The organism is Microbacterium esteraromaticum (assembly GCF_900163815.1).
Taxonomy (GTDB): Bacteria; Actinomycetota; Actinomycetes; order Actinomycetales; family Microbacteriaceae; genus Microbacterium; species Microbacterium esteraromaticum_B.
The window spans coordinates 1-54,911 of sequence record NZ_FUKO01000004.1 but is presented as its reverse complement, the minus strand read 5'-3'; the positions used below and the strand labels follow the sequence as shown (position 1 = coordinate 54,911).

Below are 54,911 nucleotides of genomic sequence, written 5' to 3'. Positions count from 1 at the left end.
AGTGCACCGGATCTTGGCGTCGGCAAGCCGTGCACTGGGCGAGTTCCCGTGCACTCGGCGACGGGGAAAGCGGGGAGCGGGGTGCCGGGTGCCGGGCGCGGGGAGCGGGGACCCGGGGACCCGGGGGGCGAAAGCGAGGCGGGTGTCAGGGACGGGCGAGCTGCTCGGCGAGGCCGGTATAGGTGGCCGGGGTCAGAGCGAGCAGGCGCTGCTTGGCAGCATCCCCGATCTCAAGGCCCTGCACGAACTCCGCCAACTCAGGCGCTCCCACCCGGTGTCCGCGCGTCAGTTCTTTGAGCAGCGCGTAGGGGTCGGTGATGCTCGAGCGGCCGGCGACGACCTCCGCACGGATCACGGTCTGAATCGCCTCGGCCAGCACCTCCCAGTTGTGGTCGAGGTCATCGAGCAGCACGTCGCGCGACAGCGAGATCTCGTTCAGGCCGCGGCGCAGGTTGTCGAGCGCGAGCAGCGAGTGCCCGAACGCGACGCCGATGTTGCGCTGCGTGGTCGAGTCGGTCAGGTCGCGCTGCATGCGCGAGGTCACCAGCGTCTGCGACAGCGATCCGAGCAGCGCGCCGGACAGCTCGAGGTTCGCCTCGGCGTTCTCGAAGCGGATCGGGTTGATCTTGTGCGGCATCGTCGACGAACCGGTCGCGCCCGCGACGGGAATCTGCGCGAAGTAGCCGAGCGAGATGTACGTCCAGATGTCGGTCGCGAGGTTGTGCAGGATGCCGCCGGCGTGGCGCACCCGGTCGTAGAGCTCGACCTGCCAGTCGTGCGATTCGATCTGTGTGGTGAGCACGTTGAAGTCGATGCCCATTCCTTCGATGTACTCGCGTGAGATCTCAGACCAGTCCACAGAGGGTTCGGCCGACAGGTGCGCCGACCAGGTGCCGGTCGCACCCGAGAACTTTGCCAGGTACTCGCCACCGGCGATCTGACCGCGCACGCGCTCCAGGCGCCAGGCGAACACGGCCAATTCCTTGCCCATGGTCGATGGGGTCGCCGGCTGACCGTGCGTGCGCGACAGCATCGCGGCATCCGCCTGCTCGACCGACAGCTCGCGCAGCTTGGCGATCACGCCGTCGAGCGCCGGCAGCCACACGCCTTCGACCGCGCGCTTCACGGTCAGCGCGTACGAGGCGGAGTTGATGTCCTCACTTGTGCACGCGAAGTGGGTGAGCTCGGAGATGGCATCCAGACCCAGCGTCGAGAGGCGATCGCGCACGAGGTACTCGATGGCCTTCACATCGTGGCGGGTCACCGCCTCCTTCTCGGCGAGCCAGTCGATCTCGGCCTGCCCGAAGTCGCGGTACAGGGCGCGCAGACGCTCTTTATCGGCATCCGACAGCGGTGACGTCTCGAACAGCGAGCGATCGGTGAGCGCGATGAGCCATTCGACCTCGACCTCGACGCGGGCGCGGTTCAGGCCCGCCTCCGAGAGATAGTCGGCGAGGCCGGTGACAGCGGCGCGATAACGGCCGTCGAGGGGGCTGAGCGGCTGAGGCGGAAGCGAGGGCAGAGAAGTCAGAGGAGGTCCTCCTGCTCGGGGCCCCGCATCACACGGGGCGTCTTGTGAAATGCCCGCACAGCCGGTTCGAGCTGGTTGAAGAGTCCGCGGGTCGCGATCTCAATCATACCGAGCACGGAATCGAACATCGGAGTGCCGGCATAGTACGGATCGGGCACATCCATGCTCGAGGCATGCGGATCGAAGGCGCGCAGCAGCGTGACCTTGCCCTCGTCGTCGTCCGACCGCGCCCAGGCGCGCAGAATCCGCTCGTGGGTGCGATCGAGGGCGACGATCAGATCGTTCTCGGCGAAGGATGCTGCGCTGAACTGCTTCGCGCGATGCAGCGAGCCGTCGTACCCGCGCCGGGTGAGAGCCTCGATCGTGCGGTCGTCCGCGCGTTCGCCGACGTGCCAGTCGCCGGTTCCTGCGCTGCTGGTGGCCACCCGCGGGCCCAGGCCCCGCTGATCGGCGAGCGCGCGGAGCACCGCTTCGGCCATCGGTGAGCGGCAGATATTGCCAGTGCAGACGAAGATGACACGGAAGGCGCCCGGGTCTGTCATGGCTCCATTCTGCCTGTTGCGCGGGTGGATGTCCGCCTGCATCCGGATCTGCCGCCCCCAATCTTCTCCCCAATTTGCGGCCGCACCGGAGTTGTCCACAATCCCGGACTCCGCCGGGTGAGCGGATGCTGGCCAGCCCGCAGGCTGGGGGCATGTACTCGATACTCAGCGCCGAAGCCCCGGCCAGCGAAGACCTTTGGGCGGTGTTCGCCGCACTGCGACTGCTGGACGAAGGGGCAGACGCGATCGCGTCTGCGCGCACGGAGGTGGCGCGGCTCGCCGACGATGCGCACTGGGAGACCAAAGGCGTGCGCAAACTGCGAAGAGCGCTGATGGAGCTGTGCGTGACGCTGGGCGTCGAGCACGGCGAGCTGAGCTTCGTGCGCGAGACAATCGCCCGAGAGGCCGTCTCGTGAGCGGCGAGTTGAACATCACCGCCGGCGGTGCGGTCAGCGTCGACTCCGAGGCGTTTCGAGCAGTTGGGGTGCGGCTGGAGTCGGTGGCGGAGCAGCTGAGTCGCGCAGGGGAGTTGGTGGGTCGCGCTCGGCATACTCTCGTTCAGCTAGCCGAGTCGTCGCGGTTTCGCCTGTCCGAGATCTGGGCCTGCGCTGCCAGGCTGCAGCAGCTGGCGGTTGAGGCGACCGACGATGCGACGGGCACTCAGATCATGGCCGATGTCTTCGAGCTCGTCGAGCTGCGCGCCGAGCAGCAGGCGCTCGCGGTGAATCAACCTCGTGCGGCGTTCGCGCTCCAGCCGCGCATCGAGGCGTTGCTCCAGGCCTACCCGCAAACCGAGAACATGGCGACGACGCTTGTGGCCGGGTGGAGCACAGACCGCTTCGAGGGCCTGTTCGAACAGCCGATCGACCAGTTGCTGCTGGCGAGCGGGGTCACCTACGGCGGGCTGCTTCCGATAATGCTGTCGGCGGTGATCAGCGACAAGGTGGTCTCGGCGACCTCGAAAGGGAGTCTCCCCTTCGGGGCTTCGCTGCAGGGCGAAGCGCCGCCGGTGCATGTGAGCGAATCATCCCGGAAGCTCGTGGACGGAGGGCCTCGGACACTGACCGAAGCCCTGGAGCGGATCCCCAAAGAAGACGCGCAGATCCGGATAGAAAAGCGCACCTATGCCGACGGCAGCGCCGACTTCATCGCATATCTGGATGGAACCAGATCGTTTCTCTCCGGTACCGAGCAACCCTGGGACATGGGGTCGAACTGGGATATGTATGTCGATCAGGAGCGTGCTGCGTCGTACGAGGCGACGATGAAGGCGCTGGAGATGGCAGGAGCCGAGCCGGGGGATCGCGTTGACTTCGTCGCGTACTCGCAGGCCGGGATGATCGCTGACCACGCGGCGATGAGCGGACCCTATGAGACGAAGATGGTCGTCTCGGTGGGAAATCCCGTGCAGCCATCGCTCGGCGCAGACCAGACGCTCGTGGAACTCCGGCACACTGACGACCCGGTGGGCACCGCTCTCAGCGCTGGCGGGTCGTTCGGGGGCACCGGAGCATCCGACAGCATCACGATCACCCGTGAGGCTGCGCACGGGCTGGTCGAGAGCTCATTCCACGCGCATCTGTTCGACAAATACCTCGAGACCGCGCAGATGGCTGACGCTTCTGGCGACGTTCGGATAGAGGCACTTCAAAAGACGCTTGCGGACCGGGACACCGCTGTCACCGTCGAGCAGGTCGACTACGTCGCGAAGCGGCCGTGACCGGCATCCGCCTCAGTCGGGTGCGTCCCTCAGTCGAACGCACTCGTCTCAGACGCGACGCTTCTTCTTCTGCGGACGCAGGATCGCTCCGAACACGGCGTTGATGATCGAGATGACGATGGCTGCCACCACTCCCCACCAGAACGACTCGACGCCCAGGCCCCATCCGAAGCCGCTGGTGATCCAGGCGGTCAGCCACAGCAGGAATCCGTTCACGATGAACGAGATCAGGCCGAGAGTGAGGATGTAGAGCGGGAACGCGACCACCTTGATCACGGTGCCGATGATCGTATTGACCAGCGCGAAGATCGCGGCCACGGCGAGAAGCGTCAGAACCAGCTGCAGCGTCTCACCTGGCGCGAAGGCCTTGACCGTGATGCCCAGCACAGGAATGAGCGTGACCACCCAGATGGCGAACGCGTTGATGACGACACGAATGATGAAGCGCATGATCAGGACAGTCTCGCATGCGGTATCGGATGCTGTCCTCAGCTGCGCGAGATGATGTCGCTGCTGAGGAGGATCCGAAATTGCTGGTGGTCGGTGAGCACGTTGAGATATCCCGAATCGACACTGAGCACGTAGCCGGTGATCGTGCCGTCGGTCGTCACGATCCGTTCGCGGGGAACCCAGGGCGTCGTCACGAGAGCGGCGACCAGCAGCAGCGAAACCGGCGCCAGCCATCCGATGCTTCCCACGGCGACCCGTGCACCGTGACTGATGCGGTTTCGCGTCGGCAGCAGGCGTGTCAGTGCGAGCGCGACGAAGACCAGAGCGGCTGCCGGTGCCATCCACCAGTTGCGGAAACTGAGCGTCAGCGCCGCTGCGACGACCAGACCCAGTGCGGCCAGCAGCATCATCACCGGTCGGTGCGCCCGTGGACCCCACAGGCTGGCGGCGACGAGCAGCGGCAGCAGCAGGATCAGCAGCCCTGCGGTGAAGGTGTGTCCGGCCATCAGCGACCCGAACAGCAGCGAGACGCCGTCATTCAGGCTGAGGGTCGTGCTCACTGCGAAGGCGGTGTCCCAGTTGTAGCCCGATACGGCGAAGATGCGCAGAATCACGAACCCGAAGACCCACACCGTCACGAACGCTGCCGCTCGCGCCGGGCGGGCGGTGGGTTCCAGGTCGGTCGAGTTCTCGTCAGTCATCGTGAGAAGCGCACCTCTCCGGCCAGCCGCGTCTCCGAGACGACGATCTTCGAGATGGTGGTGGGGTCGACCGTCAGCGGGTTGTCTTCCAGCAGCGCGAAATCGGCGAACTTGCCGACCGAGATCGATCCGGTGATGTCGTCCGACCGGCACTGCCAGGCCGCGTCGATGGTGACGGCGCGCAGGGCGGCGGCGACCGGGATGCGCTCGTCGAGGTTCAGCACTTCGCCGTTCTCGGCCATGATGCGCGTGACCGCATCCTCGACGTACCGCAGAGGTTCCAGCGGAGTGACGTTCCAATCACTGTGCAGTGAGATGCGCAGGCCGGCGCGCAGCGCCGATGCGCACGGGTCGTAGAGATCGGCGCGCTCCGGGCCCAGCAGGCGGTCTCGGAAGGCGCCGCCCCACCAGCGGATGTGCCCGATCAGAAACGACGGCGAGAGTCCGAGGGAAGCCATCCGGTCGATCTGTTCGGGATGCAGGATGCTGCAGTGCTCGATGCGGTGCCGATGATCGCCGCGGGCAGACAGTGCCAGAGCGTGCTCGAACGCGTCGATGGTGACGTCGATCGCCGCATCGCCGTTGGCGTGCACGCCGACCTGCCACCCATCGGCATGCGCGCGGTGCACGATTTCGGCGAGCTGATCGGAAGAGTAGTTGAGCATGCCGCGCGATTCGGTGCCGAGATACGGTTTGCGCTGGTAGCCGGAACCGCCCTGATTGGATCCGTCTGACCAGGCCTTTATTCCGTGCACGCGGAAGAGAGCGTCGCCGAAGCCGGGCTTCAGGCCCATCGCCGACCAGGTGTCGTAGGCGCTCGAGACCAGCATCCCGCGGTAGCGCACCGGCGAACCCGACCCGAGGGCCTTCTGCAGGGCGTCGAGATCGGCCGCGCCGCTGATCGACCCGATGCCGCAGTCATGCAGCAGTGTGGCGCCGGTGCTGGCCGCGCGCCAGAGCAACTGCTCGATGCGGTCGACCAGCGCGTCTCCGGCGACCATGGGGAACCCGACGGTGAACGCGGCGACAGCCGAAGCCTCCTCCAGTCGGCCGGTCAGCTCACCGCGCGCATCACGGATGTAGCGGCCCGCGGGCGGGTCGGGAGTGTGCTGATCGACGCCCGCGCGCTCGAACGCGAGCGAGTTCGCATAGGCGACGTGCCCATTGCTCTCCAGCACGAGGGCGGGTCGATCGGGAACGAGTCGGTCGAGCATCGCGCGATCCAGCCGCGGGTCTCCGGCAGTGATGCTCGGGTCGAACTGCTGGGCGAGCACCCAGCCGGTCGAGGTCGGCTCGGCATCGCGCAGCGCCGCGTAGACAGCATCCGCGTTCGGCGTCGACATCGGGCTCACGTCGACCCAGTCCGCGAGCTGCACCAGCGCCGAATGCATGTGCGGGTCGATGAGTCCGGGCAGCAGAGTTCGTCCATCGAGGTCGACGGTCTCGGCATCCGCTCCGGCGAACGACCGAACATCCTCTGCCGAGCCGACGGCGACGATGCGTCCGTCGCGAACCGCCACCGCCTCGGCCACTTCGTGATCGGAATCCATCGTCAGGATCGGACCGCCGGTGAAGACCGTTCCGACCTCGCGGCCCTGCGAGTCGTCGTGCGGCGTCTGAGTCGAGCGCATGGCCAGAGCCTAGTCCCGCGCCGGTCCGCGTAGGCCGGCAGACGGATGCAGGGTGTTTGTACGTCTGGCGATGAAAACCTCGGCGTGTCGCCCTGCATCCGTACAAACTCCCTGCATCCGTGCGGGGAAGGTGCGCGGGGAAGGTGTGCGGTGAAGGTGTGCGGTGAAGGTGTGGGTGGGGGAAGGTGCGGGGAAGACGAGCGGGAAGGTGTGAGGCACGGTGGGGACCCGACTCATAGACTGATCCCGTGACCGAGCCGATCCTGCCCCGCATCCGTCCCGAAATCGCCGCCCTGCCGCCGTACCGTCAGGGCAAGCAAGCGGGCCCGGAGGCCTTCAAGCTGTCCAGCAACGAGAACCCGTTCGAGCCGCTGCCGTCGGTGCTCGAGGCGCTGCAGCACACGGCGCCGATCAACCGCTATCCGGATGCTTCCGCTGGCGCGCTCCGCGCCCGCCTGGCGGAGAAGTACGACGTCGATGTCGACGCCGTGCACGTCGCGTCCGGCAGCGTGTCGATCCTGTACCAGCTGATCCTCGGTGTCGCGTCTGTCGGCGACGAGGTCGTCTATGCGTGGCGCTCCTTCGAGGCGTACCCCGGCATCCCGCTCGTCGCCGGGGCCACCGGCATCCAGATTCCGCTCACTGACGGCGCGCGGCATGATCTCGACGCGATGGCGGATGCTGTCACCGACCAGACCCGCGCGATCATCGTCTGCACGCCGAACAACCCCACCGGCCCGATCGTCACGAGCGCCGAGTTCGCAGCATTCGTCGCCCGCGTGCCGAAGGACGTGCTGATCATCCTCGATGAGGCGTATGCGGAGTTCGTCACGGCACCGGATGCTGTCGACGGGCTCGGCGAACGCGTATTCGAGCAGTACCAGAACGTCGTCGTGCTGCGCACGTTCTCGAAGGCGTTCGGCCTGGCCGGCCTGCGGGTCGGCTACGCCATCGGACACCCGCGCGTGCTCGACGCCGCCCGCGCGACGGGCATCCCGCTGTCGGTCACCTCCGCGGCTCAGACGGCTGCGATCGCGAGCCTGGATGCCGAGGACGAGCTGCGCGAGCGCGTCACTGTCATCGTCGAGCGCCGTACCCGCCTCGTCGGGGGCCTGCGTGCGCAGGGCTGGGATGTTCCCGACTCGCAGTCGAACTTCATCTGGCTGCCGACGGGCGAGCAGACGGATGCTGCCGCCGCGGCGTTCGATGCTGCAGACCTCATCGTGCGCCCGTTCGCGGGCGATGGCATCCGCATCTCGGTCGGCGAAGAGCAATCGATCGAGAAGGTCATGGCCGTCGCCAGCGCGCTGCGCGCCGGGTGATCGTCCGCCTCCAGGCCACTTACTAGGGCCCCCGAGTTATGCGGGGCCGGGCATGCGCGCGTGGGTAGCGTGGGGTGGTGACCTCGACCGAAACCCCCCTCGTTCGCGTCCTGGAAGCGGATGGGCGCTATGCGCCGTCTGCCGGGGCCGAGCAGTACCTGCCCCTGATCGACGCGCTCACGGATGCGGAACTCGAGCAGTTCTACCGAGACATGGTCGTCATCCGCGCGATCGACAGCCAAGCCACCAACCTGCAACGTCAGGGCCAACTCGCGCTGTGGCCACCCAGCCGCGGGCAGGAGGCTGCTCAGGTGGGCTCCGCCCGTGCCGCCCGCACGCAGGACACACTGTTCCCCTCGTACCGGGAACACGCGGTCACCCGCATCCGCGGCGTCGACCCGCTCGACATCATCAAGGTCATGCGCGGCACGTCGCACGGTGGCTGGAACCCGATGGACCCGAAGAACGGCAACACCCGCATCTATACGCTGGTGCTCGGCTCGCAGACCCTGCACGCGGCCGGCTACGCGATGGGGCTGACGTTCGACGGCCGCACCGGCACCGGCGACATCGACCGCGACGAAGCCGTCGTCGTCTACTACGGCGACGGGGCCTCCAGCCAGGGCGATGTGCACGAGGCGATGGTGTTCGCCGCCAGTTACAACGCACCCGTGCTCTTTTTCCTGCAGAACAACCACTGGGCGATCTCCGTGCCGGTCGAGACGCAGTCGAAGGTGCCGCTCGTCACGCGCGGCGCCGGATACGGCATCCCCTCGGTGCGCGTCGACGGCAACGATGTGCTCGCCAGCTACGCCGTCTCGCGCGCACTGCTCGATGACACGCGCGCCGGCAGGGGACCGCGCGCCATCGAGGCGGTCACCTACCGCATGGGCGCGCACACCACCAGCGATGACCCGACCAAGTACCGCGGCTCGGATGAAGAAGAGTCTTGGGCGAAGCGCGACCCGATCGCGCGCATGCGGGCGTTCCTCGAGGGGCGCGGCGCGGCAGCATCCGTCTTCGAGGATGTCGAGACCGAGGCGGCGGATGCTGCCGAACACCTGCGCGCACGGGCCGTCACTCTGACCTCACCCGGCCGCGAGCTGATGTTCGATCACGTGTACAGCGAGCCGCATGTGCTCATCGATGAACAGCGGACCTGGCTCGAGCAGTACGAGGCCTCGTTCGAAGGAGCCGCCGAATGACCCTCGAGACGATGCCCTTGGCGAAAGCTCTGAATGCCGGGCTGCGCAAGGCGATGGAAGACGACCCGCGCGTGCTGCTCATGGGTGAGGACATCGGGCCGCTCGGCGGGGTGTTCCGGGTCACCGAGCACCTGCATCGGGATTTCGGCGACCGCCGAGTGCTCGACACCCCCCTCGCCGAATCGGGCATCGTCGGCACAGCGATCGGCCTGGCCATGGCGGGGCTGCGGCCGGTGTGCGAAATCCAGTTCGACGGCTTCGTGTTCCCAGCGTTCGATCAGATCACGTCGCAGCTCGCGAAGATGACCAACCGGCACGAGGGTGCGCTGTCGATGCCGATCGTCATCCGCATCCCGTACGGCGGGCACATCGGTGCGGTCGAGCATCACCAGGAGAGTCCCGAGGCGTACTTCGCGCACACTCCGGGGCTGCGCGTGGTGTCGCCTTCGACGCCGAACGACGCCTACTGGATGATCCAGGAGGCGATCCGCTCGAACGATCCGGTGATCTTCCTGGAGCCGAAGAGTCGGTACTGGCAGAAGGGCGAGGTCGAGCTCGACGCGTCGTCGGCGCCGCTGCACGCCGCGCGGATCGTGCGCCGCGGCAGCGACGTGACCCTCGTCGGGCACGGCGCGATGGTGACGACCCTGCTGCAGGCGGCCGCGCTCGCCGAATCCGAGGGGACCAGCTGCGAGGTCGTCGATGTGCGCTCGCTCTCGCCCGTCGATTACGGACCCATCCTCGATTCGGTGCGGTCCACCGGGCGGATGGTTTACGCGCAGGAGGCACCCGGCTTCACCAGTGTCGGCGGCGAGATCGCCGCGACTGTCATGGAGCGCGCCTTCTACGCACTCGAGGCGCCTGTGCTGCGTGTATCTGGCTTCGATACGCCCTTCCCGCCCGCGAAGCTCGAGGGCGCCTACCTTCCGGATGCCGATCGCATCCTCGAAGCCGTCGACCGCTCGCTGGCCTACTGAAACCCTGGAGTTCGTCATGACCACGCAGACCTTCACCCTTCCCGACGTCGGCGAGGGCCTCACCGAGGCCGAACTCGTCACCTGGAAGGTCGCGCCCGGCGATGCCGTCGCCATCAACGACGTCATCTGCGAGATCGAGACGGCGAAGTCGCTCGTCGAGCTGCCGTCTCCGCACGCGGGCACGGTCGGCGAGCTGCTCGTCGCCGAGGGCGTCACGATCGAGGTGGGTGCGCCGATCATCACCTTCGTGACGGATGCTGCGCCGCGCCCTGCTGCCGCACCCGCCCCCGCTGCGAAAGAGGAGGGCGGCGGCTCGGTGCTCGTCGGCTACGGCACTGGCGGCGATGTCACCTCTCGCCGAAAGCGTCCGGCACAGCGTCAGGTGCGCTCGTCGGTGGGCGTGATCGCGAAGCCGCCAATCCGCAAGCTCGCCCGTGACCTCGATGTCGATCTGACGGAGGTCACCGCTACCGGCGCCGACGGCGAGGTGACCCGCGACGATGTCGTGCAGCATGCCTCGCAGGCGAGCGTGTTCCGCAACATCTCCACTCCCGAGTGGGGCGCCGTGCGCGAAGAGACCGTGCCTGTGCCCGCTCGGCCGGGTTCCGATCCGGAGCGCAGCGAGTCGATCCCGGTCAAGGGGGTGCGCAAGGCGACCTCGTCCGCAATGGTGCGCAGCGCCTACTCCGCACCGCACGTCACGGTGTGGAAGGAGATCGATGCGACGCGCACCATGGAGCTGGTCAAGCGGCTGAAAGCGTCGCCTGATTTCGCCGACATCAAGGTGTCGCCGCTGCTGATCATGGCCCGCGCCGTGATCTGGGCCGCTCGGCGCACCCCGATGGTGAACGCCGCCTGGGTCGACACCGGCGACGGTGCCGAGATCGTGCTGCGCCACTATGTGAACCTCGGCATCGCCGCAGCGACCCCGCGCGGGCTGCTCGTGCCGAACATCAAGGATGCCCAGGACCTCGGCCTGCGAGATCTTGCCAGCGCGCTCAACCGGCTCACGCTCACCGCGCGTGAGGGCAAGGCCACCCCTGCCGATCAGCAGGGCGGCACGATCACGATCACGAACATCGGTGTGTTCGGGATGGATGCTGGCACCCCGATCATCAACCCCGGCGAGGCGGGCATCGTCGCCATGGGAACGATCTCGCAGAAGCCGTGGGTCGTCGACGGCGAGGTGCGCCCGCGCTGGGTGACGACGGTCTCAGGATCTTTTGACCACCGCGTCGTCGATGGTGATGGCATGAGCCGGTTCCTTGCTGACGTGGCATCCATCCTCGAGGAACCCGCGCTGCTCGTCGACTGAAGGACCTGCCGCCATCTGCATGGGCGTCCCGCGGGCCGCCATCCAGCCGCGTTCGGCGCAGCGACGCGCTGTCAGTCCTGCGTCGTGTTCGAGATCTCCAGCAGGCGACGCTCGTCGCCGTCGAGCCAGGTGGCCGCTTTCGGCAGGTGCCGCTCGATCCGCGCCTCGTTGCGCGACTGACGGAGCGCGTGCACGATCGCGAACCGGATGATCGCGTATGCCACGCAGGCGCCCGCAAACACATACGCAATCGGAATGATGATGGCGAGAAATTCCATTTTTGCCCTCGATTTCGCAGATCTGCTTCTAGGCAGCGAGCATAGCAACGGCGAAATCCGCTCTGTTGATAATGGTTCTCATTTGCATTAGTGTCGAACGCATGCAGAAACCCCTCGCCGCACTCGCGCTCGCCGCTGCGTCCGTCATCGTCCTCTCAGGATGCTCCGTGACCGGAACCACTCAGGGCGCCGACGACGACACCGTGCGGGTGGTTGCGTCTACGAACATCTATGGGTCTCTGGCCGCGCAGATCGGCGGCGAACGGGTTGACGTGACGAGCCTGATCGATTCGGTTTCTAAGGATCCGCACTCCTACGAGGCGACCGCACGTGATCGTCTCGCTGTGCAGAAGGCCGACCTCGTGATCGAGAACGGTGCCGGGTACGACTCGTTCATGACCGAGCTGCTCGACGGGTCGGATGCTGCGGTCATCACCGCCGCGAGACTCTCGCACGACTACCCGCCGCCGCCCGACGAGGCACATGTTCACCTCAACGCCGACGAGAAAGCCAAGCACGACGAAGAAGCCACGGACCACGACGCCGGTGACCACGACGCCGATGACCACGACGCCGACGACCACGACGAGGGCCACAGCCATCAGGGCCACAACCACATCAAGGGCTTCAACGAGCACGTCTGGTTCGATGTGCACACCATGACCCATGTCGTCGAGGCGATCGCCGAAGAGCTCACCGAGATCGACCCGGCGGGCAAAGCCGACTTCGCCTCCGCAGCCGACGAGCTGATCACCGAGCTCAGCGGCATGGAGGACGAACTCGACGGCCTCCACGAGAAGCACGAGGGCCAGCAGGTGTTCATCACCGAGCCGCTGCCAGGGCTTCTCGCCGCAGCCATGGGTCTTGACGACGCGACCCCGGACGGTTTCGCGTCGGCGGTCGAAGAGGGCAACGACGTGCCGCCCGCCGTGCTGCTCGATGCGCTCGCGGTGCTCGATGACGGCGAGGTGCGTGCTGTGCTCACGAACGCGCAGACCGGGGGCTCCGAGACGCAGCGGGTGGAGAAAGCCGCGGCGGATGCCGGCATCCCTGTTGTGACCTTCAGTGAACTCCTTGCACCCGATCAGTCGTACGCTGAGTGGATGCGCGCCGCGATCTCCGACCTTGTGACAGCACTCGACCGATGAGTGGTGCCGAGGCGCACCCGCAGCCTGCATCCGTCCTCACCATCGCCGGGGCCGCACTGCACCGCGGCAGCCGTGAGCTCTGGGCCGGCCTCGACCTCGACGTCGCACCTGGCGAGTTCATCGCCGTGCTCGGGCCCTCGGGCTCGGGAAAGACGACACTGCTGCGCAGCATCCTCGGCCTGCAGCCCCTGTCTGCGGGCAGCATCCGCGTCGGCGGCGACCCGGTGCGACGCGGCAATCCGCGCATCGGCTACGTGCCGCAGCAGCGCCCGTTGCCGCCCGACACCAGCATGCGCGCCCGCGATCTGGTCGCTCTCGGCGTGCGGGGCGCGCGGTTCGGACTGCCGATCCCGCACCGTGGCGACCGCGCCCGCGTCGACGCACTGCTCGACGGCGTCGGCGCAGCGCACTACGCCGACCGCCGAGTAGGCCTGCTCTCCGGCGGCGAGCAGCAGCGGCTGCGCGTCGGTCAGGCCCTCGCCGATCAGCCGATGCTCCTGCTCTGCGACGAGCCGCTGTCGAACCTCGACCTCGCCAACCAGCGCGGTGTCACCGACATCATCGATCGTCAGCGGCACGACCACGGCACCGCCGTGCTGTTCGTGACGCACGACATCAACCCGATCCTCGGCCACGTCGATCGCATCCTCTACATCGCTGGCGGCCGGTTCGTGCTCGGCACTCCAGACGAGGTGCTGCAGAGCCGGGTGCTCACCGAGCTGTATGGCACCCCGGTGTTCGTGCTGCGCGCCGGTGACCGGCTGGTCGTCGTCGGTGTTCCGGATGCCGAGGCGCAGCACGAGCACGAGCATGACCACGACGACGCAGCGGGCGCGGGGGGCTTCGCATGATCCCTCTGCTCGCCCAGACGCCGATGCTCGCCAAAGTTCCGTTGCTCGACTGGAGCGACGTCTTCTCCTTCCAGGATTACGGCGAGCTGCTTGCTCTGCTCGCCAACTCGCTGATCGCCGGTGCCGTGCTCGGCATCGTCGGCGGACTCATCGGCGTCTTCGTCATGCAGCGCGACCTCGCGTTCGCCGTGCACGGTGTCAGCGAACTGTCGTTCGCCGGGGCGGCGGCCGCCCTGCTGTTCGGCGGCAGCGTCGTGGCCGGATCGATTGGCGGTGCGCTGCTCGCCGCGATCCTCATCGGCCTGCTCGGATCGAAAGCCCGCGACCGCAACTCGATCGTCGGCGTGCTCATGCCGTTCGGGCTGGGCCTCGGCATCCTGTTCCTCTCTTTGTACGAGGGCCGCAGCGCCAACCGGTTCGGTCTGCTCACCGGGCAGATCGTCTCGGTCTCAAGCCCCGACCTCGGCTGGCTGATCGGCATGAGTCTGATCGTGCTGGTCGGGCTGCTGCTGATGTGGAATCCCCTGCGCTTCGATTCGCTCGACCCCGAGTCGGCAGCGGCGCGTGGCGTGCCGGTGCGCCTGGTGAGCCTCATCTTCATGGTGCTGCTCGGCCTGATCGTCGCCGTCAGCGTGCACATCATCGGTGCCCTGCTGGTGATGGCGCTGCTGGTCACCCCCGCGGCAGCCGCGATGCGTCTGACCGCCGGACCGGTCGCGGTGCCGCTGCTGGCCGCGCTGTTCGGATTCGTGTCGGCGGTGGGAGGAATTCTGCTTGCGCTCGCCGGGATCCTTCCGGTCAGCCCGTACATCACGACGATCTCGTTCCTCATCTACTGCGGATGCTGGATAGCGAAGCGTCTGCAGCAGCGCGTGCGGCGGGCCTAACAAACATCGAGTCCGCCCAGCAAGAGGTGCCATCATGGACGCTGGGGCCATCAACTTGGAAAGGCGATATCCGGTGAGCGATACGAACGAGTCCGGCAATGCGCAGAACGGCGATTTCTTCGACCAGCTGCTGACCGCAGCGCCGAAGGATCACTCCGCATTCACGCAGGCGTTCCGCGGCTACGACAAGGCGGAGGTGGATGCGGCGATCACTACCATGCGCGATCAGCTCAAGCGGCTCTCCGCCGACCTCGAGAGCACGGATGCCCGTCATCGCGCTGAGCTCGACTCCGTGCGCGGCGAGAGCGACCGCTCGCTGTCCGACGCGCTGGCGGAATCAGATGCTCGCGTCGAGCGGCTCGAAGACGAGCTCGCCGCCGCCCGTGCGCAGGCCGACGAGACCGCCCAGCAGATCGCCGCTCTCACCACAGAGCTGACCGATGCGCCGAAGGGCGAGGACGAGCCGCAGAGCCGCCAGCAGTTCGAAGCGGTGCTGCGCGTCGCCGAAGAGCAGGCCAGCGTGCTCATCCACAACGCCGCGACCCAGGCCGAGCGCCTGCTGCAGGCGGCGCGCGAAGAGGCGCAGGCCAAGCGCGTCGAGCTCGAGGCCGACGTCGCTCGCATCACCGCTCAGGCGCAGAACGATGCCGACCAGGTGCGTCTGAGGATCGACACCGAGCTCACCGCGCATGACGCGCGCCTCGAGCGCGAGGCCTCGCACGCCGCCGAGAAGATCGTGCAGGCCGAGCAGGAAGCCGCCACCGTGCGCACCGAGGCCGAGAAGGGCGCCGCCGCGCTGCGCGCGATGGTCACCCGCGAGACCACCGATCAGCGTGCGGATGCCGAGCGCGAAGTGCGCGAGATGAACGCCCGCGTGCTGGAGTTCGAAGAGACGCTCACCCGCCGTCAGGACGACGCGCAGCAGGAGTTCCTGGTGCTGCACAACCAGGCGGTCGCTCACGCCGAGCGCATCACCACGGATGCCAATGAGCAGGTCGCCGCATCTCTCGAGCACGCGCAGCGCATCTCGAGCAAGGCCGATGACTACGAGCGCCTGATGCGCTCGCAGGCACAGGCTATCGAGGCCGATGCGCAGGTGAAGTCTCGCGAGACACTCGAGCGGTCGCGCGCCAAGGCGCAGAAGATCATCGATTCCGTCACCGGCCATGCGACCGACGCGCTGCGGGATGCCGAGGATCGCACCCGCCAGCTGCGCTGGCAGCAGCAGCAGCTCACGAGCTTCATGTCGGAGGTGCGCGAGCTCATCCGTCCCGACGGTGTGCTCGCCGCTCCGACATCGGGCGTCGCTGCCTCGGCATCCGATGAGGATGACGACAGGTCGGAGCTCGACGCCCTGCTGGACGAGCCCGAGCTCGACGCGGAGGATGCGCAGTACGACGACGACGACTCGGACGACGGCTCCGATTCGCGCTGACCGCGGCAGCATCCGCTTCTACGCGTCCTCTAGCGCTCTGCGTGTCCCATTAGTAGCGGGTGCTGCGCCTGCGGACCCGCCACTTCTGGGACATGGCCCGCTGCCGGGATGAGCAATGGCGGGCGGATGCCGGAGCGACCCGCCACTTCTGGGACATGGCCGCAGTTCCTGCATCCGCAACACCACCGACGCCTGGAGTCGCCCGCGGCAGCGCCCGCTCGGCTCCGGGCGCCTCGCACAGGCGCCCGGCCTAGACTCGGAGCATGGCTCAGCGGAACACCTGGCAGCGCGAACGCGTGCGCGATGCGCTCGCCGACGCGCGCGGTTTCGTGAGCGCCCAGACGCTGCACGCCGAGCTGCGTCAGGCCAACACCGGCATCGGACTGGCGACCGTGTATCGCGCGCTCGCCGGCCTGGCAGCAGCCGGCGATGCCGACTCCCTGCAGAGCCCCGAGGGTGAGGCGCTCTACCGTGCCTGCACCACGCAGGGGCACCACCACCATCTCATCTGCCGCTCCTGCGGACTCACCGTGGAGATCGAGGCGAAAGACGTCGAGCAGTGGGCCAAGCGCACCGCGAACCTGCACGGCTTCCGCGACGCCGAGCACGTGGTCGACATCTTCGGCCTCTGCGCGGCATGCGCGAACCGGCTCGACGCCGAGCGCAACACCGAGCGTGACGCAGCAGCGACGGGCGGGACCGGCAAGTGAGCTCTGCCCCTCCGGAGGCCGGTCGGCACCAGCATCCGGTGCCGCACGCGCGTCGCCAGCCGCCGCCTCGCGTGCCCACGCCGAAAGCGATGGCCACAGGGCTCGGCATCATCGCGGTGCTCGTGCTCATCGACTTCTTCGCGCCCACGCTGTTTCCGAAGGCGCTGCCCGACCGCGCACAGGACGGGCTCACCCTCACCCTGAGCGTGCTCATCGAAGCGCTCCCGTGGGTGATCCTCGGCGTCGCGCTGTCGATCGTCGTGCAGGTGTGGCTGCCGGCGAACGCCGTGCAGCGCTGGCTGCCGAAGAACGCCTGGGCGCGCCGCGCGGTGCTGTCGCTGCTGGGCATGTTCATCCCGGTGTGCGAGTGCGGCAATGTGCCTTTCGCGCGCGGCCTGATGATGCGCGGGCTCGCACCCGCCGAGGCGATGACGTTCCTCATCGCGGCGCCCATCGTCAACCCGATCGTCATCCTCACCACCCATGCAGCCTTCGGCTGGGACGGCGGGATCCTTGTCGCGCGGATCGTCGGCGGTTTCCTGATCGCGAACCTCATCGGCTGGGTCTACAGTCGTCACCGCGACCCGCAGGCGATGCTCACCGCACGCTTCGTCGAGACCTGCGCGCACGCCGCGCATGAACACGGATCCCCGACGCGGCGCAGCCTCATGCAGTTCCTCATCGAACTGCGGGCGGTCATGCCGGCACTCGTGATCGGGTCGGCGCTCGCCGGAGCGGTGCAGGTGCTCATCCCGCGTGATGTGCTGCTGGCCATCGGCTCGAACCCGGTGCTGTCGATCGTCGCGATGGTCGCTCTGGCGATGACGGTCGCGATCTGCTCGAACGTGGATGCGTTCTTCGCGCTGTCGTTCGCGGCGACCTTCTCATCCGGTGCGCTCATCGCCTTCCTGCTCGTCGGCCCGCTCGTCGATGTGAAGATGCTCGCGCTGCTGCGCACCACCTTCACCACCCGGGTGCTCGCCGGGATCGTGGGCATCGTCATCCTCTCCGCCTGCGCGATCGGCATCGGGGTGAACGTCTTTGGCTGAGCAGCAGGCAGGTGCGATTCGACGCGCCCTCGCCGCGCGGTGGCTCGGGGTCGGGCTGGCGACGGTCGTCGCGGTGGTCACACTCGGACTCGGCGTGACCGGACGCCTCACGCTCTACATCAGCCCCGAGACCGTCTGGTTCGCGTGCGCCGCCGCTGTTGTCGTGCTTGTCGCCGCGGTCTGGTCGTGCATCCTGCCGCTGGGCGCCGAGGGCGATCACAGCCATGCGTCGCCGTCGGAAGAGACGGATGCTGCCGCATCCCGCCGCCGGATCATGCAGACCGCCGCGGTCGTCTCCGGCGGTGTCATCGCATCCGGAGTTGTTCTGGCGGGGCTGATCCTGCCGCCGGCATCCCTCTCGGCCGAATTGGCCATGTCTCGTGCCGGTGAGACCACCGCGCTGTTCGCCGGCGCCGACGACGTGACGATCGGCGTCGCCGACACGACGACGTTCGGTGTCGGCGAGTGGGCGAGCGCGTTCGCCACGTCTACCCGCCCCGAGAACTATGAGGGATCCGCCGTCACCCTCACCGGCTTCGTCACCCCAGCCGACGGAGACGCCGTCAACCTCACCCGCATGGTCATCTCGCACTGCGTGATCGATGCCCAGCCGGCGTCGGTGCAGGTCGGCGGGGATGGTCTGGACGGCTCGTATGCGACCGGGCAGTGGATCGAGGTCAGCGGCACCGTGCGCGCCGACGCCGATGGCACCCTGCGCATCGAACCGTCCTCGGTGAAGAAGATCGCCGAGCCGAAGGATCCGTATGAGTACTGACGGATCCGGCGAGGCACCGCTCACCCGCGCGCAGCTGCGTGCGCTCCGCGCCGCCCAGGAGGGGGAGCACGCGGATGAGGCGCTTCCACCTGCCGCCGACTCCGGCGCCGCACCCGAACCCGAACCCGAACCCGCCGCACCCGACTACAGTTTGGGGGCCGACACGCCAGATGTCGGCGCGGATGCCAGCATCCGTCCGACATCTGTACATTCGGCCTCCAAAGTGTCGGCCTCGCCTGCGCAGGAATCGGCCACGACGGCCCCGAAACCCGCCATGCCGGCCCCGAAACCCCGCAGGCTGGCTCCCAAGAACACCCGCTTCACCGTCACGCTGCTGTCGGTGCTCGGCGTGCTCGCTCTCGTCGTGGGCGTGCTCGGCGTCGTCAGCCTGACCCAGGGGCCACGCATCGATCAGGTGCAGGTGAACCCGACCCAGGTGATCGAGACATCAGGCAGCCGCATCATCATCACGGCGAACCAGCGCCTCGGCCCGATCGATCCCGCGCAGGTGAGCGTCGACCCCGCCGTGCCGTTCACCGTCGATGCGAGCGGGCGCAGCATCGGCATCCGCTTCACCGTGCCGCTCGACGACGACACCAAGTACCGCGTCTCGGTCGCCGGGGCCACAGCCAGCGGGGGCGGGCCGCAGTCCGACCTCGAGACGACGTTCCGCACGCCGGCATCGCAGATCCTGCTGCTGCAGCGCTCGGCCGATGGCGACGACAAGATCTTCACCACCGACCTCACCGGCGAGAAAGCCACGCCGGTCTTCGAGCATCCGCGCGTCGATGACTACCGGGCGACCTCCGACGCCCTGGTCGTCGCCGTCGAGGAGGACGATGGCTCGCGTCTTCTCGTGATGAACCGCGACGGATCCGACCAGCGTGAGCTGAAGCTCCCCGGCGAGGGCTACGTCTCCTCGGTGCAGGTCTCCGACCGCGCCGGCCTCGTCGGCTACAACTACTCCGACCGCGAGCTCACCGAGACCTCGGGTCGGGCGAGCGTGCTCGTCACGCAGCCGCTGAGCGGAGCCGGCAAGCCGCGCATCGTGCAGGTCGACGGCGACGAAGCCAGCGTCTCCGAGTGGCGGTTCGTACCCGACTCCTCATCGCTGCTGTTCATCGACTTCGACGGCGCACTGAGCGTGGAGGATCCCACTTCCGACGCAGGGGTGCAGTCGATGGGCATCGCCGCCAGCATCCTCGGCATCAGTCGCGGCACGTACACGGCGATCGTCGAGCGCACCGATGGCAGCATCATCCAGCTCGACTTGACCGATGGCGCGGAGTCCCCGCTCGCGGCATCCGAACCCGACTACGGCGACGCCACCACGATCGAGCCGTTCCCCGGCGGCACGCTGCGGCACATCGTGCAGCGTGACGAGACGGGGATGCCCACCGGTCAGGCCGTCGTGAAGGTCGATGACGACGGTGCCGCGACGGTGGTCACAGAGGTGAGCGGCACGGATGCCATCCTGCAGGTGTGTGCGTCGCCGAGCGGTCAGTACGCAGCCGTCGTGATCGCGCCTGACCTGGCCGCCAACGCGTACGACGACCTGATGCTGCCGCTGCCGAGCACGCTGCACACGCAGCTCTTCGATCTCCGCGGCGACGACACGCTGCCGACGCTGAACGGATTCGACATCTCGTGGTGCCGCGTCGCCCCCCAGCCATGACCTCAGCCGAGCAGAACGAAGGAGAGCGGATGCTGCGCCCCGTCACCCACGCCGACCTCGCCGGGCTTCCGGTCGATGTGGCGCCCACGCTGCTCGGCGCTGAACTGCACACCGTCGTCGATGGCGTCGCGGTCGCCCTGCGCATCACCGAAGTCGAGGCGTACCACGGCCTCGGCACAGGCGGCGTGCCCGACCCCGGTTCGCACGCGCGCATGGGGCCGACGGCACGCAACGCCACGATGTGGGGGCCGCAGGGGCACCTGTACGTGTACCTGAGTCATGGCATCCACTCCTGCATCAACGTCGTCTGCGGTCCCGAGGGCGAGGCCGGCGGAGTGCTGCTGCGCGCCGGCGAGGTGGTCGACGGAGCGGATGCTGTCGCCGAGCGCCGCGGTGTCGCAACGCCGCTCTCTCGCATCGCGCTGCGCGACCTGGCGCGGGGTCCCGGCCGATTCGGCCAGGCCCTGGGGCTGCAGTACGCGCTGCACAACGGCCTCGACATCATCGAAGACGTTGCGAGGAATGGGGCGACGGCGCGACTCCTGCTGGGCGAGCGCGTGCCCGAGATCTCGGCGGGCCCTCGCGTCGGCGTTGCTGGAGTTGCCGGCACGATGGCGTTCCCCTGGCGGTTCTGGATCACGGGAGACCCGACCGTGTCACCGTTCCGCTGGGGTAGAGGTGCGAAGGAGGCGGCTGCTGCGCTCGGGGCAGACGGCATCGGAGACTGATTCCAAGCGGGCGTGAGCCGTGATAGAGTTGACGACGGTCTGCGCGCTCTCCTGTGCGCAGTTCGCATCCCACTCTCTTCGAAACGGTCCTGTGCCGTGCGCGGAGGCGGGTTGCAGACAAGGGATCTTGGGTGAGGCCGTCCGGCCTCACGGTAATGAAGGAGTAATCACATGGCAGCAGTGTGCCAGGTGACAGGAGCTGTTCCCGGCTTCGGTCACAACATCTCGCACTCGCACCGCCGGACGAAGCGCCGCTTCGACCCGAACGTGCAGAAGAAGACCTATTACGTGCAGTCGCTCGGTCGTAAGGTCACCCTGAACGTGTCCGCCAAGGGCATCAAGGTGATCGACGTGCGCGGCATCGAGAGCGTGGTCAAGGACCTCCTCGCGAAGGGTGTGAAGCTCTAATGGCTAAGAAGGCTCAGGACGTTCGTCCGATCATCAAGCTGCGTTCGACGGCAGGCACTGGTTACACCTACGTGACCAAGAAGAACCGTCGTAACACCCCTGACCGTCTCGTGCTGAAGAAGTACGACCCGGTCGTTCGCAAGCACGTCGATTTCCGCGAGGAGCGCTAAACATGGCGAAGAAGAGCAAGATCGCTCGTAACGAGCAGCGCAAGGTCATCGTCGCCCGCTATGCGGAGCGTCGCCTTGAGCTCAAGAAGACCCTGGTCGACCCGAACGCGACCGACGAGGCCCGTGAGGCCGCCCGCGTCGGCCTGCAGAAGCTGCCGCGCAACGCATCGCCGGTGCGCGTGCGTTCGCGTGACGCCATCGACGGTCGCCCCCGTGGCATGCTGACGAAGTTCGGCATCTCGCGTGTGCGCTTCCGCGACATGGCACACCGTGGCGAACTGCCCGGTATCACCAAGTCGAGCTGGTAAGCATCGCATCAAAAGGGGCGGAGTTCTTCGGAACTCCGCCCCTTTTGCGTCCCCGCGCGTCCGCTTTGCAGGACTTCGCACGAAACGCAGGATGCTGTTCAGCATCCGCTCCTGTGTTCTGTGTGATGTCCTGCGTTTCGGATGTTGGGTTCACTCTGCACAGCGGCGTATGCCGACGAGTTGTCAACAGGTGCCGGGATCTGGGTGCGAACAGTAGGGGATGCGCGGACAGACTCTCGCGCATGGACCCAGTGGAAGAGCTGCTCCGACGTGGTGGCATCACGCGAACTCGAATCCTTCTCGAGGCGGGCGTCTCGGCGCACGCCCTTCGCCGCGCGAAGGAGTCGGGACAGGTCTTCAGGCCTCGCAACGGCTGGGTGGCCGTGAAAGGCGCCGACTGGCTCGCTGTCGGCGCGGTACGCAGAGGACTGGTTCTCAGCTGCGTGACCGTGGCGGAACGTCGAGGGCTGTGGGTGCCCAGCAAAGGACAGCGCCATGTCGGGGCGTCACCCCGCGCCGGTCGTTTCCACGTCCCCGAAAGCGTCGTCGTCCACTGGTCGAAGCCGATAGTGCAGCGAAAGCCGGATGCTGTCGAGGACGACCTTCGCAATGCGCTCGCTCTCGTCGCACAGTGCCAACCACTCGAGACCGCGCGGATCATCTGGGAGTCGGCGCTGAATCAGAACCTCATCGACGCGCAAGCCATGGACAGGCTCCCGCTTCCGGCGGCGGCACGCCACGTGCTCGAGATATCTCGACCCTTCGCGGATTCGGGCCTGGAGACGATCATCGTGCATCGTCTGCGATGGCTGAAAGTGCCGATGCTGCCCCAGGCGTGGGTGCACGGTCATCGTGTGGATCTTCTCATCGGCGAGCGCCTGGTCATCCAGATCGACGGGGCGACGCACACCGGCGCACAGCGCTCGAGCGATATCGAGCACGATGCTCAGCTCAAACTACGCGGCTACCACGTGCTGCGCTTCAGCTACGGGCACATCATGCAGCAGTGGGAGCAGGTGCAGGCGGTCATCACCGAGGCCATCGCGCAGGGCCTTCACCGGGCTGCATGATGACCGCACATTCCACAGGAGTTCACACGAAACTCAGGATGCTGTTCAGCATCCGCTCCTGTGTTTCGTGTGAACTCCTGCGATTCGTGGGGACCCAACTGCGGCCCCCACAACTGCGCCACTATCGCCGAGCGTGCGGGCTCACGAGGCGATTTCTGTGACAGATGTGACAGAAGTGGCGCAACTCACCGAAAAAAGACCCCGAAACCCGCGAAATGACGCGGAAAAGTCAGTCACGGTTGGTACATTCGAGGCGGTCGATCTGACCAACGGGGTCTCCCCGACACCAACAGAATGCGACGTTCCTCGTCGCTGGAGGATGACATGGCTGACAAGTCCATCACCAAGACCGAGCTCGTCGCGAGCATCGCTTCCGCAACCGGCGAGAGCCAGGCCACCGTCTCGCGCGTTCTCGACTCGCTGTTCGGCACCGTCTCGGACGCCGTTGCCAAGGGCAGCAAGGTCTCGATCCCGGGCTGGATCTCGTTCGAGCAGGTCGACACCGCCGCTCGCACCGGCCGCAACCCGCAGACCGGCGCCGAGATCAAGATCCCGGCCGGCAAGCGCGTCAAGGTGACCGCTGGCTCCAAGCTGAAGGCAGCCGTCAAGTAAGACCGCTTCCACCGTCGAAGGCCGTCCCGCACTGTGGGGCGGCCTTCGGCGTATCCGGCTTAGGCTGGATAGGTGAACTCGTACCGTCTCGCTGGCATCTCGACGCTCGTCGTCAGCGCTGCGATCGCCCTCATCGCAGCCCTCGTGGTCGGCGGCGGTGCGGTGCCCCCGAAGCTGCTCGATCCGGGGCCCATCGTCATGTGGGGGCTGCCGGCCGTCAAGCTCATCGCCAATCTCGGGGCGGCAGCCATGTTCGGCTCGCTCGTGCTCGCCCTCTTCGGCCTTCGCAGCGGAACCAAGCCCTTCGACGTCGCGCTGGACACAGCATCCATCGGCGCCGCGATCTTCACCATCACCTCGGGTCTCACCGCCTTTCTCACGTTCATGGCGGCGTTCAACCCGAAGCTCACCGCCGATCGCTCGTTCGGCGAGCAGTTCGGCCGGTTCCTGCTCGAGCTCCCTCTCGGCCAGGCCTGGCTGATCACGACGGTGATGGGTGCCGTCATCACGCTTCTGCTGTTCGGGTGGCGCAACTGGACCGGCACCATGCTCACCGCCGTGCTCGCGGCCGCTGCGTTCCTGCCGATCGCGACGCAGGGGCACTCCGGCGAATTGTCCGGTCACGAGGTCGCCGTCAACGCGATCCTGCTGCACACCGTCGGCGCCGCCGTCTGGCTCGGTGGCCTGCTGCTGCTCGTCGTGCTGCGCGGGTTCGGCGTGACGCGAGCGCCGCAAACCGCGAGCGGAAAACGCAAGAAGGCAGCGGATGCTGACCGCATAGACCTGGCTGTGCTCGTAGCCCGCTACTCGTCGCTCGCGCTGGCCGCGTTCATCGTCGTCGCGATCTCGGGCGTCGCACGCACCATGGTGGCGCTGGGGGATTGGAGCGAGCTGCTGTCGCCGTATGGGCTGATCGTGCTCGGCAAGTCGGCGCTGCTGATCGCGCTGGGGCTATTCGGCGCCTGGTACCGACAGAAGCTCATCCGCCATCTCAATGGCGAGAAGCAGAGCAGATCGTTCTGGACCCTCATCATCGGTGAGCTCTCGCTGATGGGCATGGCATCCGGTGCCGCTGCTGCACTCGCTCGCACCCCACCACCCGTGGGCGAGACGGCGCCCGCCGTGCAGACGCCCGCTGAGCGGCTCACCCGCAATCCGCTGCCCCCCGAGCTCACGCTCGAGCGCTGGTTCACCGCCTATGACTGGGACATCCTGTGGATCATCGCCGTGGGCTTCGCGGTGTTCCTGTACGTCGCCGCCGTCGTGCGCCTGCACCGCCGCGGCGACAGCTGGTCGGTGTGGCGCACGCTCTCGTGGCTGGGCGGGATGCTGATGCTGCTCTGGGTCACCTGCGGCCCTCTGAACGCGTACCAGGAGTATCTGTTCAGCGTGCACATGATGGGGCACATGATGCTCAGCATGGCGATACCGGTGCTGCTGGTCAGCGGCATGCCGGTCACGCTGGCGCTGCGCAGCATCCGCAAGCGCGATGACGGCACCCGTGGCGGCCGGGAGTGGATCCTCTGGGCCGTGCATTCGCCGTACTCCAAGTTCATCACCCACCCGTTCGTAGCCGCGGGGATCTTCGTCGCCTCGCTCTGGGCGTTCTACTTCACCGATCTGGTGCGCTGGGCGATGTACGACCACCTCGGGCACGAGTGGATGATCATCCACTTCCTCATCTCGGGATACCTGTTCGTCATGACGCTCATCGGTTCCGACCCGATCCCGTACCGCTTGCCGTATGCGGGTCGATTGATCACCCTCATCGCCGTGATGGCGATGCATGCGTTCTTCGGCGTGGCGATCATGATGCAGGAGGGCCTCATCGTCGCCGAATGGTTCGGGTCGATGGGTCGAACCTGGGGCGCGACCCCGATGGAAGACCAGTACGTCGGCGGCGGGATCGCCTGGTCGGTCGGCGAGATCCCCACGATGGTGCTCGCAACCGTGGTGGCGATTCAGTGGTCCCGGTCGGACGACAGGCTGCAGCGGCGCCGTGACCGGCACGCCGATCGCACGGGCGAGGCCGAGCTCGAGGAGTACAACGCCCAGCTCGCGGCGCTCGCCGAGAAGGACGAGCGGATTGCCGCGCATGACGGGCGCTGACCGCTCGCGCGTCTGACCGCGATAAGCGTCCGCTAGTCGTCGTCGGCATCGGGGGAACCGACGCGGATCGAGGCCGAGCCGTCGGCCAGGATCGTGATCGTGCCATTCACCTGGAACGGCACGTCTTCAGAGAAGTCCCGCACCGAGCCGTCGAACAGCGACTGGATCTTCGCCTCGATATGAGCGACCGCATCCACCGCGGGAATCGCCCAGTTCGCACCGTCCGGCTGGATGGTGACCTTCGGCTGCGTCGCGATCGACCACTTCGGCAGCGAGTCCGGGGCCAACCGGTTCTGCACTTCCAGACCGAACGGGCAGGCCGTCGGCAGCAGCACCTGCTGCTCGGCGCACTGCGCGAGGAACTCGTCGACCCGCTCCTGCACGACCTCGGTGAACTTCTCGGTGGGCAGCGCCTGCACGTGAACGGGGGTGCGGGCCATGGCGGTGTCGGCGAGCACGCTCACACCGGGGGTGGCTGAGATGGCGGTGTCCACGGTCACCGAGTACAGCCCGGGGGTGAAGACCAGCAGATGCAGCGGGTCGAGGGGCGCAGCATCCGCTCCGTGCGACGAGACCTGACGACGGTCGAGCGCGAAGCCGTTGACGGCGAACGTGTCCGACCCGCGCACGGTGAGCTCGATCTCGGCGAGCGGGCTCTGCGCGAACCGCCAGTCCGGCACAACGCCGATCCAGCCGTTGCGCTCGACCGAGAATGTCGAGCTGCCCTCCACGCCGCCGGCGGTGTAGTCCACCGCGACCCGGTAGGTGCCGTCCTCCTGCTTCTCGGAGGTGACCTCGTAGTCGGTGAGGGTGGTCAGCGCTGCGGTGCGCAGAAGCGCTTCGGATGCTGTCGGCTCGATGCCCGAGTTCTCGAGCAGCGACAGGTCGACGGCGACACCCGGCGTGCGCAGCGCATCAGCCGCGCGACCGGACGACAGCAGACCGAGGTAGCGCTCGACGAAAGCCGTGGGACTGTAGAACTGCTGGTACAGCGCCGCGCCGCCGGCGCCGATCGCCGCGAACAGCAGCAGCCCGATGAGAGTGAGGATGCTGAGATCGACGCGGAGCGCACCGCGCCGCCTCGATACCGTCCGCCCCTGCATCATGGCGCAAGTCTAGAGATCCGGGCCTGGGATGAAGCCGAGCGACCGGCATCATGACCGCAGAGAATTACCATGGGTGTGTGTCGTTGCCTTCCCTCTCCGAAGAACAGCAGAAGCTGTTCCGCCTCATCGAGGACACCGATGAGCATGTCTTCGTCACCGGGCGGGCCGGAACCGGCAAATCAACGCTGCTGCAGCACTTCGCCGCGAACACCAAGAAGCAGATCGCGATCTGCGCGCCGACGGGCGTAGCCGCGCTGAACGTCGAGGGACAGACCATCCACTCGCTGTTCCGGCTGCCGATCGGTCTGATCGCCGAGAGTGAGATCGACCAGACCGACACCACCCGGCGCCTGCTGAACGCGATCGAGACGCTCGTGATCGACGAGATCTCGATGGTGAACGCCGACCTGATGGATGCCATCGACCGGTCGCTGCGTCAGGCGAGAGGCCGTCGCGGCCTGCCCTTCGGCGGGGTGCAGGTGGTGATGTTCGGCGATCCGTACCAGTTGGCTCCGGTGCCGCCCCGCGGCGATGAGCTGCGCTACATCCAGGACCACTACCGCTCGTTCTGGTTCTTCGACGCGAAGGTGTGGACCGGAGGGTTGGCTGCAGCGGATGCCGGAGGGCTGCTGGATCTCGGCAGCCACGGGGCCACCCTGCATGTGCACGAACTGGTCCACATCCATCGGCAGTCCGACGACGGCTTCAAGGCGATGCTGAATGCCGTCCGCTATGGCCGCGTGACGGCTGAGATCGCGGGCGCGCTGAACACTCAGGGTGCGCGCACGCCGCCGGAGCCCGAGCCCGGTGAGGTGCCGATCATCACGCTGGCCACCCGCAACGACATCGTCAACAGCATCAACCGCCGACACCTCGATGCGCTCGTCGGGCGCGAGCAGACCGCGCACGCCGAGGTCTCCGGCGACTTCGGGCGCGGTGAGGCGAACTACCCCGCCGACTCCGAGCTGAAGCTCAAGATCGGCGCACAGGTGATGTTCCTGCGCAACGATGTCGCCATGCAGGGCGAGCCCCCGCGCTGGGTGAACGGCTCGATCGGCACGGTCACCCGCATTCTGGGCGGTTCGGTGCGCGTCGAGGTCGACGGCGACGAGTTCGACGTGGAACCCGCCGTCTGGGAACGGTTCCGCTACGCCTACAACCCGGGGACCAAGACGCTGTCGCGCGAAGTGGTCGCCGAGTTCACTCAGTTTCCGCTGCGCCTGGCGTGGGCGGTCACGATCCACAAGTCGCAGGGCAAGACCTACGACCGGGCTGTCGTCGATCTCGGCTCCGGGGCTTTCGCCCCGGGGCAGACCTACGTCGCGCTGTCGCGGCTGACTTCACTCGACGGGCTGTATCTGTCGCGGCCGATGCGGCCCCGAGACATCCTCGTCGACGAGGATGTGCGCCGATTCATGCGCGAGGCATGGGAGGCGCGGCAGGCCGAGCAGGTCGAGGTCTGAGCGGACCGAGCTGCTCGCACGACCGACCGCGTGTCTTTTCGGCGTTGCAGTAGCGCGAGATCAGCATCAGTCATGCGGGGACTGTCCTATGGTCAGATCATGACGGATCTGCGGGTGGGATTCCTCGGCGGCGGGAACATCAACGGCCGACTGCGGCAGTTGGTCGAGGACTCCGGTGCGTATGACGTGATCGGCACGTTCGGCCGGAAGGATGAGTTGCCCGGGCGCGCCGACGTGGACGTCATTGTCGAGGCCGCCACGCAGGCCGCCGTTCGCGAGCGCGTGCCTGGTCTGCTGCACGCCGGGGTGGACGTGATCCTGCTCTCGGTGGGAGCACTCGCCGACCAAGCGTTGCGAAACCGGATGCTCGACGCACCGACGTCACGCGAGCAGGCGAGGGGGAGGCTGATCGCCTGCACCGGGGCGATCGGCGGCCTGGATCAGGTGCGGGCACTGCGCGCCGCCGGACCGCTGCAGACCGTGTCGATCGAAAGCCGCAAACTGCCCGGTGCTCTCGTGCAGCCGTGGATGCCCCCTTCGCTGCAGGAGGCGCTGCGAGCGGGAGACGCCCAGATCGTGCTGGCCGATGGACCCGCGAGCGAGGTGGCGCGGCAGTTTCCATCGTCGGCGAATGTCGCGGCCGCGCTGGCGCTCGCGGCTGATGCCTGGGATACCGCGACCGCGCGGATCGTGGCGGACCCGGCGGCAGAGCGAACTCGGCATGAGATCTGTGCCGTCAGCGATCTGGGAGAGGTGCGCACAATGGTGGAGAACGCGCCGTCACCGGAACAGCCGCGGTCGAGTGCCGTGGTGGCGTGGGCGGCGCTGCGCTCGCTCGGCGACTATGCGCACCTGAGGGGCTTCCCCGGACCACACGGCACGCTGATGCTCTGAGGCCCGGGCGACGCGGCGAGTGATCGGGCTGGCCGATCGCCGACGGCGCGGATGCCACGACAGGCGGGTTTTCAGCATCCGCGTTCTAGACTCGGAGAGTCCAACTCCGGGAGTCGATACATGCACCTTCGTTCGTCGCGTCGTGCGCGCGCTGTTGTCGGCGGCGCCGTCGCCCTCGTCCTGGCGCTCGCCGGATGCTCCGCCTCGACCCCCGAGTTCACCTACACGCCGCCGAAGCAGGTGGACGGCGCTCTTCCCGACGACGTCACCGCGCAGCTGCAGGCCGCTGTCGATCAGGCGATGGTCGCGACCGGTTCTTCGGGCGCGGTCGTCGGCGTCTGGGTGCCGTGGAGCGGCGAGTGGGTCACGGGCGTCGGCACGCAGACGGCTGAGGGCAGCGCGAAGGTGACCACCGACATGTCGTTCCGGGTTGCCGATGTGACTCGGATGATGACCTGCGATGTGCTGTACGGCATGGCCGATGACGGCAAGGTCGAACTCGATGCCCCGGTGCCGAAATACGTCTCGGGTGTCGCCGACATGGGCGACATCACCCTGCTCGATCTGTGCAACGGCACCAGTGGCGTCGGCTCGTCCGAAGCTTCGGTCAAGGAGTACTGGCTGAACACGCCGGGTCGTGAGTGGGCGCCCCTGCAGCTCGCGAGCTTCGGCCTGGGCGAGAAGCGCGGGCCCGCACACACGACGTACCGCAACACGGATGCCGGGTACCTCCTTCTCGGTCTCGCCCTCGAGCGCATCTCGGGCGAGACAGCCGCACAACTGATCAGCCAGTACGTGACGACCCCGCTCGAGCTCGCCGGCACTTCGCTGCCTGCGCCTGCATCCGCGGCTCCCGCACCGGCTCCGGCTCTGAAGGGCGCGTACTTCCCGGTTGCCGAGGGCGGCGGCTACGACTGCGCGGCTCCGATCGACATCACGAAGAGCTCGTCGAGCATCGGGTTCACCGAAGCGGGTGTCGTCTCGAACATCACCGACCTCGGACGCTATGTGCAGGCCGAAGCGCGCCAGGCGCTGCGCAAGGAGAATGCCAAGCCCGCGCGGTTCGGTTCTCCGCTGCCGGTATCCGACAAGTCGCCCAGCTGGTACCAGGCGACCGGCGGCGCCTACCTCGTCGGCTCGCTCGTCGGACAGCACGGATGGGTGCCCGGCTACGCGACGGCCGCCTACTCCGACCCCGCGACCGGTTTCACGGTCGCGGTCACGCTGAACAACTCCTCCGCGGGTGGCAGTCCCGCCGCCTACCTCGCCTGGCAGCTGGCGGCGATCGCCTCGAAGGCACCCGCCGCGAAGGGCGCGACCGCACCTGACTTCGGTCTGCCGTTCACGCCGGAGCAGTACGGCCAGAGCATCGTCGACACGGCGATCTGCACGGCTCCAGCCAAGGAGTGAACACCGCAGCGGCACCCGGAACCACGGCATCCGGTGGTCCATCAGGAGGCGGTCTCGCCGTCGGATTGGTGGCCGCTGGGCTGATCTGCCAAGAGGTGGGCGCCTCGGTTGCGGTGATGCTGTTCCCGTCGGTCGGACCGCTGGGCATGGTGATGCTGCGGCTGGTGTTCTCAGCGGTCATCCTGCTAATCATCGCGCGCCCTGCGCTGCGCGGCCACTCTGCCCAGGCGTGGCGCTCGGCGCTGATGCTCGGCGGCGTGCTCGCGCTCATGAACGGGCTGTTCTACCTGGCGCTGAATGAGTTGCCGCTGGGCGTCACCGTTACGATCGAAGTGCTCGGGCCACTCGCGCTCGCCGTCATCACGGCGCGCTCGCGGGGTGCCTGGCTGTGGGCAGGGGTGGCACTCATCGGCATCCTCGCCCTCGGCGGCGGAGGCTGGGATCGACTGACCGTCACCGGCGTGCTGTTCGCGCTCGGCGCCGCGGCGAGCTGGGCGGGGTACATCCTGGCATCCGCCCGGGTCGGCCGGGACTTCGCGAAGCTCGATGGCCTGGCACTGGCGATGGCCTTCGGCGCGCTGTTGTCGCTGCCGTTCGGAATCGCGGATGCTGGCGCCGCGCTGCTGCGCATCGACCTGATCGCGCTCGGTGCGGCTGTGGCTGTGCTGAGCTCGACCATTCCGTACACGCTCGAGCTGCTGGCGCTGCGCCGTCTGGCGCCGGCCGTCTTCGGCATTCTGATGAGTCTGGGGCCGGCCACCGCGAGTCTCGCCGGGTTCCTGCTGCTCGGGCAGCACATGACGGTGCTGGAGGTGAGCGGCATCGCGCTGGTGGTCATCGCCAGCGCCGGTGCCGTGTGGGCCGGACGCGAGCGACCGCGCGAGCTGCGCGCGACGCAGGAGCCCGTCGCCTGACCCGGGTCGCCTGTGGAGTCCCCTGACCCCGCATAGCATGCGCGTGAAATGATGGACGGGTGCGCCCCTCCCGCAGAGTCCCGCTTCTTCGCGGGGCCATCGCCGCCTCCTTCGCGACCTTCGTCGCGCTGGCGTCGCACGCGTGGGCAGACGGCGCGATACCCGGGATGCTGGGAATCGCCGTGCCGTGGATCCTGTCGCTGATGATCTGCACGCTGCTGGCCGGTCGCCGACTGTCGATGATCAGGCTGAGTGCCTCGGTGCTGCTCTCGCAGGCCCTGTTTCATGCTCTGTTCGTCCTGGGCAGCATCACACCGGGCGGCGGTTTCACTCCGCATGTGCACGGCGTCGGTTCGCTGAACTTCCAGGGGGCACCGGTTCTCGTGCCGGAAGACGCCAGCATGTGGATCGCCCACGGCTTCGCGGCCATCGTCACCATCATCGCGCTGCACCGTGGCGAGCGGATCGTGCGGATGCTGGCTGCCGTGGCATCCGATGTCGCCGCGTGGCTGCGCCGCACGGTGCTGGTCAGCATCCTGCTGCACCCGGCCATCCCGCGGCGCGTGCGCTGGCGCGTCACATCTGCGCCGCGGCCGATTGATCCGCTGCGTGCAGCCTTCCGCCGTCGCGGGCCACCGCTGCGTCTGAGCTGATCCGCGCCGCGGCCCAGGCCGTGGCATCCCGCAGTTCTATGACGCAGACGCCGCTTCGCGGCAATGAGAGGTTTTCCATGTTCCGTATCCGCACCGCACTGGCGGGGGCTGCTGTCGCCGCCGTCGCCGTTCTGGCTTTCGCCGCCCCGGCCTCCGCCCACGATGCCCTGATCTCAAGCTCACCCGCCGCCGATGAGCAGGTGACGACCGTTCCCGAGCAGATCTCGCTCACGTTCTCGAACAATCTCCTCGTGCTGGAGGAGAACAGCGGCACCGCGATGACCGTGGTCGACGAGGCGGGGCGCGACTGGGTCACCGGCGAGCCTGTCGTGGAGGCCGACACGGTCACCGCCGAGCTCGAGCCCGGCATGCCCAACGGCTCGTACGACGTGACCTGGAAGATCGTCTCCAGCGACGGTCACCCCACCTCCGGCGAGTACTCGTTCACCGTTGCCGCTGAGGGCAATGACGCGACGCCAGAGCCGACCGAGACGGCGACGACTCCGGAAGAATCAGCAACTCCGGTGGCCGAGACTCCGGCAGCCGAGACGCCCGCGCCGGCGCCGGCCGAGACGGATGCCGCACCGTGGCCGCTGCTGATCGGCCTCGGCGTGGTCGTGCTGATCGCAATCATCGTCGTCATCGTGATCGCCGCGCGCAAGAAGCGCTGACCGCCTTCTGAGCCCAGAGTGGATGCCGCTCGTGCCAGCAAGTCATGCTGGTGCGAGCGGCATCCGCTGTCATGGGCGATCGACGCGAGATGATGACTGCATGGCGATCATCGACAACGGCATCTACGTGAACGGCGTTCGCACCGCCAACCCCGCGAGTCTCGACGAGACCTTCCAGCTGATGCGCGAGCGCGGCGGCATGGGGTGGATCGGTCTCTACCGGCCGAGCGAGGACGAGCTGCAGGCCGTCGCCCGCGAGTTCGGGCTGCACGAGCTGGCCGTCGAAGACGCGCTGGCCGGGCACCAGCGTCCGAAGATCGAGCGCTACGGCGAGCACCTGTTCGTGGTGCTGAGACCGGCGCGCTACCTCGACGAGGAAGAGGAGATCGAGTTCGGCGAGGTGCACGTCTTCGTCGGCGATGACTTCGTGGTGACCGTGCGCCACGCCGAGGCACCCGACCTCGGGCGGGTGCGGGAGCGGCTCGAGGGCCGCACCGAACTTCTGGCGCTCGGCCCGGTCGCGGTGCTCTACGCCATTCTCGACGAGGTCGTCGATCAGTACGCACCGGTGCTCGCCGGACTCGAGAACGACATCGACGAGATCGAGAGTCAGCTTTTCGTCGAGGGCACCGACGTCACCCAGCGCATCTACGAGCTGGGGCGTGAGGTGATTCACTTCCAGCGGGCCGTGCAGCCGCTCACCGACCTCGTCGCGACGCTGCTGCGCGATGACGCCGACCAGCTCGACGAAGAGCTGCGCAGTCATCTGCGCGACGTGCACGACCACACCATCCGCATCGCGGGTCGCACCGGCATGTTCCGCACCGTGCTCGACAACGCGCTGACAGTCGAATCGACGATCGTGGCGCGGCGCCAGAACGCCGAGATGGAGCGGATGACCGCTGAGAGCATCCGCCAGGGCGAGCAGATGAAGAGGATCTCGGGCTGGGCGGCGATCATCTTCGCGCCGACACTGATCGGCGCGATCTACGGCATGAACTTCAAGGACATGCCCGAGCTGCACTGGACGTTCGGCTACCCGATGGCGATCGGGCTGATGATCGCGTTCGGCGCCGGGCTCTACTTCGCCTTCAGACGGAAGGGATGGCTGTAGCGGCCACGTCGCGCGCCGGCTGCACGGTGCGGAATCCGGCGTTGCTCATCGACGAGTCGGGAGTGTTCTGCGAGCGCGCGGAGTTGCGGTAGCGGTTGCAGTACGAGATGTGGCAGAGAAAGCTGCCGCCGCGCATGACCCGGGCGCTACCGGATGCCGGTCCCGTCGGGTCCTTGGCAGGGCTGTGCGCGTAATAGCGCGGATCGAACCAGTCCGCGCACCATTCCCAGACGTTGCCGACCGGCTGCCAGAGCCCGTACCCGTTGGGCTCGAACGTGCGCACCGGCGCCGTCGTGAGGAACCCGTCATCGAGGGTGTTGACCCGCGGGAATGTGCCCTGCCAGATGTTCACCCGCCAGCCGCCGTCGTCGATCTCTTCGTCGCCCCACGGGTATTTGCGAGAGTCGAGTCCGCCGCGGGCGGCGTACTCCCACTGCGCCTCGGTGGGCAGCATCCGCCCCGCCCATGCGCAATACGCGAGGGCGTCGTTGTGACTGATGTGCACGACCGGGTGGTCGGCGAGGTCGTCGATGCTCGAACCCGCGCCGCCCGGTCGGCGCCAGTCGGCGCCTTTGATTCCGAGCCACCACGGCGTGCTGGGCGCCTGGCCCATGATGTCGGATTCGGGTGCGGTGCGCGCGAGGTGGAAGACGGCCGAGAAGCCGAAGGTCTCAGCTTCCGTGCGGTACCCGGTCGCGTCGACGAACGCGGCGAAGGCCTCATTGGTGACGCTGGTGGCGTCGATCTCGAAGGCCGACATCTGCACCGCATGCACCGGCGTCTCGCCGTCTCCGCGGTTCTCGTCGCCGGAGGAGTCGCCCATCTGGAACGTTCCCGCGGGAATCTGCGCCTGCTCGATGGAATGGCAGCCGGATGCTGTCGGCACGGCCGCGCGCGCAGGAACGCTGAGCGAGAATGCCTGCCGCTCGGGCGCGCCACAGGTGCAGGAGGGGCCGCAGCCCTCGCCGGACGTCGAGCTGGAGGGGTTGTCGTTCATCCTGTCTATTGTGTCGCAGTGTGCGCTGGCGCTGTTGCTCGCGACGCGCGACCGGCGACAATAGAGGCATGAGCATTGCTGAATCCCCGCTTGCAGAGCATCCGTTCGACGCCATCGCCGAGGCCGACCTGCGTCGTGCGGGCAGCGTGAAGTGGACGAGATTCCCCGAGACGATCGGCGCGTTCGTCGCCGAGATGGATTTCGGGGTCGCGCCAGCGATCTCGCAGGCTGTCGGCGATGCGCTGGATGCCGGATTCACCGGGTATCTGCCGACAACGCTTTCCGATGACCTGAGGGCGGCGACCGCTCGTTGGTACAGCGAGCATGCGAACTGGAGCATCGGGGCGGATCAGGTGCGGCTGGTGCCGGATGTGATCGCCGCGTTCGAGTTCGCCATCGAGAAGTTCACCGCACCCGGTGCAGCGGTCATCGTGCCCACTCCGGCGTACATGCCGTTCCTCTCGGTGCCCCTGCGACACGGTCGCCGGGTGATCGAGGTGCCGAGCATCGAGGTGGACGGGCGCTGGACGATGGACCTCGATGGGGTCGCCGCCGCTTTCGCCGACGGTGGCGAACTGCTCGCGCTGTGCAATCCGCACAACCCCCTCGGCACCGTGTCGACCCGCGAGGAGCTGTTGCAGATCGCCGAGATCGTGACGAACGCGGGTGGCTGGGTGTTCTCGGACGAGATTCACGCGCCGCTCGTGTACGCCCCGGCATCGCACATTCCGTACGCCTCGGTGTCGGATGCTGCGGCAGCCCACACACTCACGGCGACATCCGCCTCGAAAGCATGGAACCTCGCCGGATTCAAGTGCGCGCAGCTGATCTTGTCCAATGACGAATCGCTGCAGGCGTGGAAGGCCGATGGCGGCTGGGGCGGCCACGGCACCGCCACGATCGGCGCGGTGGCGCACCTGGCGGCTTTCACGGAAGGTCAGCAGTGGCTGGAAGAGACCGTCGAGTATCTTGATGGCAACCGCCACCTGCTCGCAGAGCTGGTGGCTGAGCAGCTGCCGGGCGTGCGCGTCACGGTGCCGGAGGGCACCTATATCGCGCTGCTCGATTTTCGGGCGACGGGGCTGACCGGCGACCTCGGCGCGTGGTTCCGCGAGCACGCTCAGGTCGCGATGACCAACGGTGCCGAGTGCGGCGAGGCGGCCGCCGGCTTCACGCGCTTCGTCTTCGCGACCCCGCGGCCGATTCTCCGCGAGGCGATCGCCCGCATCGCCCGCGCCCTGTCAGCGCGGACGAGCGGCTGAGCGCGCGTCAGCTCAGCTCGGGTCGTTCCAGGACCAGATGTCGTCGCCGCGCAGTGTGGCGTCCGCCCCGCCGTCGTCGTAGATGACCTGCCCCGCCAGGTGCGTGTTCTCGCTCGATGTGAGCCAGATCAGCAGGTAGGCGATCGATTCGGGGCTCTGGTGGTAGTTGAGCGGCATCGGCACGGCCGCGTCGACCATCTGCGTGCCCTCGGGTGTCGCGAGCAGTTCTGTGGTCATCGGGGTGAGCACCGTGCCGGGTGCCACCGCATTGAGCGGGATGCCCGAACCTGCCCAGTCCTCTGAGATCGAGGCGCGGCGCACCCAGCGCGAGAGCGCGCGCTTCGACGACGGATAGATCGAGTAGCCGATGAGCGCACCCTGAGCGGCGAGGCCCTCAGCGATCTCGATGGCCCTCGGTTCGTCTCCGGCGAGTGCAGCATCCACCAGCTCCGGTGAGTTCGGCTGCAGGGATGCCATCGACGACACCACTGCGACACGGGGCGCGTCTGAAGCCCGCAGCGCCGGCAGCAGCGCGGTGAGCAGCTCGGTGACACCGAAGTAGTTGACCGAGATAGTCGCGGGGATGGGTGCGGAGATGCCGGCGCAGGCGATGACCGCATCGATTGTTCCGTCCGAGAGCTGGGTGGCGCGGGCCGCGGCCGACGCGCGCCCATCAGGAGTGGAGAGGTCGGCCTCGATGTCGGCGTTCCTCAGATCGATGCCGATGACCTTCTCGCCGCGAGTGCGGAGAGTCTCGGCCGTCGTGGCGCCGATTCCTGAGGCTGATCCGGTGATGACATATGTGCGCGTCATGCTTCTCTCCCTTTTCCGCTGCATCTGCGTCGCAGATTCGAGGCGCGCGAGCGGCGCCTCACGGCGATCGTCTCATGAGAAACGCGACAGCGGGCCGCCACCGACCGGATTAAACCCCGTCCGCCTCCGCCCGGCACGCGAATATCTCAGCCATGCTGAGAGCATGGCTGCTGTGCTGCGGTTCCTGCTCCGCTCTCCGCTGATCCTCGCCACGCTGGTGGTGGGTGTCGCAGTCGTGATCTGCGCGGCATCCGGTCTTGAGCTCGCGGCGCGCATCATCGCCACCGTGTTCGTCGGCGCATTCGTGCTGTGGACCGTCGTCGGCATGGTCCGCGACATGCTGCGCGGGCATTTCGGCCTGGACATTCTTGCGGTGATCGCGATGGTCGCGACGCTCGCCGTGGGGGAGTACATCGCCGCCGTTGTCGTGATGCTGATGCTCACCGGCGGTGAGGCGCTGGAAGACTACGCGCAGCGGCGTGCCCGTCGTGATCTCGGAGCCCTGCTGGAGCGGGCGCCGCGCATCGCGCACCGCATCGAGGGCGATGGAGTCCGTGAGGTGCCCGTCGCCGAGATCGCGGTGGGCGAGGAGATCCTGATCCGTCCGGCAGAGCTCGTACCGGTCGATGGCGTGCTGCTGTCCGATGTCGCCGACCTCGATGAGTCGCAGCTCACGGGAGAGAGCCTGCCCGTGACGCGATCGGCCGGTGCCGAGATCGCCAGCGGCACGATCAACGGCACGGTGGCGGTGCGCATGCGGGCGGTTCGCACTGAAGCCGACAGTCAGTATCAGCAGATCGTCGCGCTCGTCCGTGCCGCCGAGGCATCCAAAGCCCCGACCGTGCGGATGGCCGACCGCTTCGCGATTCCATTCACAGCGGTCTCGCTCATCATCGCCGGCATCGCGTGGGCGCTGTCGGACGACCCGGTGAGATTCGCCGAGGTGCTCGTGCTCGCGACGCCCTGCCCGCTGCTGCTCGCGGCGCCCGTGGCATTTCTGGGGGGCTTGTCGCAGACCGCCAAGCGCGGTGTGGTGGTCAAAGGTGGAGCCGTTCTCGAGCGGCTGGCGCAGGTGCGCTCGGCGGCATTCGACAAGACGGGAACCCTCACCCAGGGGCGTCCCACGCTCATGGCGGTGCGTGCGAGGGCGGGCTTCAGCGAGAACGAGGTGCTGGCGCTCGCCGCGGCGGTCGAGACTGCGTCTTCGCATGTGCTCGCCGCGGGCATCATCTCGGCGGCGGCCGATCGCGGCCTGACCGTCGACACTGCCGAGAGGGCGGTCGAAGTCGCCACGAACGGCATCATCGGCGTGGTGCGCGGAAGAACGGTCGCGGTCGGAAAGCCCGCGTACATCGCGTCGATCGTGCCCGATACTGCGCGCTTCGAAGCGGCGTCCGGGGAAGCCGTCGTGTACGTCGCCGTCGACGGGAGGTTCGCGGGGACTCTGGTGCTCACCGATGAAGTGCGTCCGGATGCTGCCGAAACCGTTGCGGCCCTGCATCGCCTCGGCGTGACGCGCACGGCCATTCTCACCGGCGATGTCGAGCCGACGGCGCGAAGCGTTGCCGAGAAGGTCGGCATCGCAGAGGTGCATGCCGAACTGCTGCCGGCTGACAAAGTGCGACTTGCGGCGGATATGCAGCCTCGGCCGGTGCTGATGGTGGGCGACGGCGTGAATGATGCACCGGTGCTCGCCGCGGTCGATGTCGGCATTGCGATGGGTGTGCGCGGATCCACCGCCGCCGGTGAGGCCGCCTCAGCGGTGGTTCTTCGAGATGCGATCTCTCCCGTCGTCAGCGCCATCGCGATCAGCCGGCACACGGTGTCGGTCGCGAAGACCTCGATCTGGATCGGCATCGCATTGAGCGTGGCGCTGATGCTGGTCGCCACAACGGGGGTGATACCGGCAGTGGCCGGCGCGTTGACGCAGGAGTTGATCGACCTCGCCGCGATTCTCTACGCCCTTCGCGCACTGCGCGCCCCGCGCGGAATCTGAGCTGGTCCGGCCGTCGCAGCATCCGGTGTTCAGCCGCGCAGCCCTGCGGTGATCGCGATCGTCGCCAAAGCCGTTGCGGTGACGAGGATCCAGAGGATCGCACCGAGTGCCAGCGGTCTGAGGCCCGCGCGACGCAGTGCGGGAATGTCGGTCGACAGCCCGATGCCGGCCAGCGCCATCGCAATGAGGAACACGCTGGCATGCACGAGGAAGTTGCGAGGGCCCTCGGGGATCACCCCGGTCGAGTTCACGATCGCCACGATCACGAATCCGATCAGGAACCAGGGCACGAGTTTCGCGATGCGGCGGCCGGTGAGGGGCTGTCCGGCGGCATCCTTGCGGGCTTCGATCACCGAGAGCCCGATGCTGATCGGGATGATCATGAGCGTGCGCACCAGCTTCACGACGACCGCGAAGCCGAGTGCTGCGGTGCTGTAGACGCTCGCGGCGGCGACCACCGAGCTGGTGTCATTCACCGCGGTGCCAGCAAGCAGCCCGAACGTGTGCGGGTCGAGGTTCAGGGCGTGCCCGAGCAGCGGGAACAGCACGACGGCGAGGATATTGAACAGGAAGATCGTCGAGACGGCGTAGGTGATCTGCGCGCCCACGGCGCCGATGACCGGCGCGGCTGCGGCTATGGCAGAGGCCCCGCAGATGCCGGTTCCCACGCCGATCAGAGTGGTGAGCTTGCCCTCGATGCGCATCACCTTGCCGAGCCACCAGGCTGCCACCAGACAGACGGCGAGGGTCGACAGCATGACGGGGAGAGATTCGAGCCCGACCTGGAGGATGCTCATCAGTGACAGCTGGGCGCCGAGCACCACGACCGCGAGCTGCAGCAGGAACTTGCTCGAATAGGTGATGCCCGGTTGCAGACTGGCGTCGAAGCGGACCCACCGGCCAGCGGGCGCGTCAGCGGCATCCGGTTCTCTGTGCCGCAGCATCCGCCCGCGCAGCAGCGACAGCACGACGCCGATGATGATCGCCGGCACCGCCGAGCCGAGCACCGGCACGAGCGTGCCGATTCCCGTCGAGGCCACGGCGATAGTCGCCGTGAGAACGACGCCGGGGAGCACATCGATGCCGCGGCGGGCCAGGCGTGGGGAGAGGGTCTGCAGGGGGAGGAGTTGCACAGATCCAGTTTTGCGGAACGCGCACCGAGAGCGGAAGCGCGTATCGTCGGTAGGGATACAGGTAAGGGCTGTGGGCGGAGGCGGGAGTGCCATGAAAGATGTGCCCGAGATCGGAGCGCTCGAACTGCTCGTCGCGGCGGTGCGACACGGATCTATCTCAGCCGCCGCGCGCGAATGCGGCGTGACCCAGCAGACGGCATCCTCACGCCTGCGCGGACTTGAGCAGCGGCTGCGCCTCGAGCTGCTGCTGCGCACACCCCGCGGTGTAACGCCGACCGCGGCGGGCGAGACGGCCGCCGCCTGGGCGGAGGACGTACTGGCGGCCGGCGAGAGGTTCAGCCTCGGTGTCGAGACGCTGCGCGGCGAGCGCAGCCGGGCGCTGACGGTCGCCGCGAGCCAGACGGTAGCTGCGCATATGCTGCCGCGTTGGCTGGTTGCGCTGCGCGAACGGCACGTGCGTTCCGGGCACGCGCCGACGCAGGTGCGGATGCTGAACGCCAACAGTTCCGAGGTCGGGGAACTCGTTCGAAGCGGTGATGCCGATCTGGGATTCATCGAGTCGACGACTCTGCCCGAGGGACTGTCGAGGACGACGGTGTGCCTGGACGAGCTGGCCGTCGTGGTCGCCCCGCAGCACGCGTGGGCAACGCGGACCGAGATCGAAATGGCGGATGCGGCGGATACTGCGCTGGTCGTGCGGGAGCGGGGCAGCGGCACGCGCCAGGCGTGGGAGGATGCCGTGCTCGCCCGGCTCGACTGCAGCCCGACGGAGCCGGTGGCGGAGCTGTCGACCTCGGCCGCCGTGCGCTCAGCAGTCGGCGAGGGTGTCGGGCCGGCAGTGCTCTCGCGACTGGCGATCGCCGACGATGTGCGGCTCGGACGGCTGGTGGAGGTTGCGCTGCGGGGCGATCCGGTGCAACGCCCGATCACGGCGCTGTGGCGCGGAGGGCGAGCCGATCTCTCGCAGGTGGGCCGCGAGCTGCTCGAGGAGGCCGTTCGATGAGACGCGCACCCGCGCTGACGGCATCCGCACTTCTGCTCTTCGTGCTCGCGGGGTGTGGCGCTGCGGCGCCCTCCGAAACGGAGATGGCGATCAGGCTGCCGGATGCCGGGGCTGACTTCGACTACCAGCTCGGTGGCGCGTACCCGCCCCCAGACGGGGCGACGGTCATCGTGCGCGACCGGCTTCAGGAGCCAGCCGGCCTCGGCTACGACATCTGCTATATCAATGGGTTCCAGACGCAGCCGGACGCGTCCGAGAAGTTTGCGCGAGAGCATCCGGAACTCGTCCTGCACGTGGGCGATGCACCGCTCGCGGACCCCGGCTGGCCGGATGAGTTCATCTTGGATACCTCGACTGAGGAGAAGCGCGCGGGCCTCGCTGAGATTGTTCGTGGATGGATCGAGGGGTGCCGGGATGCCGGCTATGCGGCCGTCGAGATCGACAACCTCGACTCGTTCTCGCGCTCGCGCGGGGCGCTGGCGCCGAGCGACAATCTTGCGCTCGCCGCCGAATACGCGCGCATTGCGCACGCGGCTGGTCTGGCGATCGCGCAGAAGAACACCGCAGAGCTGACGACGGAGATCGCGAAGATCGGATACGACTTCGCGGTGACGGAATCCTGTGCGGTCTTCGACGAGTGCACCTCTTATGCCGCGGTGTACGACGTCGTTCTCGACATCGAGTACGCCGATGGGATGGGCTCGGACAAGTTCGCGGCGGCATGCGCAGCTAGGCCCGCCGGTGTGACCATGATTCTGCGAGACCACGATCTGAGGATGCCTGGCCATGATGACTACGTGCGGCTGGCTTGCTCGCCTGTCGAGTGAATGCCGAGGGTTGGATCAGGTGCTGCTGTGCAGAAACGGAGCATCCGCGACGTGAAGTCAAGCCCTGCCGCCTGCTGCCGCCTCTCTCGTACGCTCAAGATGTCACCGGCGCACTGCCCGGTGACGGGACACGTCGACAACAGCGTGGGAGACGAACATGGCCGCGGTGAAGCGCAAGCAGACGACATCGCGACGTCGGCGCAGCCCGGTGATCACCCGCGAAGCGACGGACGACGGCTTCATCTACCGACTCGGTGGCCGAAAGATCACGAAGCGATCCGAGATCGAGCGCATTGAAGCGCTGGTGATTCCGCCGGCCTGGGTCGACGTGGAGATCGCCCGGTCGGCATCGGCGAAGGTGCTGGCTCGCGGAACGGATGCCGCCGGGCGAACCCAGTCGATCTACCACCCCGCATATCGCAGACGGCAGGAGCGTCGCAAATACGATCGGATGCTGCGCTTCGCCCGAGCGCTGCCGCGGCTGCGCAACAGGGTCGACCGTGACCTTCGCCGGAAGCGGTTGAACCGCGACCGGGTGACCGCGTGCGTGATCCGGCTGATCGATCTGCAGCTGTTCCGGGTCGGCAACTCCGCCTATGCGAAGCAGCATCGCAGCTATGGTGTCACGACCCTTCGCGCCGAGCACCTCACGGCCACGTCGTCCATCGTCGAGTTCGACTTCACCGGAAAGAGCGGCAAGCGGCAGCAGCGTCGCGTCTCCGATGCACGCGTAGCGCGCCTCATCGCGCAATTGCTGGAGCTCCCGGGTTCTGACGTGTTCCGGTTCTTCGATGAGGATGGAGTCGTACGTGATGTGCGAAGCCATCACGTGAACGCGTACGTGAAGCGGTTCATGGGCGAGGAGTTCACGGCGAAGGACTTTCGCACGTGGGGAGGAACAGTGCTCGTCGCCACGGCGCTCCTCGGCAGCGAGCTCTCGGATGCGTCGTCCGAACGCGAAAGCGCCTCCGTGCTCCGCGAAGCGGTGAAAGCCGCTGCCGACCGTCTGGGCAACACTCCTGCGGTCACCCGGTCGGCGTACGTCGACCCGAGAGTGCTCGCGGCAGCCGAGCATCCGGACGTTCTCGAGCGCGTTCGACGCACGCGAGTCCGCCCGCGCGACGGGCAGACGGCGGCAGAGCAGCGCACGGTGCGGCTGCTGACGACGATGGGCGCTGCGCGCCAACCCGTCAAATAGCACTGTGGCTGGGGAGCGTCAACCCCCACGACAGCACGGCTTCGACCTGCCAAGTTGGAGCATGTTCAACAGTGGCTCTCACTCTGAACGACACATAGAGGTCAAGGAGAACAAGCATGAACATCGCGCTTATCATCATCGTCGTCGTTGCGATCGTCCTCGCGATCGTCGGCGGGCTCAGCAGTGCGCTCAACTGGTTGCTCTGGGTGGCCCTCATCGTCGGCGTCATCGCACTCATCGCTTTCCTGTTCCGGGTCATCGGCGGTCGAAACCGCGTCTGATCCGCAACACCGTCCACTGAACACCCCGTCGGAAGGAGATAACAATGGCTTCGACTAAGAAATCTGCATCCAACAAGACGGCAACCCCGCCCGCCACGGGCTCGAGCGCCGCTCCGCGTGAGAACGACGAGAAGGGGTTCCTGGCTTCGAAGGCCCTGCGCGAAAGCCTGCAGGCAGTTCTCGTCGACCTGGTAGAGCTCTCGGTGCAGGGCAAGCAGGCGCACTGGAACGTCGTCGGCAGGAACTTCCGCGACACCCACCGCCAGCTCGACGAGATCATCGCCGCAGCCCGTGGGTTCAGCGACACGGTCGCGGAGCGCATGCGCGCACTGCACGCCGTTCCTGACGGACGCAGCAGCACGGTGTCTGAGAAGACCACCTTGCCGGAATACCCGCAGGGAGAGGTGAGCACCACCGACACCGTCGACTTGATCACTGTTCGTCTCGAAGCCACCGTCAAGACGATGCGCGACGTGCACGACACGGTCGACGACGCTGATCCGACGAGCGCCGACATCCTGCACGGAATCATCGAGAAGCTCGAGCAGTTCGCGTGGATGGTCAGTGCGGAGAACCGCACGCCGGCAGTGAAAAGCTGATGAGCGGCATCGGAGACCAGGGCCTGCGGCCGGAGGGCGTTGACGCCCAACCGGTCGATGAGCCTGACGATGATGACACGGACGGCGAAGAAGCTGAGAAAAACTAGCTCGCTCGCCTGACACGAAAGCCGCCCTGAACCTCTCCGTTCAGGGCGGCTTCGTCGTCACCCGCGGGGCGGGAAGTGCGGGATCTCGTTGGGGCGGGCCGAGCGCGGCCGCGCTGGCGTCGGCTCGGCGATCAGCGCATCGAGATCCGCGAGCAGATCCGCCAGCTTTCGATAGCGGGAACGTGCGGGGCGAGGGTTGCGCAGCCAGAGCACCTCGAAGGAGCCGGTCACGTTGCGGTCGACGTAGGCGACCAGGCGTGATCCGTCGGACTCCGAGAGCGAGCTATCGCAGACGCGCCAGCCGCCGTGACCGACTTGAATGATCTCCCACCTGGTTGCGGGGTGAGAAGCACCTGATCCTGAGCCGTTCATAGTGATTTCCCTCCGGTTACCGGCAAGACCGCGCCCGAGACATACGACGCTTCCTCGGATGCGAGGTAGACATAGGCGCCTGCGAGTTCGGCCGGCTGCCCCGCCCTGCCCAGCGCGGTGTCGGTGCCGAAGTGCGCGAGCTTCTCGGCATCCCACCCGGTGCCCGGGATCAGCGGCGTCCAGATGGGGCCGGGGGCGACGGCGTTGACGCGGATGCCACGCGGCCCCGCCTCTTCAGCGAGCGCCTTCACGAACGCCACCTGCGCGGCCTTCGTCATCGCGTAATCGATCAGCCCCGGGGAGGGATTGAACGACTGTATGGATGCGGTGACGATGATGCTCGCTCCGGGCTCGAAATCGGGGAACGCCGCTCGCGCAGAGAACACCAGACCCGCGAGGTTGGTGTCGAAGACACGTCGCATCCGGTCGGTGCGCAGTTCACTGAAGCTGTCGATGTCGTGCTGGTAGCCGGCATTCAAGACCAGAATGTCGAGGCCTCCGAGCGCTGAGCGCGTCTCAGTCACGATGCTGGTCGCGAAGTCCTCATCACGGACGTCGCCGGCGAAGCTCACTCCTGTGCGGCCGGCTTCGCGCACGAGGCCCAGCGTGTCATCGGCATCCTCCTGCTCTTCGGGGAGATGCGCGATGGCGACGTCGGCACCTTCACGGGCGAACGCGATCGCGACCGCCCGCCCGATGCCGGAGTCGCCGCCGGTGATCAGCGCACGACGGCCAGCCAGGCGACCATGCCCCTCGTAGGTGGACTCGCCATGGTCGGGAGTCGGATGTGTCGCCGAGGTCAGGCCGGGCTGGGACTGCGTCTGCGGCGGGAAACCACCCTGATGGTGGGCATTACGGGGATCGTCTGGGGTTGCGCGCGTCATGATCGCCTCTTCTCACTGGGGTGTGAGACGACCCTCTTACCTGTCGCGCCGCTCGACAAGGGGCTTGACAGTGTTGCGAGCGCGGACCTCAGCCGGTGGGCGGGACCGTACGCATGTCGGGCGACGCCGCCTCGCCAGAATCAGACGGCTCAGGCACGAGGTACAGGCCGGTGGGGGCGTTCGCCGTGAAGGCAAGCGCGTCGACCCATGCGCGGCTGATCGCCGGCTGGCGGCTGCCGTAGTACTTGTACACGATCGAGCTGCCCGGGTGCAGCCACACGGTCGTGCGCCCGCCGCCGACGCTCGCGTCTTCTCGCCAGCTGAAGGGGAAGGGCTCGCCGCGGCGAAGCTTGGCGCTGATCACCAATTGGATGTGAGTGAGCGCACGGTCTTCGATCTCGACCTTGACGCCGCCTTCATAGACGAACTTGCCCACGTGCGCCACCGCTCTTTCTCGCGCATGCACCGGTACTGATTTACCAGCCAACTGAATGATAACCGGCTGGAGGGCGTGTCCCGGCCGCTCACGCCAGGTCGGTTCCGCTTGGCACGGCGGCGTGGGCGTCGCTGTCAACCCCCTTCTGGAGTCGGCGAGAACCTGCCTACCGTCGGGGTGACATACGAAACGAGAGACCGCACCGAGAGAGGACCCGGACATGACGCTCGCACGGGACATCATGACGCCTGCACCGCGGTGCATCGGGGAGAACGATTCACTGAGCATCGCGGCGTCCCTGATGTCGGAGTTGGACATCGGGTCGTTGCCGATCTGCGGCGAGAACGGAAAGCTCAAAGGGATGCTGACCGACCGCGACATCGTCGTGAAGGCAGTTGCACACGGCCTCGATCCGGAGACAACCCCGGCGCGAGCCCTGGCGGCGGGAAAGCCGGTGACAGTCGACGCGTCAGATGATGTGTCGGTGGCACTCGAGCGGATGCGCGACCATCAGATTCGTCGCGTTCCCGTCATCGAGAGCCGCGTGCTCGTCGGGATTGTCAGTCAGGCCGATGTTGCACGGGTGCTCTCCGCCGAGTCCACCGGGATCACCGTGGAGAGCATCTCTCAACCCGATGGCGAGATGCCGTCGGTCTACGTTGCCCAGCAGTCAGGAGAGGAAGAGCAATGCCTCGCAACGCGAACTCGCGATTGAAGGATCCGGAGCTGTACGAGGAGCTTCGTGACGACGGCGCCTCGAAGGAGAAGGCCGCGAGGATCTCGAACGCCGCGGGCGGCACCAAGAAGGGCCGCAGCGAAGTCGGACGCCGAGGAGGAGAGTCCGGCAGCTACGAGGACTGGACTGTCGAGGAGTTACGTGATCGCGCGAAGGAACTCGGCCTCACCGGCTACTCGAAGAAGAAAAAGGCCGATTTGATCTCAGCGCTGCGCAACCATTGAGGCAGCTGTTCAAAAGGTCATGGCGCGGATGCTCAGCATCCGCGCCATGACCTTTCACTGCCGACTCACTCACTCAGCTGAGCCTTCGGCTTCGCCTTCTTCGCTGGCGAGGCGGTCTGCGTCGGCACTGTCGATGTTGTCTGCGTCGGCGTCGGGGTCGAGCACCGTTTCGCCGTCTTCCTCGACGGTCGGCTCCTGCTGTCGGTCGTCATCCGGCAAGGGCAGCGGCATGAAACTGGGATTCGACATGGTTGCGTCCTTTCGATGAGGTTTTGCGTGCTGATCGCTCACGCTACGGGGTGGCGCGTACGACGCCGATCCGGTTGACGGAGCGCGATCTGCCGCGTATAAGCCGTGCGGTGCGGCTGGTGAACTCTGCGCACCAGATGGGGTGCAGATCGGCTAGATTTCAACTATGGGCAGACTCGTGTACGACGGCATCGAAAATATGATTCATGTTGAGGATCGGGCGCTCGCGCACCTCAAGGTCGTCATCGCCACGAAGCTGCGCAGACAGGAGAGCTTCACCCTCTCGTGGCGGCACCCGGACGGCGACCCGGAAGGCCGCTCGACGATCTGGCTGCATCCTTCGATCGCGCTGCGTTTCGTCTTCGATACGCCGGAGACGCCGACTCTGAATGCCGCGTGGATCGAGAGGCTGATGCACTCGGTCAACTCCACCGGAGGCATCGCGCTCGTGGATGAAGTTGTCAGTCAGACCGATGCCGATGCCCAGACCGCCGCGGCCATTGCTGCCGCGGCGGATGTCGCCGACTAAGGAGAGCCGTCGCCCTCTGAGCTCGTAGCGCGGCTCCGGCGCGTCCTACCCGTGCGCTACCGCCAGGCAGCGCTTACGACCTCAGCGGCCTCGGTGGGATCCACCTGGGGGATGCACTGGTGATTCAGCGCCGTGCCCCACCCGGCCGCTGTGGGCAGGTTGCTGAACGGCACCCTGGTGCTGCTGGTGATCGGGCCGTACTTCGCGAAGAGTCGCTTCGCTTCCTCGTCGATCATCCCTAGCCGCGCGAGCGCCCACATGTCGTAGAGATCACGGGGAGCCCCGCGATCCACCCATGCACTCAGTTTCGCGGCCGCGAACGCCGGGGCTGTCAGGACTCTCATCCGCGCAAGAGGTGCGTCGGAGTACCGCTGTGTGAGGGAGCGGACCTCGGTAGGCCACGCGGGATACCCCTCGGAGGACAGCAGCTGAATCTGGATGCGCACGTCCCCGACGTCCATCACGCTGGGGTCGGAATGGCCGGTCGACGCTATGTCCGGGGTGAATGTCGGGGTCCGGAACGTGCGCTTCAGTCCAGACTCCAGATACTGCTGAACCTCGGCGGCTACCTCGGCTCTGACCGCGAGGGCGATGAGGTCGATGTCCTCGGACAGTCGCAGGTTCGGTAGGTAGGTTCGCGACAGGGCGGTGCCTCCGAAGAACACCAATCGCGAGTCGTCGATACCGCCCAGGGCTGCGAGCGCGTGCGAGATGACGTGATCGCGCCTGACCTGCTCCTCGTCGACGCCGAACATCAGCTGGACATCCAGCATCTCCTCCTCGTCGAGAATGCCGGGGGTGGCCCCTGGTTTCATCGCTGATGTTCCATCCTGTCGATGACCTTCTTCACCGTTGTCGGCACTCGTTGTGCTCGCGCGGCGATGGCTTTCAACTCCGGTGCCGTCACGCGGGCGCCGAGGTTTCGCGCCGCATCCTCGGCCGCATCTGGCGCCTGTCCTTGGTGCGGCTTCGCCAGCAAGTCATACAGAGTCTGCGCCGGGGTGGTCACGAGAGCGTCCCCGAGCGGTGTGGCCTGCAATTCAAGGTCGAGGTCATCTAATATCCGCGGGATGAAGTGGACTGTGCCCCCGGTCTCCAGCTGTATGGCCGGACGCCCGGCCACCGGTACGGCAATGGTCGTCGTTGCGATGGCCCTGGGGATTGCTCCCCAGAATCGGGCCGCGCCGACGCCCATCAGAGCGACATTGCGCTGCCCGAAGCGTGTGGTCGCCACTGCCAGTCCGGCGGCTTCCAGCGGCGGCTTCCATCGCCGCCCATCGGCACCCCCGGGAGGGGCGGTGTACGTGCCGTGGGCAATGCGCACCAACGCCCCCTCTGCGACGAGACTGGCTAGCTCGCGTGCCGCATTTGTGGTTCGTTGGTCGATGGCGGTCCACCGAAGGGTCCTCAGTGGCGCCCGTTCGACTGTCCGGACCAACTCCAGCGGCTTCATCAGCGCTCCTAACTGAGACTTACCATACACCCAGCGTATGTTCAGTCTCACCTATGCACAGTTTGCGGGGCCCGCTGTACCGGAGGCCAACCGTCATTGCCCATCACCTAGTCAACGTCAAAGGGCGCCGCACGCACGACGCGCCTGTCCGCACTAACCTCGCGGAATCTGCAGACTGGAATAGCTCCAGAATGTCCGGGATAGCTCAGGGATTTAAAAGTGGAGGGGCTGACGGGAATCGAACCCGCGCTATCTGCTTGGGAAGCAGAAGTTCTGCCATTGAACTACAGCCCCGCACGCCTTGCGGCGCTCGACCAGCATAACAAACCCTGACGATTGGCCGGCACTGCGCAACGATCACAGCAGCCACGAAAGTCACTCCAGAGTCCGACATCCGTGCCATCAACGTCATCCCTCCGAGGGACGCGCAGCACCGCGCCGTACCCGTAGCGTCGTAGTCATGATCACAGCCGAAGGCCTCAGCAAGAGGTATGGAGACAAGCTCGCCGTCGACGACGTGTCGTTCACCGTGCGCGCAGGCAGCGTCACCGGGTTCCTGGGGCCGAACGGCGCCGGCAAGTCGACCACGATGCGCATGATCGTCGGGCTCGACCGCCCCACCGCCGGCCGGGTCACCGTCGACGGCAAGGAGTACGGCAAGCTGGGCGCGCCCCTCACCGAGGCCGGCGTGCTGCTCGACGCGAAAGCCGTGCACACCGGCCGCAGCGCGCGCAATCACCTGCGCGTCATGGCTGCGACGCACGGCATCCCGGCATCCCGCGTCGACGAAGTCATCGACATCACCGGCATCGGCTCGGTGGCTCGCAAGCGCGCCGGCGGGTTCTCGCTCGGCATGGGGCAGCGCCTCGGCATCGCTGCCGCTCTCCTCGGCGACCCGCACACGCTGATCCTCGACGAGCCGGTCAACGGCCTCGACCCGGAAGGCGTGCGCTGGGTGCGCCAGTTCGTGCGGCATGCGGCATCCGAGGGCCGCACGGTGCTGCTCTCCAGCCACCTCATGAGCGAGATGGCGCAGACCGCCGATCACGTCATCGTTCTGGGGCGTGGAAAAGTGCTGGCGGATGCTGCGCTCCCCGACCTCGTTCGCGCATGGACCACCGAACGCGTGCACGTGCGCACTCCGCGCCCCGCCGAACTGGCATCCGCCGTCGCCGGTCGCGACGTCGAGGTCGCCGCTGTCGGCGCTGACATTCTCGACATCACCGGGCTCCCAGCATCCCGCATCGGCGACCTCGCCTTCGAACGCGGCATCCCGCTGCACGAACTCACCCCGACCAGCGGCTCACTGGAAGACGCCTATCTCGCCCTCACCGGCGAAGCTGTCGAATACCGCACCCGTGCCGTCCCGCAAGACGGTGCCCGGCTCGAGGAGGCACACGCATGACCGTCGCGGCCCGCGCAACGCACGTTCCGACCTCGTCGTTCACGCTGACGTTCCCCCGCCAGCTGCGCAGCGAATACATCAAGCTCACCACCGTTCGCGGCACCTGGTGGTCAGTCGCCATCGTCGCAGCCCTCACCATGGGCATCGCCTTCCTCGCGACACTTACGATGACTGCGCCAGCCGACACGATCATGGCCGTCGTCATGCCCGTGCAGTTCACGATGATGCTTGCCGGTATCCTCGGCGTCATCTCGGTCACTGGCGAGTACTCGACCGGCATGATCCGCTCGACCCTGACAGCGAATCCTGTTCGCGGTTCGGTGCTCGCGGCGAAGGCGACGGTTCTCGCCTTCTTCATGTTCGTCGTGTCGTTGTTGATCTTCCTCGCCACCGCCGCGATGATCTCACCGCTCGCCGCGTCGAGCGGGATCCCGTTGCTCTGGGACGACCCAGGCAAAACGATCCTGCCGATTCTCGCGGCATCCGGCGCCATGGCGCTGTTCGCTTTGCTCGGTGTCGGGCTCGGATTCCTGCTGCGCTCCGGGGCAGGCGCCATCGCCATGACCGTCGGCATCCTGTTCGTGCTGCCGATCATCGTCGCCCTGCTCGGCTCTTTCGCGCAGGACATCGAGTGGATCGGCAACCTCGGCAACTATCTGCCGGCATCGGCGGCGCAGAACGCCATCCTGCCGCAGGACGGGTGGGGCCTCAGCGCTCCGGAGGCGTGGGCGACACTCATCGCATGGCCCGCCGCGGCCCTGCTGGGTGCGTGGGCCGTGGTGCGCGGACGGGATGTGTGACTCCGCGCCCCAGTAGCGTCGTCACCGTGTCGGCCTCGCGCAGCCGCAGCCTTCCGTGTCTCAGAAATGGCGGGTTCAGTTGCGACTGACCCGCCACAACTGGGACATGGTTCGGGAGGTGCCTCAGAACTGCCGGGTGTGGATGCGGCTGACCCGCCACAACTGAGACATGGCCACAACCCAGCGGTTGGGCAACAGCGCCGGTAGGCTGAAGGCGTGCTTCTCAGCGACCGCGACATCAAGGCAGAACTCGCATCAGGCCGCATCGGACTTGATCCGCATGATGCGGAGATGGTGCAGCCATCGAGCATCGACGTGCGCTTGGATCGGTACTTTCGGCTGTTCGACAACCACAAGTACCCGTTCATCGATCCGTCGGTCGATCAGCCCGAGCTGACTCGGCTGATCGAGGTCGACCCGGATGAGTCGTTCATCCTGCACCCGGGGGAGTTCGCGCTGGGTGCGACGTTCGAGCAGGTCAGCCTGCCCGACGATGTCGCCGCGCGCCTCGAGGGCAAGTCGTCGCTCGGGCGCCTCGGACTCATCACGCACTCGACGGCCGGGTTCATCGACCCCGGCTTCAGCGGGCACGTCACGCTGGAACTCGCGAACGTCGCGACCCTGCCGATCAAGCTCTGGCCGGGGATGAAGATCGGCCAGCTCTGCTTCTTCCGTCTCACTTCGCCGACCGAGAACGCCTACGGCTCGGGCCCCTACGGCAACCGTTACCAGGGGCAGCGCGGGCCGACGGCATCCCGCTCATTCCAGAATTTCCACCGCACGAACGTGGGCACGACCGATGCAGGAGCCATAGGAGGCTGACATGTCTGACCCCACCGAAGATGCGGATGCGGTTCCGGAGGCTGCGGCGGTGCACGAACCCGCCGGGACCGGTGGGGTGGATGCTGACCGGCCGGATGCCGGGACGGATGCCGGTGGGGTAGATGCCGGTGGGGTGGATGCTGCTGAGCCAGGGCCTGCCGGCGCAGGCCCGCTGGAGCCGGGCGCTGTCGATCCGGCGTCGGTGATCGCGCGCGCCTATGTCCCCGACCTCGATATTCCGGATGCGCCGATGCCAGAACCCGAGCTTCCGGCATCAGTGTTCGAGGAGCCGGTGATCCCGCCGCCCGCGGTGGAATCGGCGCCGCTCGCCGCGACTGGTGGCACGAGGGCGCCGGGCGTGACGGATGCTGCCGCAGGAGAAACCGCGGTGCCTGGCACGCGCGCCGACAAGCGCAAACTGCCCGCCCCGAGCGAACTTCCCGATCGCCCGCCGATCCCCTCGCCGGCTGCCGGCGGCACGACCGGAAGCTACCGGGCGTGGACGATCGTCATCTTCGTCATTCTCATCGCTCTGCTGGTCGCGGCGGTGGCCGTGGTCGGTGTGCTGCTCTCCACCGGTGCGAACCCGTTCGATATGGCTGCGCCACTGGCATCCGTCACTGCTCTGACATGACGAAAGCCGCCTCTCGGAAGCCCGGGAGACGGCAGTCGGATGCTGGCGCTCAGCTGTGCGTGTGGATGTGGATGTGCTGCTCTGGTGTCCGTGACCGGTGGCTGAAGCCATGACGCCGATCGTGGTGGCGATCATTGTGGCATCCGAAATTGTGCTGTCCGTGCCGGCGGGGGAGGCGCATGCCTGCTTCCCAGCCGAACTCGCGGGCGACCTTCTCGAGTGACGCTGTCATCGCGGCGAGCTCCTCGGGGGAGACGGCGGCGGAGAAGCGGGCGCGGATCTCGTCGACCGCGGAGCCGAGGCGAGACTTGGCCAGTCGGCCGGCGTCGGTGAGGGTCCAGCCGTCGGCGTCGCGGCTGATCCAGCCGAGGTCGATCAGTCGGCGCAGCTTGGGGCCGCGCATTGCGTGAGGCAGGCGGGCCGTGCGCGCAGAGCCGGTATCGGGTTCGGGCCGCGAGCCAGGCGTCGTGCCGTCGATGAGGTTCAGCATCCGCCATTCGCGGCGAGTGATTCCTTCATCGGCGAAGACGGTGGCGAACTCGGCTGCCAGCAGCCGGTCGACGGCGCTGATCCAATAGCCGAGGGGACGTGTGTCAGTAGTGATGTCGTTGTTCATGGAAATCCTTTGTTTGTCATGTTGCATGTATATGCAGTGTGACATGCAATGTGCATCCATGTCAAATCGCATGTAAAGTTCTGAGGGTGAGCACCGAGAGTTCCAACCCCGCCGACATCATCGCGACTGCCCTGTCACGCCTGCGCGGAAGGCGCGGTGGCGCACCTCACGCACACCAGCATCCGCGCGGCGAGCATGGCCCGGGCGGGCGTGGAGCCGGACGGATGGGATGGGAGGCCGGGCGCAACGGTGCGCTGGCAGTGGTGCGGATGCTGGATGCGCTCGCCGCGGCACCCGAACCGCTCAGTGTGAGCGGGCTCGCCGAGGCCGTCGGCGTCGATCAGCCCCGCGCGTCACGCCTCGTGCAGCAGGGCGTCGATCGCGGCTGGGTGCGCCGCGAGGCAGACCCCGACGACGCACGCCGCACGCGCATCGCGCTGACCGATGACGGCGCACGGATGATTCGCGGCATGCGCGGCGAGCGGCGCGAGCGACTGGATCAGGCGCTGACCGCCTTCACCGACGATGAGCGCGATGAGCTCGCGCGGCTGCTCACGAAACTCGCGAAGAACTGGCGGGGGTGAGGCGGTTGCCCGGACTGGCGTGATCAGCGTACGGGAAGTAGGTGCTGTGGTGGGCCATCCAGGGGAGCGACTGCGATCTTCACCTCGGTGATTCACCCTGGAACCATCGATCCGTGCGCTGAGCTCGTCTACTAGTCCGTTGATCCTCGCGTCAAGTCTGACTTCGGCGGTATCGACCCGACGAACCAGCATTGCAAATCCGGCAAACATTCCGACCCCGCGCGTGATGAAGCTACTCAAGTGACGGCGCTCACTGAAATTCCGCAGTTCTGCTCATCGAAATTCGTCACCCTGGGTCGCTCCGCCGCATGGGGCGGGCCTTCCTCGATGCTGATGGTCTCTGACCATACCCGCCCGAGGAAGGCCCTGTTTCTCATGCTCTCGGAGAGGAGCAACGTGGATATCCACGTTCTGAAACGGCAGGGGTTCACGATCAGCGAGATCACTCGCCGCACCAATGACGACCGCAAGACCATTCGCGCGTATCTGAATAGGCAACGCGAGCCCAGGTTCCGCGATTCCGCTGGCCCTGACGCGTTCGCGCCGTTCGTCGACTATGTCTCCGCGAGGCTTTCCGAGGACCCCGCATCTGTGGCGGTGACGCTGTTCGACGAGCTCGCCCTGTTGGGGTTCACGGGTTCGTATCCGACGTTGATGAGACAGATCCGGGCACGCGGGCTGCGGTCGGCGTGCACGTATGCGCGCATGTCACGAAACGCGCGAACGCGGTCATCGAGCACCCGCCGGGGGAGGAGACGCAGTTCGATTGGGTCGAGATGCCCGACCCGCCAGAGCAGTGGGGATTCGGCCGCAAGACCGCCTATGTCCTGGTTGGCTCTCTCGCGCGCTCCGGGGTCTGGCGGGACGTGATCTCACCGTCGATGCACGCCCTCCATCTGCTGGCCGCACATCTGCAGGAGGGGCTTCAATCTGGCTGAGGCGAATCAGTAACTGTACTCGTTCCGCCAGTTCGAGAATGCCACGCAGTGTTAGCGGAGCAAATATGCTGTGCGTGGCGTGTCAGGTGGCCCAACGTGCTCTGTGACCACTCCGTGGCCGCTCTTAGCCTCGATTCACCGATGAGCTTGGGTTCTGAGCGAGCGTCGTGACATAGAAATG

Annotated in this window: 61 protein-coding genes and 1 tRNA gene; 44 read left to right on the top strand and 18 right to left on the bottom strand. The window is 67.1% G+C overall.

Going from position 1 to position 54,911, the window contains the following annotated elements:
- Nucleotides 1–145: 145 nt before the first annotated feature.
- Entirely contained in the window at nt 146–1,522 is a 1,377-nt protein-coding gene (purB, locus tag FM104_RS01415; RefSeq protein WP_087129669.1) for an adenylosuccinate lyase, read from the bottom strand.
- Between the two features lie 5 nt (nt 1,523–1,527).
- Complete coding sequence (locus FM104_RS01410) at nt 1,528–2,073, bottom strand: low molecular weight protein-tyrosine-phosphatase (RefSeq protein ID WP_087129668.1); 546 nt, start codon at nt 2,071–2,073, stop codon at nt 1,528–1,530.
- A 152-nt stretch (nt 2,074–2,225) separates the two neighbouring features.
- Between FM104_RS01410 and FM104_RS01405 the strand changes: the two genes are divergently transcribed.
- Together FM104_RS01405 and FM104_RS16420 are read left to right on the top strand one after the other, a co-directional pair.
- Nucleotides 2,226–2,489 (top strand): hypothetical protein, encoded by a 264-nt coding sequence (locus FM104_RS01405; protein WP_087129667.1) that lies wholly within the window; start codon nt 2,226–2,228, stop codon nt 2,487–2,489.
- Entirely contained in the window at nt 2,486–3,793 is a 1,308-nt protein-coding gene (locus tag FM104_RS16420; protein WP_087129666.1) for a hypothetical protein, read from the top strand. The genes FM104_RS01405 and FM104_RS16420 overlap by 4 nt, the downstream gene beginning before the upstream one ends.
- Before the next feature lie 48 nt (nt 3,794–3,841).
- Here the strand turns inward: FM104_RS16420 and FM104_RS01395 are convergent, their stop codons facing one another.
- From FM104_RS01395 to FM104_RS01385, 3 genes are read right to left on the bottom strand one after another with little or no spacing between them, the layout of a single operon-like run.
- Nucleotides 3,842–4,243, bottom strand: a complete 402-nt coding sequence (locus FM104_RS01395) for a phage holin family protein (protein WP_087129665.1) — start codon at nt 4,241–4,243, stop codon at nt 3,842–3,844.
- 38 nt (nt 4,244–4,281) lie between these two features.
- Nucleotides 4,282–4,944: a hypothetical protein gene (locus FM104_RS01390; RefSeq protein ID WP_087129664.1), complete on the bottom strand. Its 663-nt coding sequence runs from the start codon at nt 4,942–4,944 to the stop codon at nt 4,282–4,284.
- Nucleotides 4,941–6,575 carry an amidohydrolase gene (locus FM104_RS01385; protein WP_087129663.1) on the bottom strand — a complete coding sequence of 545 codons (1,635 nt, stop codon included), beginning with the start codon at nt 6,573–6,575 and terminating at the stop codon, nt 4,941–4,943. The genes FM104_RS01390 and FM104_RS01385 overlap by 4 nt, the downstream gene beginning before the upstream one ends.
- 248 nt (nt 6,576–6,823) lie before the next feature.
- On the opposite strand from FM104_RS01385, the gene FM104_RS01380 reads away from it, so the two are divergent.
- The 4 genes from FM104_RS01380 to FM104_RS01365 all read left to right on the top strand — a co-directional run bounded on the left by FM104_RS01380 (nt 6,824) and on the right by FM104_RS01365 (nt 11,394).
- Nucleotides 6,824–7,897 (top strand): histidinol-phosphate transaminase, encoded by a 1,074-nt coding sequence (locus tag FM104_RS01380; RefSeq protein ID WP_087129662.1) that lies wholly within the window; start codon nt 6,824–6,826, stop codon nt 7,895–7,897.
- 74 nt (nt 7,898–7,971) lie between these two features.
- A complete protein-coding gene (locus FM104_RS01375; RefSeq protein WP_373407825.1) occupies nt 7,972–9,102 on the top strand; it encodes a thiamine pyrophosphate-dependent dehydrogenase E1 component subunit alpha in 1,131 nt (376 codons plus the stop codon).
- Nucleotides 9,099–10,079, top strand: a complete 981-nt coding sequence (locus FM104_RS01370; protein ID WP_087129661.1) for an alpha-ketoacid dehydrogenase subunit beta — start codon at nt 9,099–9,101, stop codon at nt 10,077–10,079. Before FM104_RS01375 ends, FM104_RS01370 begins: the two co-directional genes overlap by 4 nt.
- A 16-nt stretch (nt 10,080–10,095) precedes the next feature.
- Entirely contained in the window at nt 10,096–11,394 is a 1,299-nt protein-coding gene (locus FM104_RS01365; RefSeq protein ID WP_087129677.1) for a dihydrolipoamide acetyltransferase family protein, read from the top strand.
- A gap of 71 nt (nt 11,395–11,465) precedes the next feature.
- Here FM104_RS01365 and FM104_RS01360 read toward each other — a convergent pair whose 3' ends face one another.
- Nucleotides 11,466–11,672 carry a hypothetical protein gene (locus tag FM104_RS01360; protein ID WP_087129660.1) on the bottom strand — a complete coding sequence of 69 codons (207 nt, stop codon included), beginning with the start codon at nt 11,670–11,672 and terminating at the stop codon, nt 11,466–11,468.
- A 101-nt stretch (nt 11,673–11,773) separates the two neighbouring features.
- Between FM104_RS01360 and FM104_RS01355 the strand changes: the two genes are divergently transcribed.
- The 15 genes from FM104_RS01355 to FM104_RS01285 all read left to right on the top strand — a co-directional run bounded on the left by FM104_RS01355 (nt 11,774) and on the right by FM104_RS01285 (nt 25,607).
- A complete protein-coding gene (locus FM104_RS01355; protein WP_087129659.1) occupies nt 11,774–12,820 on the top strand; it encodes a metal ABC transporter solute-binding protein, Zn/Mn family in 1,047 nt (348 codons plus the stop codon).
- Complete coding sequence (locus FM104_RS01350; protein WP_087129658.1) at nt 12,817–13,671, top strand: metal ABC transporter ATP-binding protein; 855 nt, start codon at nt 12,817–12,819, stop codon at nt 13,669–13,671. The genes FM104_RS01355 and FM104_RS01350 overlap by 4 nt, the downstream gene beginning before the upstream one ends.
- Before the next feature lie 23 nt (nt 13,672–13,694).
- Nucleotides 13,695–14,558: a metal ABC transporter permease gene (locus tag FM104_RS01345; RefSeq protein ID WP_087129676.1), complete on the top strand. Its 864-nt coding sequence runs from the start codon at nt 13,695–13,697 to the stop codon at nt 14,556–14,558.
- Nucleotides 14,559–14,631: 73 nt separating this feature from the next.
- The gene (locus tag FM104_RS01340; protein ID WP_256971459.1) at nt 14,632–15,993 is read left to right on the top strand and encodes a cell division initiation protein; all 1,362 of its coding nucleotides are present in this window, start codon (nt 14,632–14,634) and stop codon (nt 15,991–15,993) included.
- Nucleotides 15,994–16,256: 263 nt separating this feature from the next.
- Nucleotides 16,257–16,703, top strand: a complete 447-nt coding sequence (locus FM104_RS01335; protein WP_087129657.1) for a Fur family transcriptional regulator — start codon at nt 16,257–16,259, stop codon at nt 16,701–16,703.
- Nucleotides 16,700–17,752, top strand: a complete 1,053-nt coding sequence (locus tag FM104_RS01330) for a permease (RefSeq protein WP_373407824.1) — start codon at nt 16,700–16,702, stop codon at nt 17,750–17,752. The genes FM104_RS01335 and FM104_RS01330 overlap by 4 nt, the downstream gene beginning before the upstream one ends.
- On the top strand, nt 17,745–18,527 hold the full coding sequence (locus FM104_RS01325) for a TIGR03943 family putative permease subunit (protein ID WP_256971458.1): 783 nt from the start codon (nt 17,745–17,747) through the stop codon (nt 18,525–18,527). The genes FM104_RS01330 and FM104_RS01325 overlap by 8 nt, the downstream gene beginning before the upstream one ends.
- Nucleotides 18,517–20,202: a hypothetical protein gene (locus tag FM104_RS01320; RefSeq protein WP_087129655.1), complete on the top strand. Its 1,686-nt coding sequence runs from the start codon at nt 18,517–18,519 to the stop codon at nt 20,200–20,202. Before FM104_RS01325 ends, FM104_RS01320 begins: the two co-directional genes overlap by 11 nt.
- On the top strand, nt 20,199–20,930 hold the full coding sequence (locus FM104_RS01315; protein WP_256971457.1) for a DNA-3-methyladenine glycosylase: 732 nt from the start codon (nt 20,199–20,201) through the stop codon (nt 20,928–20,930). The genes FM104_RS01320 and FM104_RS01315 overlap by 4 nt, the downstream gene beginning before the upstream one ends.
- A gap of 171 nt (nt 20,931–21,101) precedes the next feature.
- Entirely contained in the window at nt 21,102–21,338 is a 237-nt protein-coding gene (rpmB, locus tag FM104_RS01310) for a 50S ribosomal protein L28 (RefSeq protein WP_087129654.1), read from the top strand.
- A complete protein-coding gene (rpmG, locus tag FM104_RS01305) occupies nt 21,338–21,508 on the top strand; it encodes a 50S ribosomal protein L33 (protein WP_087129653.1) in 171 nt (56 codons plus the stop codon). The genes rpmB and rpmG overlap by 1 nt, the downstream gene beginning before the upstream one ends.
- A 2-nt stretch (nt 21,509–21,510) precedes the next feature.
- Nucleotides 21,511–21,816: a 30S ribosomal protein S14 gene (rpsN, locus tag FM104_RS01300; protein ID WP_087129652.1), complete on the top strand. Its 306-nt coding sequence runs from the start codon at nt 21,511–21,513 to the stop codon at nt 21,814–21,816.
- A gap of 242 nt (nt 21,817–22,058) precedes the next feature.
- Nucleotides 22,059–22,886, top strand: a complete 828-nt coding sequence (locus tag FM104_RS01295; protein WP_087129651.1) for a type IV toxin-antitoxin system AbiEi family antitoxin domain-containing protein — start codon at nt 22,059–22,061, stop codon at nt 22,884–22,886.
- Between the two features lie 324 nt (nt 22,887–23,210).
- Nucleotides 23,211–23,498, top strand: a complete 288-nt coding sequence (locus FM104_RS01290; protein WP_087129650.1) for an HU family DNA-binding protein — start codon at nt 23,211–23,213, stop codon at nt 23,496–23,498.
- Between the two features lie 72 nt (nt 23,499–23,570).
- The gene (locus FM104_RS01285) at nt 23,571–25,607 is read left to right on the top strand and encodes a cytochrome c oxidase assembly protein (RefSeq protein ID WP_087129649.1); all 2,037 of its coding nucleotides are present in this window, start codon (nt 23,571–23,573) and stop codon (nt 25,605–25,607) included.
- Between the two features lie 32 nt (nt 25,608–25,639).
- Here the strand turns inward: FM104_RS01285 and FM104_RS01280 are convergent, their stop codons facing one another.
- Nucleotides 25,640–26,713: a hypothetical protein gene (locus FM104_RS01280; RefSeq protein WP_087129648.1), complete on the bottom strand. Its 1,074-nt coding sequence runs from the start codon at nt 26,711–26,713 to the stop codon at nt 25,640–25,642.
- 77 nt (nt 26,714–26,790) lie between these two features.
- On the opposite strand from FM104_RS01280, the gene FM104_RS01275 reads away from it, so the two are divergent.
- From FM104_RS01275 to corA, 7 genes are all read left to right on the top strand, one after another.
- On the top strand, nt 26,791–28,176 hold the full coding sequence (locus FM104_RS01275) for an ATP-dependent DNA helicase (protein ID WP_179206625.1): 1,386 nt from the start codon (nt 26,791–26,793) through the stop codon (nt 28,174–28,176).
- A gap of 99 nt (nt 28,177–28,275) precedes the next feature.
- Nucleotides 28,276–29,070, top strand: coding sequence for an aspartate dehydrogenase domain-containing protein (locus tag FM104_RS01270; protein ID WP_179206624.1), 795 nt, complete (start codon nt 28,276–28,278; stop codon nt 29,068–29,070).
- 120 nt (nt 29,071–29,190) lie between these two features.
- A complete protein-coding gene (locus tag FM104_RS01265; protein WP_087129645.1) occupies nt 29,191–30,480 on the top strand; it encodes a serine hydrolase domain-containing protein in 1,290 nt (429 codons plus the stop codon).
- Entirely contained in the window at nt 30,477–31,394 is a 918-nt protein-coding gene (locus FM104_RS01260) for an EamA family transporter (RefSeq protein ID WP_373407823.1), read from the top strand. The genes FM104_RS01265 and FM104_RS01260 overlap by 4 nt, the downstream gene beginning before the upstream one ends.
- A gap of 59 nt (nt 31,395–31,453) precedes the next feature.
- Nucleotides 31,454–32,047, top strand: coding sequence for a hypothetical protein (locus tag FM104_RS01255; RefSeq protein ID WP_087129644.1), 594 nt, complete (start codon nt 31,454–31,456; stop codon nt 32,045–32,047).
- Between the two features lie 77 nt (nt 32,048–32,124).
- Nucleotides 32,125–32,718, top strand: a complete 594-nt coding sequence (locus tag FM104_RS01250; protein ID WP_179206623.1) for a copper resistance CopC family protein — start codon at nt 32,125–32,127, stop codon at nt 32,716–32,718.
- Nucleotides 32,719–32,818: 100 nt separating this feature from the next.
- On the top strand, nt 32,819–33,832 hold the full coding sequence (gene corA, locus FM104_RS01245) for a magnesium/cobalt transporter CorA (RefSeq protein ID WP_087129642.1): 1,014 nt from the start codon (nt 32,819–32,821) through the stop codon (nt 33,830–33,832).
- On the opposite strand, the gene FM104_RS01240 is transcribed toward corA, so the two are convergent.
- The gene (locus FM104_RS01240; RefSeq protein WP_179206622.1) at nt 33,810–34,829 is read right to left on the bottom strand and encodes a formylglycine-generating enzyme family protein; all 1,020 of its coding nucleotides are present in this window, start codon (nt 34,827–34,829) and stop codon (nt 33,810–33,812) included. The two genes, corA and FM104_RS01240, sit on opposite strands and share 23 nt — an antisense overlap.
- Nucleotides 34,830–34,897: 68 nt before the next feature.
- Between FM104_RS01240 and FM104_RS01235 the strand changes: the two genes are divergently transcribed.
- Entirely contained in the window at nt 34,898–36,091 is a 1,194-nt protein-coding gene (locus FM104_RS01235) for a MalY/PatB family protein (protein WP_087129641.1), read from the top strand.
- 12 nt (nt 36,092–36,103) lie between these two features.
- On the opposite strand, the gene FM104_RS01230 is transcribed toward FM104_RS01235, so the two are convergent.
- Entirely contained in the window at nt 36,104–36,904 is an 801-nt protein-coding gene (locus FM104_RS01230; RefSeq protein ID WP_087129640.1) for an SDR family NAD(P)-dependent oxidoreductase, read from the bottom strand.
- A gap of 163 nt (nt 36,905–37,067) precedes the next feature.
- Between FM104_RS01230 and FM104_RS01225 the strand changes: the two genes are divergently transcribed.
- Nucleotides 37,068–38,900, top strand: coding sequence for a heavy metal translocating P-type ATPase (locus FM104_RS01225; protein ID WP_087129639.1), 1,833 nt, complete (start codon nt 37,068–37,070; stop codon nt 38,898–38,900).
- 29 nt (nt 38,901–38,929) lie between these two features.
- On the opposite strand, the gene FM104_RS01220 is transcribed toward FM104_RS01225, so the two are convergent.
- Nucleotides 38,930–40,033 (bottom strand): YeiH family protein, encoded by a 1,104-nt coding sequence (locus FM104_RS01220; RefSeq protein ID WP_256971454.1) that lies wholly within the window; start codon nt 40,031–40,033, stop codon nt 38,930–38,932.
- Nucleotides 40,034–40,124: 91 nt separating this feature from the next.
- Here FM104_RS01220 and FM104_RS16230 point away from each other — a divergent pair, with 91 nt between their 5' ends.
- The 5 genes from FM104_RS16230 to FM104_RS01190 all read left to right on the top strand — a co-directional run bounded on the left by FM104_RS16230 (nt 40,125) and on the right by FM104_RS01190 (nt 43,941).
- Nucleotides 40,125–41,036, top strand: coding sequence for a LysR family transcriptional regulator (locus FM104_RS16230; protein ID WP_179206621.1), 912 nt, complete (start codon nt 40,125–40,127; stop codon nt 41,034–41,036).
- Nucleotides 41,033–41,863, top strand: coding sequence for an endo alpha-1,4 polygalactosaminidase (locus FM104_RS01200; RefSeq protein ID WP_087129635.1), 831 nt, complete (start codon nt 41,033–41,035; stop codon nt 41,861–41,863). Before FM104_RS16230 ends, FM104_RS01200 begins: the two co-directional genes overlap by 4 nt.
- Nucleotides 41,864–42,020: 157 nt before the next feature.
- The gene (locus tag FM104_RS01195; protein WP_087129634.1) at nt 42,021–43,061 is read left to right on the top strand and encodes a DNA topoisomerase IB; all 1,041 of its coding nucleotides are present in this window, start codon (nt 42,021–42,023) and stop codon (nt 43,059–43,061) included.
- 116 nt (nt 43,062–43,177) lie between these two features.
- Nucleotides 43,178–43,342, top strand: a complete 165-nt coding sequence (locus tag FM104_RS16415) for a hypothetical protein (RefSeq protein ID WP_179206620.1) — start codon at nt 43,178–43,180, stop codon at nt 43,340–43,342.
- Between the two features lie 44 nt (nt 43,343–43,386).
- The gene (locus tag FM104_RS01190; protein WP_087129633.1) at nt 43,387–43,941 is read left to right on the top strand and encodes a Dps family protein; all 555 of its coding nucleotides are present in this window, start codon (nt 43,387–43,389) and stop codon (nt 43,939–43,941) included.
- A 164-nt stretch (nt 43,942–44,105) separates the two neighbouring features.
- Here the strand turns inward: FM104_RS01190 and FM104_RS01185 are convergent, their stop codons facing one another.
- From FM104_RS01185 to FM104_RS01175, 3 genes are all read right to left on the bottom strand, one after another.
- Nucleotides 44,106–44,420, bottom strand: coding sequence for a hypothetical protein (locus FM104_RS01185; protein ID WP_087129632.1), 315 nt, complete (start codon nt 44,418–44,420; stop codon nt 44,106–44,108).
- Complete coding sequence (locus FM104_RS01180; protein WP_087129631.1) at nt 44,417–45,304, bottom strand: SDR family oxidoreductase; 888 nt, start codon at nt 45,302–45,304, stop codon at nt 44,417–44,419. The genes FM104_RS01185 and FM104_RS01180 overlap by 4 nt, the downstream gene beginning before the upstream one ends.
- An 88-nt stretch (nt 45,305–45,392) precedes the next feature.
- Nucleotides 45,393–45,740: a DUF7882 family protein gene (locus FM104_RS01175; RefSeq protein WP_087129671.1), complete on the bottom strand. Its 348-nt coding sequence runs from the start codon at nt 45,738–45,740 to the stop codon at nt 45,393–45,395.
- A gap of 220 nt (nt 45,741–45,960) precedes the next feature.
- Here FM104_RS01175 and FM104_RS01170 point away from each other — a divergent pair, with 220 nt between their 5' ends.
- Nucleotides 45,961–46,455, top strand: coding sequence for a CBS domain-containing protein (locus FM104_RS01170; protein WP_087129630.1), 495 nt, complete (start codon nt 45,961–45,963; stop codon nt 46,453–46,455).
- Entirely contained in the window at nt 46,428–46,700 is a 273-nt protein-coding gene (locus FM104_RS01165; protein ID WP_087129629.1) for a DUF7218 family protein, read from the top strand. The genes FM104_RS01170 and FM104_RS01165 overlap by 28 nt, the downstream gene beginning before the upstream one ends.
- 69 nt (nt 46,701–46,769) lie before the next feature.
- On the opposite strand, the gene FM104_RS01160 is transcribed toward FM104_RS01165, so the two are convergent.
- On the bottom strand, nt 46,770–46,949 hold the full coding sequence (locus FM104_RS01160; RefSeq protein ID WP_087129628.1) for a hypothetical protein: 180 nt from the start codon (nt 46,947–46,949) through the stop codon (nt 46,770–46,772).
- A gap of 166 nt (nt 46,950–47,115) precedes the next feature.
- On the opposite strand from FM104_RS01160, the gene FM104_RS01155 reads away from it, so the two are divergent.
- Nucleotides 47,116–47,478: a DUF7882 family protein gene (locus FM104_RS01155; protein WP_087129627.1), complete on the top strand. Its 363-nt coding sequence runs from the start codon at nt 47,116–47,118 to the stop codon at nt 47,476–47,478.
- 56 nt (nt 47,479–47,534) lie between these two features.
- Here the strand turns inward: FM104_RS01155 and FM104_RS01150 are convergent, their stop codons facing one another.
- The 3 genes from FM104_RS01150 to FM104_RS01140 all read right to left on the bottom strand — a co-directional run bounded on the left by FM104_RS01150 (nt 47,535) and on the right by FM104_RS01140 (nt 49,225).
- The gene (locus tag FM104_RS01150) at nt 47,535–48,293 is read right to left on the bottom strand and encodes a nucleotidyl transferase AbiEii/AbiGii toxin family protein (RefSeq protein ID WP_087129626.1); all 759 of its coding nucleotides are present in this window, start codon (nt 48,291–48,293) and stop codon (nt 47,535–47,537) included.
- On the bottom strand, nt 48,290–48,802 hold the full coding sequence (locus tag FM104_RS01145; RefSeq protein ID WP_179206619.1) for a type IV toxin-antitoxin system AbiEi family antitoxin: 513 nt from the start codon (nt 48,800–48,802) through the stop codon (nt 48,290–48,292). The genes FM104_RS01150 and FM104_RS01145 overlap by 4 nt, the downstream gene beginning before the upstream one ends.
- Before the next feature lie 349 nt (nt 48,803–49,151).
- Nucleotides 49,152–49,225 (bottom strand) — tRNA-Gly (locus tag FM104_RS01140).
- A gap of 166 nt (nt 49,226–49,391) precedes the next feature.
- Here FM104_RS01140 and FM104_RS01135 point away from each other — a divergent pair.
- From FM104_RS01135 to FM104_RS01120, 4 genes are all read left to right on the top strand, one after another.
- The gene (locus FM104_RS01135) at nt 49,392–50,336 is read left to right on the top strand and encodes an ABC transporter ATP-binding protein (RefSeq protein ID WP_087129624.1); all 945 of its coding nucleotides are present in this window, start codon (nt 49,392–49,394) and stop codon (nt 50,334–50,336) included.
- Nucleotides 50,333–51,136: an ABC transporter permease subunit gene (locus tag FM104_RS01130; RefSeq protein ID WP_087129623.1), complete on the top strand. Its 804-nt coding sequence runs from the start codon at nt 50,333–50,335 to the stop codon at nt 51,134–51,136. Before FM104_RS01135 ends, FM104_RS01130 begins: the two co-directional genes overlap by 4 nt.
- Nucleotides 51,137–51,352: 216 nt before the next feature.
- The gene (gene dcd, locus FM104_RS01125) at nt 51,353–51,958 is read left to right on the top strand and encodes a dCTP deaminase (protein ID WP_087129622.1); all 606 of its coding nucleotides are present in this window, start codon (nt 51,353–51,355) and stop codon (nt 51,956–51,958) included.
- Nucleotide 51,959: 1 nt separating this feature from the next.
- Nucleotides 51,960–52,592: a hypothetical protein gene (locus FM104_RS01120; RefSeq protein WP_087129621.1), complete on the top strand. Its 633-nt coding sequence runs from the start codon at nt 51,960–51,962 to the stop codon at nt 52,590–52,592.
- Between the two features lie 49 nt (nt 52,593–52,641).
- Here FM104_RS01120 and FM104_RS01115 read toward each other — a convergent pair whose 3' ends face one another.
- Nucleotides 52,642–53,208 (bottom strand): MarR family winged helix-turn-helix transcriptional regulator, encoded by a 567-nt coding sequence (locus FM104_RS01115; protein WP_087129620.1) that lies wholly within the window; start codon nt 53,206–53,208, stop codon nt 52,642–52,644.
- A gap of 86 nt (nt 53,209–53,294) precedes the next feature.
- On the opposite strand from FM104_RS01115, the gene FM104_RS16695 reads away from it, so the two are divergent.
- Both FM104_RS16695 and FM104_RS16690 read left to right on the top strand, forming a co-directional pair.
- Nucleotides 53,295–53,792 carry a MarR family winged helix-turn-helix transcriptional regulator gene (locus FM104_RS16695; RefSeq protein WP_256971452.1) on the top strand — a complete coding sequence of 166 codons (498 nt, stop codon included), beginning with the start codon at nt 53,295–53,297 and terminating at the stop codon, nt 53,790–53,792.
- Between the two features lie 689 nt (nt 53,793–54,481).
- On the top strand, nt 54,482–54,730 hold the full coding sequence (locus FM104_RS16690) for a hypothetical protein (protein ID WP_256971451.1): 249 nt from the start codon (nt 54,482–54,484) through the stop codon (nt 54,728–54,730).
- Nucleotides 54,731–54,911: the final 181 nt, after the last annotated feature.

Excerpts from the sequence above, each read along its gene's own strand:
- FM104_RS01410 (WP_087129668.1), bottom strand. The coding sequence starts at position 2,073 with ATGACAGACCCGGGCGCCTTCCGTGTCATCTTCGTCTGCACTGGCAAT.
- FM104_RS01405 (WP_087129667.1), top strand. The coding sequence starts at position 2,226 with ATGTACTCGATACTCAGCGCCGAAGCCCCGGCCAGCGAAGACCTTTGG.
- FM104_RS01395 (WP_087129665.1), bottom strand. The coding sequence starts at position 4,243 with ATGCGCTTCATCATTCGTGTCGTCATCAACGCGTTCGCCATCTGGGTG.
- FM104_RS01390 (WP_087129664.1), bottom strand. The coding sequence starts at position 4,944 with ATGACTGACGAGAACTCGACCGACCTGGAACCCACCGCCCGCCCGGCG.
- FM104_RS01385 (WP_087129663.1), bottom strand. The coding sequence starts at position 6,575 with ATGCGCTCGACTCAGACGCCGCACGACGACTCGCAGGGCCGCGAGGTC.
- FM104_RS01370 (WP_087129661.1), top strand. The coding sequence starts at position 9,099 with ATGACCCTCGAGACGATGCCCTTGGCGAAAGCTCTGAATGCCGGGCTG.
- FM104_RS01365 (WP_087129677.1), top strand. The coding sequence starts at position 10,096 with ATGACCACGCAGACCTTCACCCTTCCCGACGTCGGCGAGGGCCTCACC.
- FM104_RS01360 (WP_087129660.1), bottom strand. The coding sequence starts at position 11,672 with ATGGAATTTCTCGCCATCATCATTCCGATTGCGTATGTGTTTGCGGGC.
- FM104_RS01355 (WP_087129659.1), top strand. The coding sequence starts at position 11,774 with ATGCAGAAACCCCTCGCCGCACTCGCGCTCGCCGCTGCGTCCGTCATC.
- FM104_RS01350 (WP_087129658.1), top strand. The coding sequence starts at position 12,817 with ATGAGTGGTGCCGAGGCGCACCCGCAGCCTGCATCCGTCCTCACCATC.
- FM104_RS01345 (WP_087129676.1), top strand. The coding sequence starts at position 13,695 with ATGCTCGCCAAAGTTCCGTTGCTCGACTGGAGCGACGTCTTCTCCTTC.
- FM104_RS01335 (WP_087129657.1), top strand. The coding sequence starts at position 16,257 with ATGGCTCAGCGGAACACCTGGCAGCGCGAACGCGTGCGCGATGCGCTC.
- FM104_RS01320 (WP_087129655.1), top strand. The coding sequence starts at position 18,517 with ATGAGTACTGACGGATCCGGCGAGGCACCGCTCACCCGCGCGCAGCTG.
- FM104_RS01315 (WP_256971457.1), top strand. The coding sequence starts at position 20,199 with ATGACCTCAGCCGAGCAGAACGAAGGAGAGCGGATGCTGCGCCCCGTC.
- rpmB (WP_087129654.1), top strand. The coding sequence starts at position 21,102 with ATGGCAGCAGTGTGCCAGGTGACAGGAGCTGTTCCCGGCTTCGGTCAC.
- rpmG (WP_087129653.1), top strand. The coding sequence starts at position 21,338 with ATGGCTAAGAAGGCTCAGGACGTTCGTCCGATCATCAAGCTGCGTTCG.
- rpsN (WP_087129652.1), top strand. The coding sequence starts at position 21,511 with ATGGCGAAGAAGAGCAAGATCGCTCGTAACGAGCAGCGCAAGGTCATC.
- FM104_RS01295 (WP_087129651.1), top strand. The coding sequence starts at position 22,059 with ATGGACCCAGTGGAAGAGCTGCTCCGACGTGGTGGCATCACGCGAACT.
- FM104_RS01290 (WP_087129650.1), top strand. The coding sequence starts at position 23,211 with ATGGCTGACAAGTCCATCACCAAGACCGAGCTCGTCGCGAGCATCGCT.
- FM104_RS01280 (WP_087129648.1), bottom strand. The coding sequence starts at position 26,713 with ATGATGCAGGGGCGGACGGTATCGAGGCGGCGCGGTGCGCTCCGCGTC.
- FM104_RS01270 (WP_179206624.1), top strand. The coding sequence starts at position 28,276 with ATGACGGATCTGCGGGTGGGATTCCTCGGCGGCGGGAACATCAACGGC.
- FM104_RS01265 (WP_087129645.1), top strand. The coding sequence starts at position 29,191 with ATGCACCTTCGTTCGTCGCGTCGTGCGCGCGCTGTTGTCGGCGGCGCC.
- FM104_RS01250 (WP_179206623.1), top strand. The coding sequence starts at position 32,125 with ATGTTCCGTATCCGCACCGCACTGGCGGGGGCTGCTGTCGCCGCCGTC.
- corA (WP_087129642.1), top strand. The coding sequence starts at position 32,819 with ATGGCGATCATCGACAACGGCATCTACGTGAACGGCGTTCGCACCGCC.
- FM104_RS01240 (WP_179206622.1), bottom strand. The coding sequence starts at position 34,829 with ATGAACGACAACCCCTCCAGCTCGACGTCCGGCGAGGGCTGCGGCCCC.
- FM104_RS01235 (WP_087129641.1), top strand. The coding sequence starts at position 34,898 with ATGAGCATTGCTGAATCCCCGCTTGCAGAGCATCCGTTCGACGCCATC.
- FM104_RS01230 (WP_087129640.1), bottom strand. The coding sequence starts at position 36,904 with ATGACGCGCACATATGTCATCACCGGATCAGCCTCAGGAATCGGCGCC.
- FM104_RS01225 (WP_087129639.1), top strand. The coding sequence starts at position 37,068 with ATGGCTGCTGTGCTGCGGTTCCTGCTCCGCTCTCCGCTGATCCTCGCC.
- FM104_RS16230 (WP_179206621.1), top strand. The coding sequence starts at position 40,125 with ATGAAAGATGTGCCCGAGATCGGAGCGCTCGAACTGCTCGTCGCGGCG.
- FM104_RS01200 (WP_087129635.1), top strand. The coding sequence starts at position 41,033 with ATGAGACGCGCACCCGCGCTGACGGCATCCGCACTTCTGCTCTTCGTG.
- FM104_RS01195 (WP_087129634.1), top strand. The coding sequence starts at position 42,021 with ATGGCCGCGGTGAAGCGCAAGCAGACGACATCGCGACGTCGGCGCAGC.
- FM104_RS16415 (WP_179206620.1), top strand. The coding sequence starts at position 43,178 with ATGAACATCGCGCTTATCATCATCGTCGTCGTTGCGATCGTCCTCGCG.
- FM104_RS01190 (WP_087129633.1), top strand. The coding sequence starts at position 43,387 with ATGGCTTCGACTAAGAAATCTGCATCCAACAAGACGGCAACCCCGCCC.
- FM104_RS01185 (WP_087129632.1), bottom strand. The coding sequence starts at position 44,420 with ATGAACGGCTCAGGATCAGGTGCTTCTCACCCCGCAACCAGGTGGGAG.
- FM104_RS01180 (WP_087129631.1), bottom strand. The coding sequence starts at position 45,304 with ATGACGCGCGCAACCCCAGACGATCCCCGTAATGCCCACCATCAGGGT.
- FM104_RS01170 (WP_087129630.1), top strand. The coding sequence starts at position 45,961 with ATGACGCTCGCACGGGACATCATGACGCCTGCACCGCGGTGCATCGGG.
- FM104_RS01165 (WP_087129629.1), top strand. The coding sequence starts at position 46,428 with ATGCCTCGCAACGCGAACTCGCGATTGAAGGATCCGGAGCTGTACGAG.
- FM104_RS01160 (WP_087129628.1), bottom strand. The coding sequence starts at position 46,949 with ATGTCGAATCCCAGTTTCATGCCGCTGCCCTTGCCGGATGACGACCGA.
- FM104_RS01155 (WP_087129627.1), top strand. The coding sequence starts at position 47,116 with ATGGGCAGACTCGTGTACGACGGCATCGAAAATATGATTCATGTTGAG.
- FM104_RS01150 (WP_087129626.1), bottom strand. The coding sequence starts at position 48,293 with ATGAAACCAGGGGCCACCCCCGGCATTCTCGACGAGGAGGAGATGCTG.
- FM104_RS01135 (WP_087129624.1), top strand. The coding sequence starts at position 49,392 with ATGATCACAGCCGAAGGCCTCAGCAAGAGGTATGGAGACAAGCTCGCC.
- FM104_RS01130 (WP_087129623.1), top strand. The coding sequence starts at position 50,333 with ATGACCGTCGCGGCCCGCGCAACGCACGTTCCGACCTCGTCGTTCACG.
- FM104_RS01120 (WP_087129621.1), top strand. The coding sequence starts at position 51,960 with ATGTCTGACCCCACCGAAGATGCGGATGCGGTTCCGGAGGCTGCGGCG.
- FM104_RS01115 (WP_087129620.1), bottom strand. The coding sequence starts at position 53,208 with ATGAACAACGACATCACTACTGACACACGTCCCCTCGGCTATTGGATC.